This is a genomic window from Pseudomonas sp. R45(2017) (assembly GCF_002112305.1).
GTDB lineage: Bacteria > Pseudomonadota > Gammaproteobacteria > Pseudomonadales > Pseudomonadaceae > Aquipseudomonas > Aquipseudomonas paraglycinae.
The window spans coordinates 288,358-346,028 of the sequence record NZ_NEHH01000006.1 but is presented as its reverse complement, the minus strand read 5'-3'; the positions used below and the strand labels follow the sequence as shown (position 1 = coordinate 346,028).

The following is a 57,671-nucleotide window of genomic DNA, read 5'->3' as shown; positions in this document are numbered from 1 at the left end:
GATCCGCCCACCACCGGCAGCGAATACAGCCTCCTTGACCACCTCGACATGACTGTCGGGAACAAAAAACGCGAGCTTGTACACAGCGCTTAGTTCACCCACACACGCGCGTTACGGAACATACGCATCCAGGGTGCGTCTTCGTTCCAGTCTTCCGAACGCCACGAGTTCTGCACAGCACGGAACACCCGCTCCGGGTGCGGCATCATGATCGTCACGCGACCGTCGCGGCTGGTGAGGCCGGTGATCCCGCGCGGCGAGCCGTTCGGGTTGGCCGGGTAGGCTTCGGTGACCTTGCCGTGGTTGTCGACGAAACGCATCGCCACGCAACCCGACAGATCGGCTTCGAGCAGTGCCTCTTCGCTTTCGAATTCGGCATGGCCTTCACCGTGAGCGATGGCGATCGGCATGCGCGAACCGGCCATGCCCTGCAGGAAGATCGAGTTCGACTCCTGAACCTGAACCATCGCCACGCGCGCTTCGAACTGCTCGGAGCGGTTGCGCACGAAGTGCGGCCAGAACTCGCTGCCCGGGATCAGCTCGTGCAGGTTGGACATCATCTGGCAACCGTTGCACACGCCGAGGGTAAAGCTGTCGTTACGCTCGAAGAAGCCCTGGAACGCATCGCGGGCACGGCTGTTGAACAGTGCGGACTTGGCCCAGCCTTCACCGGCGCCGAGAACGTCGCCGTAGGAGAAACCACCGCAGGCCACCAGACCCTTGAACTCGTTCAGGTCGACGCGGCCGGCCAGAATGTCGCTCATGTGCACGTCGATCGCGTTGAAACCGGCGCGGTCGAACGCAGCCGCCATTTCCACCTGACCGTTGACGCCCTGCTCACGCAGTACCGCAACCTGTGGGCGGATGCCTTTCTTGATGTAAGGCGCGGCGATGTCCTGGTTGACGTCGTAGCTCAGCTTGACGCTCAGGCCCGGGTTATCTTCTTCCAGCAGCGCATCGAACTCTTGCTCGGCGCAGTCGGCGTTGTCACGCAGACGCTGGATCTGGTAGCTGGTCTCGGCCCACTGACGTTGCAGCAGACGACGCTGGCCTTCGAACACGGTGTCACCGTTGAAGGTGATGTTGATCTGGCCGTTATTGATCGGCTGACCGATCACCGAAACGCAGTCGCCCAGACCGGCCGCGCTGAATTGGGCGAGGATGTCCGGGGTGGCGTCCTGGCGAACCTGGATCACGGCACCCAGTTCTTCGTTGAACAGGATGGCGGCGATTTCAGCGGAGCTTTCGGCAACGCTGTCCAGGTTCAGGCTCAGACCGCAGTGGCCGGCGAAAGCCATTTCCACCACGGAGGTCAGCAGACCACCGTCGGAACGGTCGTGGTAAGCCAGCAGGTGACCGTCGGCGTTGAGGCCCTGGATCACGGCGAAGAAAGCTTTCAGGTCTTCGGCGTCGTCGACGTCCGGAGCCTGCTTGCCGAGCTTGCCGTGAACCTGCGCAAGGATCGAGGCACCCATACGGTTCTGGCCGCGACCGAGGTCGATCAGGATCAGGTCGGTGGTGCCCTTGTCCATGCGCAGTTCCGGGGTCAGGGTCTGACGGATGTCAGCCACTGGCGCGAAACCGGTCACGATCAGGGACATCGGCGAGGTGACGGTCTTGTCTTCGCCGTTGTCGTTCCAGCGGGTGGCCATGGACATCGAGTCCTTGCCGACCGGAATGGTGATGCCCAGCTCAGGGCACAGTTCCATGCCGACCGCTTTCACGGTGTCGTACAGACGCGCGTCTTCGCCCGGGTGACCGGCAGCGGACATCCAGTTCGCCGACAGTTTGATGTCGGAGAGCTTGTTGATGCGCGAGGCGGCAATGTTGGTGATGGTTTCGCCGATGGCCATGCGGCCCGACGCCGGAGCGTCCAGCAGCGCCAGCGGAGTGCGCTCGCCCATCGCCATCGCTTCACCGGTGTAGACGTCGAAACTGGTGGCGGTGACGGCTACGTCGGCCACCGGAACCTGCCAAGGGCCGACCATCTGGTCACGGGCCACGAGGCCGGTGATGGTGCGGTCGCCGATGGTGATCAGGAAGCTTTTGCTTGCCACGGCCGGGTGGTGCAGAACGCGCTCGATGCTTTCGCCGATGTCGAGGTTCGACGGATCGAAGTCATCGCCCAGCTCGGCTTCGCGAACCACCGAACGGTGCATGCGCGGCGCCTTGCCGAGCAACACTTCCAGTGGCATGTCCACCGGGTTGTTGCCGAAGTGGCTGTCGGTCACGGTCAGTTGCGGCTCGGCAGTGGCTTCGCCGACAACGGCAAACGGGCAACGCTCACGTTCGCAGATCGCCTTGAAGCGCTCGAAGTCGGCCGGACCGACCGCCAGAACGTAACGTTCCTGGGATTCGTTGGACCAGATTTCGTGCGGGGCCATGCCCGGCTCGTCGTTCGGAATGTTGCGCAGTTCGAAACGGCCACCGCGGTCGCCGTCGTTGACCAGTTCCGGGAAGGCGTTGGACAGACCGCCCGCACCCACGTCGTGGATGAAGCTGATCGGGTTCTTGTCGCCCAGCTGCCAGCAACGGTCGATGACTTCCTGGCAGCGACGTTCCATTTCAGGGTTTTCACGCTGAACCGAAGCGAAGTCCAGATCCGCCGAGCTGGTGCCGGTAGCCATGGAGGAAGCAGCGCCGCCGCCCAGACCGATCAGCATCGCCGGGCCGCCGAGGACGATCAGCTTCGAGCCGACCAGAATCTCGCCTTTCTTGACGTGCTCTTCACGGATGTTGCCCATGCCACCAGCCAGCATGATCGGCTTGTGGTAACCGCGAACTTCGTCACCGTGCGGAGTGGTGATCGACTGTTCGAAGGTACGGAAGTAACCGGTCAGGGCCGGACGGCCGAATTCGTTGTTGAACGCGGCGCCGCCCAGCGGGCCTTCGATCATGATGTCCAGCGCGTTGACGATGCGCTCAGGCTTGCCGTACGGCACTTCCCACGGCTGTTCGAAGCCAGGGATTTGCAGGTTCGACACGGTGAAACCGGTCAGGCCGGCTTTCGGCTTGGCGCCACGACCGGTTGCACCTTCGTCGCGGATCTCGCCACCGGAACCGGTGGACGCGCCCGGGAACGGAGCGATCGCGGTCGGATGGTTGTGGGTTTCAACCTTCATCAGGATGTGCACCGGCTCCTGCACCGCGCCGTACTGGCGGGTTTCCGGATCCGGGAAGAAGCGGCCGGCAACGTTGCCGACGATCACCGAAGCGTTGTCCTTGTAAGCGGACAGCACGCCTTCGCTGTGCATCTGATAGGTGTTCTTGATCATGCCGAACAGGCTTTTTTCCTGGCTCTCGCCGTCAATATCCCAACTGGCGTTGAAGATCTTGTGACGGCAGTGCTCGGAGTTGGCCTGGGCGAACATCATCAGTTCGATGTCGTGCGGGTTGCGCTTGAGGCCGTTGAAGGCGTTGACCAGGTAGTCGATCTCGTCTTCGGCCAGGGCCAGGCCCAGTTCGACGTTGGCTTTTTCCAGTGCGGCGCGACCGCCGCCGAGGATGTCGATGGCGGTCAGCGGCTTCGGTTCGGCGTGGCTGAACAGACCGGCAGCCTGCTCGAGGTTGGCCAGAACGATCTGCGTCATGCGGTCATGCAGTACGTCTGCAATCTGCTGCGCTTCGGTTTCGCTGAACTGACCGGCCACGTAGAACGCGATGCCGCGCTCCAGGCGCTGGATCTTGCTCAGGCCGCAGTTGCGGGCGATGTCGCTGGCCTTGCTCGACCATGGCGAGATGGTGCCGAAACGCGGCAACACCAGGAACAGACGACCGGTCGGCTCTTGAACCGGAACGCTTGGACCGTACTTCAGAAGGCGCGCAAGCACCTGCTGTTCGTCGCCGGTCAGGACGCCGGTGACTTCGGCGAAGTGAGCGAATTCAGCATACAAGCCACTGACAGCCGGAACCTTCTGGCTCAGTTGCTCAAGGAGTTTGCTGTGGCGAAAGGCAGAAAGGGCAGGAGCGCCGCGCAGGATCAACATCTTCGGGACAGCCTCGGGAAGGGGTGTGCTTTGAGGCCGTGCATTCTAGCCTAAACCGCCCTCAACATCACCCGAAACGCTACGCACGGTTGCACCCGGATGTCGAGTGGTGTTCCTGCCTTGAGGGTCAAATTTATGGGGTGTTGGAACGCGGGTTATTTTTTCTGTCACAAAATGCCTTTCGGGCCCATTCCTGCGGGGTTTCGAGCGGTTTTGTGATCCCTAGCAGACAACCCCGCAACTGTCGAGATATGGCGCCCGTTGTCCTTTGCGTATACTGCGCACATGTTTTCCCCAACGGCTTTGCGTCCGCGGTACGCCAAATGGCTGATCGCTACCGGACTCTTCCTGATGCTCAGTGGCTGTGTTGATAAACCCAACACACTCGAGCGCGTAAAGGAGGATGGCGTGCTGCGGGTGGTCACCCGAAACAGCCCCGCCACCTACTTTCAGGATCGCAGCGGTGAAACCGGCTTCGAATACGAGCTGGTGAAGCGCTTCGCCGACGATTTGGGGGTCGAGCTGAAGATTGAAACCGCCGACAACCTCGACGACCTGTTCAACCAGGTCGGCAAGCCGAACGGCCCGGTACTGGCCGCCGCCGGCCTGGTCAGCAGCGAACAGCGCAAGAAACAGGTGCGTTTCTCCCGCTCCTACCTCGAAGTCACCCCGCAGATCATCTATCGCAACGGCCAATCTCGTCCTACCGACGCCGGCGATCTGGTGGGCAAGAAGATCATGGTGCTCAAGGGCAGCACCCACGCCGAACAACTGGCGGAGCTGAAACAGAAATATCCTGGCATCCAGTACGAAGAATCCGACGCCGTTGAAGTGGTCGACCTGCTGCGCATGGTCGATGAAGGTCAGATCGACCTGACCCTGGTCGATTCCAACGAAGTGGCGATGAACCAGGTGTATTTCACCAACATCCGCGTGGCCTTCGACCTCGGCGACGCGCGCAGCCAGAGCTGGGCCGTGGCCGCCGGCGAAGACAACAGCCTGCTCAACGAGATCAACAGTTATCTGGACAAGGTGCAGAAGAACGGCACCCTGCAACGTCTGAAAGACCGCTATTACGGCCACGTCGACGTCCTCGGCTACATGGGTGCCACCACCTTCGCCCAGCATCTGCAGCAGCGGCTGCCCAAATACGAACAGCACTTCAAGGCCTACGCCAAGAAAGAGAAAGTCGACTGGCGCCTGCTGGCGGCGATCGGTTATCAGGAATCACTGTGGCAACCGGCGGTCACCTCGAAGACCGGCGTGCGCGGGCTGATGATGCTGACCCAGAACACCGCTCAGGCCATGGGCGTGTCCAACCGCCTCGATCCGAAGCAGAGCATCATGGGCGGCGCCAAGTACCTGGCCTACATGAAGGATCAGCTCGACGAGTCGATCCAGGAACCGGATCGCACCTGGTTTGCTCTGGCGGCCTACAACGTCGGCAGCGGTCATCTGGATGACGCGCGCAAACTGGCGGCCAAGGAAGGGTTGAACCCGGACAAGTGGCTGGATGTGAAAAAGATCCTGCCGCGCCTGTCGCAGAAGCAGTGGTACAGCAAGACCCGCTACGGCTACGCCCGGGGCGGCGAACCGGTGCATTTCGTGGCGAACATCCGTCGCTACTACGACATCCTGACGTGGGTGACCCAGCCGCAGCTTGAAGGCGATCAAGTGGCCGAGGGCAACCTGCATGTGCCGGGGATCGATAAATCGAAACCGGCTCAAGAGCCCGCCCCGCTTTAACCCATCCCCAATACAAATGTGGGAGCAAGTTTGCTCCCACAGGATGTTGAAACTTAGTGTTTGGCAGCCGCCAGAATCAACGCCTTCATCTCCGACACCGCCGACTTGAAGCCGACGAACAACGCGTGCGCCACCAGTGCGTGACCGATGTTCAGCTCGTTGATGCCCTTGATTGCGGCAACCGCCTCGACGTTGTGATAGTGCAGGCCATGGCCGGCATTGACGATCAGGCCCTGGGCCAGACCGAAGGCCACGCCGTCCGCCACACGCTTGAGCTCTTCAGCCACTTCGGTTGGTGTTTCGGCATCGGCGTAACGCCCGGTGTGCAGCTCGATAGCCGGGGCACCGACGCGCTTCGACGCAGCGATCTGCCGCTCGTCGGCGTCAATGAACAGCGATACCTCGCTGCCGATCTTCGACAGACGCTCGACCGCCGCTCTGATTCGCTCCTCCTGCCCCGCCACATCCAGACCGCCTTCAGTGGTCAATTCCTGACGGGTTTCCGGCACCAGACAGATGTGCGCCGGACGGATGCGCTCGGCGAACGCCATCATTTCTTCGGTAACGCCCATTTCGAAGTTCATGCGGGTTTGCAGCACGTCCTTGAGCAACAGCACGTCGCGCTCCTGAATGTGCCGGCGGTCTTCGCGCAGGTGCACGGTGATGCCGTCGGCACCCGCCTCTTCCGCGTCCAGCGCAGCCTTGACCGGATCCGGATAGCGCGTGCCACGGGCCTGACGCAGGGTGGCGACGTGGTCGATGTTCACGCCAAGAAGAATGCGATTGCTGGTGGTCACGGATGCGCTCCTGAATGGAAAGATTCGGCGCACAGCATACGGTGAGATCAGGGCTTGCGAAACAGCTCGCGACTGACCAAGGGACGACCGCCCAGATGCACGGCCAGCGCTTGTCGCATCAAGCGCTTGGCGGCGGACAACGCGCCTGGGGCCGACCAGTCGGCTTCGGCCATGGCCAGCAGTTCGGTGCCGTTGAACAGACCGGGTTGCAGCAGGTAGACCCGTTCGAGTCCGGCATCCACCTGCAAGCGATAGAGACCGTCCGCAGCGACAGGCTCGTCGTTGATGTCGGTATTCAGGGAAAAGCCATAACCAAGGTCGTCGAGCAGCCGCCATTCGAAAGAACGCAGCAACGGCTCCAGCGGCCGGCCTTCGGCCAATGCCAGCAAGGTCGCGGCGTAATGATCGAACACCGCCGGGTGCGGATCTTCGGCGGGCAGCAGGCGAATCAACAGTTCATTGAGATACAGGCCGCTGAACAGCGCCTCGCCGACCATCCACGTTGCGTTGCCGACACTCTCCATGCGCCCGACGTTCTTCAACTCACCCTTGCCGCGAAACTCCACTTCCAGCGGCACGAATGGCCGCGCCAATGTCCCGGCCTTGCCCCGCGCACTGCGCAACACCGCCCGCAGCCGACCTTGCGGCGTGAGGAAGTCCACCAATGCGCTGGTTTCGCGGTAGGCGCGCGAATGCAGGACGTAGGCGGGTTGGGCGGGAGGCGGGCTTTGCGACATTGAGTTCTCGATGACGAAACGCAGTTTTACACACACCCCAAAACTACTGTGGGAGCGGGCTTGCTCGCGAAAGCGGTGAATCAGTCAAAGTATATGTCGACTGATACGGCGCATTCGCGGGCAAGCCCGCTCCCACAGGGGGTTCTCTGGTGTAGCAGAAAACCGGTGTTACAGGTCGCCGTAACCCAGCGAACGCAGCGCACGCTCGTCGTCGGACCAGCCGCCCTTCACCTTGACCCACAGATTGAGCATGATCTTGGAGTCGAACAGCAGCTCCATGTCCTTGCGCGCCTCGGTGCCGATGCGCTTGATGCGCTCGCCCTTGTCGCCAATGATGATTTTCTTCTGGCCGTCACGCTCGACGAGGATCAGCGCATGGATGTGCAGCGTCGCACCCTGCTGCTTGAACTCTTCGATTTCCACAGTGATCTGGTACGGCAGCTCGGCGCCGAGCTGGCGCATGATCTTCTCGCGCACCAGTTCGGCGGCGAGGAAGCGGCTGCTGCGGTCAGTGATCTGGTCTTCCGGGAAGAAGTGATCGTTCTCCGGCAGATGATCGGCGATGACCTTTTCCAGCGCATCGAGGTTGTGCCCGTGTTGCGCCGAGATCGGAATGATCTGCGCGTTCGGCAGCTGTTCCTGCAACCACGACAGATGCGGCATCAGCTCGGCCTTGTCTTCGATGCGGTCGGTCTTGTTCAGCGCGACGATCAGCGGGCCGGTCACGTACTGCACGCGCTCCAGCACCATCTGGTCTTCTTCGGTCCACTTGGTGCGGTCGACCACGAAGATCACCACGTCGACGTCTTTCAACGCCGCCGAAGCGGTCTTGTTCATGTAACGGTTCAGGGCTTTTTCGCCACCCTTGTGCATGCCGGGGGTGTCGACGTAGATCGCCTGCACGTCGCCCTCGGTCTTGATCCCGAGCATGTTGTGGCGAGTGGTCTGCGGCTTGCGCGAGGTGATCGCGAGCTTCTGGCCGAGGATGTGGTTCAGCAGCGTGGACTTGCCCACGTTGGGACGGCCGACGATGGCAACATAGCCACAGCGCGTTGCGTTTGTATCAGTCATTGCCATTCTCCACACCCAGGGCAATCAGTGCTGCAGCGGCCGCTACCTGTTCGGCAATACGACGGCTCACACCCTGACCCCGGCTTTTTTCATTCAATAGGACAACTTCGCACTCGACGAAGAAGGTACGACAGTGCGGCTCGCCCTGGATATCCACCACTTCGTAGCGCGGCAGTTCGCAGCCACGCGATTGCAAAAATTCCTGCAGGCGGGTCTTCGGATCCTTGTTGGTATCGACCAGCGTCAGACCTTCGAACTCGCCGGCCAGCCAGGCCAGTACGCGCTCGCGGGCGACTTCCATGCCGGCGTCGAGGTAGATCGCACCGATCAAAGCTTCAAGGGCGTCGGCCAGAATCGACTCGCGACGGAAACCGCCGCTCTTCAACTCGCCGGAACCCAGACGCAGGTAATCGCCCAGATCGAAACCGCGGGCCAGCACCGCCAGCGTCTCACCTTTTACCAGCCGTGCGCGCAAACGCGACAACTGGCCTTCGCGAGCCAGCGGGAAACGGTCGAACAAGGCTTCGCCGGCAACAAAGTTGAGGATCGCATCGCCGAGGAATTCCAGACGCTCGTTGTTGCGTCCGGCAAAGCTGCGGTGCGTAAGGGCCAGGACCATCAGTTCCTGGTCCTTGAAAGTGTAACCGAGCTGACGCTCGAGGCGGCTTAGAGAAACGCTCACGGTTTACCCACGCTGAGTTCGTGGCTGGATTCCACTGCCATCGCCGGGATACGGCGCAGGCCTGGGACAATTAACGCTGTGTTCAAAAATGACGTCCTGAATATCGTGGCTTCATGCCCCGGAGCCGGTTGTGCCGACGCCAGAAATGCATTCGGCGCTGTGGTCAACAGCGCCGTGTTTGTTTACTTGATCAGGCCGACCCGCGAGAAGTTCGGCAGGTGGCTGAGTTTCGGTTCCGGCCAGCTCATCCAGACCGCGAAGGCCTTGCCGACGATGTTCTGGTCGGGAACCATGCCCAGCAGATCCTTGGGAATGTTCGGATCATCCCAGTAGCGACTGTCGTTCGAGTTGTCGCGGTTGTCGCCCATCATGAAGTAATGCCCGGCCGGCACGGTCCAGGTATGGTCCGGTGTGGCGCGGTAGCGGCTCATTTCCTTGCGGATCAGGTGCTCGGCGACGCCGAGTTTTTCCTTGTAGAGTTCCGCGCTGCCCAGCGTGCCCGGCTCGGAGCCGACCAGTTGTTCGGCAATCGACTCGCCGTTGACGAACAGGCGCTTGTCGGCGGTGTACCGCACGGTGTCGCCCGGCAGGCCGACCACACGCTTGATGTAGTTGACGTTCGGGTCGCTCGGGTAGCGGAACACCATCACATCGCCGCGCTGCGGGTCACCGACTTCGATGATCTTCTTGTCGATCACCGGCAAACGGATCCCGTAGGAAAACTTGTTCACCAGAATGAAGTCGCCAACGTCCAGGGTCGGTTTCATCGAGCCGGACGGAATCTGGAACGGTTCCACCAGGAACGAACGCAGCACCAGCACGATGAACAGCACCGGGAAGAACGACTTGCCGTACTCGACCAGCAGCGGTTCCTTGTTCAGCTTCTCGACCACCACCACATCAGGCTGGCTGACGCTGCCCTGATAGGAGGCGATGGCGGCACGCCGACGCGGTGCCAGGATCAACAGATCGAGCAACGCCAACAGACCGCAGACGAACACGGCAATGACCAGCAACAGCGGGAAATTTAGTGACATAGGACCTGACTATTCCAACCTGAGCACGGCGAGGAAGGCTTCTTGTGGAATTTCCACGTTGCCGACCTGTTTCATGCGTTTCTTACCGGCCTTCTGCTTCTCAAGCAGTTTTTTCTTGCGGCTGACGTCGCCGCCGTAGCACTTGGCCAATACGTTCTTTCTGAGTGCCTTGACGGTTGTCCGGGCGACGATCTGACCGCCAATGGCAGCCTGAATGGCCACGTCGAACATCTGACGAGGAATCAGTTCTTTCATCTTCTCGGTCAACTGGCGACCTTTGAAGTGCGAATTGTCACGGTGCACGATCAGCGCCAGAGCGTCGACCTTGTCGCCGTTGATCAGCACGTCCAGTTTCACCAGATTAGCCGATTGGTAACGATCGAAATGGTAGTCCAGCGAAGCATAGCCGCGGCTGGTGGATTTCAGACGATCGAAGAAGTCCAGCACCACTTCGTTCATCGGCAGGTCGTAGGTCACTTGCACCTGATTGCCGAGGAACAGCATGTCGACCTGCACACCGCGTTTCTCGATGCACAGGGTGATGACGTTGCCCAGATGCTCCTGCGGTACCAGGATGTTGGCGCGCACGATCGGCTCGCGCATGTCTTCGATCGACGAGACGTCCGGCAGCTTCGACGGGTTGTCGACGTAAATCGTTTCACCGGTTTTCAGCACCAGTTCGAAGATTACCGTCGGCGCCGTGGTGATCAGGTCCAGGTCGTATTCGCGCTCCAGGCGCTCCTGGATGATCTCCATGTGCAGCATGCCGAGGAAGCCGCAACGGAAGCCGAAGCCCAGTGCGTCGGAGCTTTCCGGGGTGTATTGCAGCGACGAGTCGTTCAGGGTCAGCTTCTGCAGCGCTTCGCGGAAGTCTTCGAAGTCGTCGGAGCTGACCGGGAACAGACCGGCGTAAACCTGCGGCTGGATGCGTTTGAAACCTGGCAGCACCGGAACGTCCGGGGTGGAGCTCAAGGTCAGGGTGTCACCGACCGGCGCACCGTGAATGTCCTTGATGCTGGCGATGATGAAGCCCACTTCGCCGGCCTTCAGGTCAGCGGTGGCGGTGTGTTTCGGGTTGAACACGCCGACGCTGTCGACCAGGTGCACCTTGCCGGTGGACTTGACTAGGATCTTGTCGCCCTTCTTCACACGGCCATGACGCACGCGCACCAGGGAAACAACGCCCAGGTAGTTGTCGAACCAGGAGTCGATGATCAACGCTTGCAGCGGATCTTCGATGTTGCCGGTCGGCGCAGGAATGGTCGCGACCAGACGCTCGAGCACTTCGTCGACACCCAGGCCGGTCTTGGCGCTGCAGGTGACGGCGTCGGTGGCGTCGATGCCGATGATCTTCTCGATCTCGTCCTTGACGCGATCAGGCTCGGCCTGTGGCAGGTCGATCTTGTTCAGGACCGGCATGACCTCGAGGCCCTGCTCGATAGCGGTGTAGCAGTTGGCCACGGACTGGGCTTCAACGCCCTGCCCCGCATCGACCACCAGCAGCGCACCTTCACACGCGGCCAGGGAACGGCTGACTTCGTAGGTGAAGTCGACGTGGCCCGGGGTGTCAATGAAGTTAAGCTGGTAGGTGACGCCATCTTTGGCCTTGTAATAGAGGGTAACGCTGTGGGCCTTGATGGTGATCCCGCGTTCGCGCTCCAGATCCATGGAATCCAGTACCTGGGCTTCCATTTCACGCTCGGCCAGGCCACCGCACATCTGGATGAAACGGTCAGCCAGCGTCGACTTGCCATGGTCAATGTGGGCGATGATGGAGAAATTGCGGATATGACTCAAATCACTCACGGATCAACACTCAAAAAGGCTGCAGGCTTGGCCCGCCGAAAAATAGCCGGGAATTGTACCTGATACACGGCGCAAGCGTCACGTTCGCCTGTCACCCTGATTGCATGCAAAAACGCCCCGATCTGATGACCGAGGCGTTTTCAAGGCTAAAGCGTGGGTGAAACCTTGTTCATCAACCGGCTCGACGCAACAGCCAGACACCCGCCAGCGCACACACGCCAGCCGGCACCAGCACCGCGAACAGCGGCGAGAAGCCGAAGACCAGACTGGATGGACCCAGCAGATCCTGAACGATGCGGAAGGTGAAGCCCACCAGCACACCGGTGAACACCCGCTGACCGAGGGTCACCGAACGCAACGGACCGAAGATGAAGGAAATCGCCATCAGCACCAGCGCGGCGGTCACCAGCGGCTGCAACACCTTGACCCAAAATGCCAGCCAGTAACGACCGTTGCTCAGACCCTGATCAGCCAGATAGTGGATGTAACCCCACAGACCGGTGATCGACAGCGATTCCGGCGCCATCACTACAGTGCTCAGCAATTGCGGGCTCAGCGAGACATCCCAGCGCTCGACCGGCGTGTTGACCACTTCAGTGCTGCGCTCGTGGAATTTGGTGGTGGTCACGTCGGTCAGCTGCCAGTGATCGGTGTCGAACTCGGCGCGTTTGGCGAAGCTCGAGCTCAGCAGGTGACGCTCTTTGTCGAAGTGATAACGGGTCACGCCGTACAGGCGACCGTTGGGCTGTACGGAGTTGATGTGAATGAACTCCTCGCCCTGACGGTGCCACATGCCGTGCTTGGCGCTTTGCGCGTCGCCGCTGCCTTGCGCCAGCGAACGGTTGGCCTGGGCCATGCTTTCGGTGGCCGGTGCCACGTACTCGCCGATCAGCACGCCGGCCAGCATCAGCACCAGCATCGGCTTCATCACCGCCCAGACGATGCGCCCGATGGAGACACCGGCGGCACGCATCACGGTCAGTTCACTGCTGCTCGCCAGACTGCCGAGACCGATCAGGCAGCCGATCAGCGCCGCCATCGGCAGCATGTCGTAGAGCCGACGCGGCGCGGTCAGGAGCACGAAGCTCAGAACGTCGACCAAGGTGTAGGTGTCACTGACGTCGCCCATCTCGTCGATGAACGCAAACAAGGTTGCCAGGCCGAGAATGATCGCCAGCACTGCGATGATCGCCATGAACACGCTGCTGCCGATGTAGCGGTCGAGTTTAACCACGGGCCACCTCCAGCGCTGCGCTGCGACGGCTCGCCAGTTTCAGGCGCAGAGGTTCCCAGTACAGCAGGCCGAGGCCGATGACCAGGAAGATCGCGTGGACCCACCACAAGCCGAGCGCCGGTGGAATCTTGCCTTTCTCGAGGGCGCCGCGGGCGGCAATCAGGATGGTCAGGTAAGCCATATAAAGAAGAATCGCCGGCAGCAGCTTGAGGAAACGCCCCTGACGCGGATTGACCCGCGACAGCGGCACCGCCATCAGGGTCACGATGAACACCAGCAACGGCAGCGACAGGCGCCATTGCAGTTCGGTTTTCGAGCGGATGTCATCGCTGCCCAGCAGAGACGAGGTCGGCATGGCGTCACGGTCGGTGACTTCCTCGCTGACATCCGGCTTGGGCAGCAGCACGCCGTAGGTTTCGTAGTGGATGGCGCGATAGTTGGCCTGACCCGGGCTGCCGTCGTAGCGGTAGCCGTTGTCGAGGATCAGGTAGCGGTTGCCGTCGGGACGCACTTCCTGACGCCCCTTTTCCGCCACCAGCACGGAAATCCCGCGATCTTTCTGGTTGGCGCCGAGGTTCTTCTGCGAGATGAACACGCTGCCAAGATTGACCCGATCATCGCTCAGGGTTTCGGTGTAGGTCACCCGCGTACCGTCGCGCAGGGCCTGGAAGCGGCCGGGCTCGAGGGTGTCGAACTCGGTCAGGGCGTCCTGCTTGTTCAGCAGCAGCTGGAACTGGTTGGCGCCTTGCGGGGCCAGGCTCAGGCTCAGCCATGCAACCACCAGCGCCACCAGGGTGGCCGGAAACAGAGTCATGCGAAACAGACGCTGCTGGCTCATGCCGGTGGCCGAGAGCACGGTCATCTCGCTTTCCAGGTACAACCGGCCGTACGCCAGCAGGATCCCGAGAAACAGGCCCAGCGGCAGGATCAGTTGCAGGAAGCCCGGCAGACGGAAGCCCATGATCAGGAACAGCGATCCCGGATCGAGCTGGCCTGCGGCGGCCTGGGCAAGGTATTTGATGAAGCGACCGCTCATGATGATGACCAGCAGCACGGCGCTTACCGCACTCAGGGTCAACAGGACTTCGCGGGACAGATAACGGAAGACGATCAAACCAGACACTCCAGGGTTGTCAGGCTAAGGCGGCCAAACAAGCAAACGTATCGACGGGCCCGCAAGGCAGAGCCGTCGAAAAAAGATGCGGCATTATCCTGTGATTGAGGGCGCCTGTCACTGCGCACACTCACGCAAGCGTGCAATCCGTTGAAGATCGTACAACCGAGGGTTGTCAGGCGCGGTGAGCGAGGTTCAAACTGCCGCCTCTGTCGCAGGCGCTGGCCTGCGCCTCTTCTCTCTATAAGCAGGCGACGGCGGGCACCGTCGAACGCCTGCGTGTTGACCATTCATTCAGGGATCCGGACATGGAACTGGTTGTAAAAAGCGTTAGCCCAGAAACGTTGAAAACCGCCACCCTGGTGGTTGCCGTCGGCGAAGGCCGCAAACTCGGTGTTGCCGCCAGGCAGGTCGACGAACTGAGCGGTGGCGCAATCAGCGCCGTGCTCAAGCGTGGCGATCTGGCCGGCAAGGTCGGCCAGAGCCTGTTGCTGCACAGCCTGCCGAACCTGAAAGCCGAACGCGTGCTGCTGGTCGGCGTGGGCAAGGATGAAGAACTGGGCGACCGTCCGTTCCGCAAGATCGTCGCCGGCATCCTCAACACCCTTAAAGGCCTGGCCGGCAGCGATGCCGTCCTGGCACTCGATGAAATCATCGTCAAGAACCGCGACAGCTACGGCAAGACCCGCCTGCTGGCCGAAACCCTGGTCGACGGCGAATACACCTTCGACCAGTTCAAGAGCCAGAAAGCCGAACCGCGCGCCCTGAAGAAGATCACCCTGCTGACCATCAAGGCCGCTCAGGCCGAAGTGCAGCGCGCCGTGAACCACGCCACCGCGATCGCCAACGGCATGGCGTTCACCCGTAACCTGGGCAACCTGCCGCCGAACATCTGCCACCCGACTTTCCTCGGCGAGCAAGCCAAGAACCTCGGCAAAGAGTTCAAGGATCTGAAAGTCGAAGTCCTCGACGAGAAGAAGATCAAGTCGCTGGGCATGGGTTCGTTCTACGCCGTCGGCCAGGGCAGCGCCCAGCCGCCGCGCCTGATCGTCATGCAATACAACGGCGGCAAGAAATCCGAGAAGCCGTACGCACTGGTTGGTAAAGGCATCACTTTCGACACCGGCGGCATCAGCCTGAAACCGGGCGCCGGCATGGACGAAATGAAGTACGACATGGGTGGCGCCGCCAGCGTGTTCGGTACTCTGCGCGCCGTGCTGGAACTGAAACTGCCGATCAACCTGGTGTGCATCCTGGCTTGCGCCGAGAACATGCCGAGCGGCAACGCTTCGCGTCCGGGCGACATCGTCACCACCATGAGCGGCCAGACCGTGGAAATCCTCAACACCGACGCCGAAGGCCGCCTGGTGCTGTGCGATGCCCTGACCTACTCCGAGCGCTTCAAGCCGCAAGCGGTAATCGACATCGCCACCCTGACCGGTGCCTGCGTCGTTGCGCTGGGCGCCCACACGTCGGGCCTGCTGGGCAACAACGACGAGCTGATCGAGCAACTGCTGAGCGCCGGCAAGGCTGCCGACGACCGCGCCTGGCAACTGCCGCTGTTCGATGAATACCAGGAGCAGCTGGACAGTCCGTTCGCCGACATCGCCAACATCGGCGGTCCTAAGGCCGGCACCATCACCGCTGCCTGCTTCCTGTCGCGCTTCACCAAAAACCTGAACTGGGCGCACCTGGACATCGCAGGCACCGCCTGGACTAGCGGCGGCAAGGACAAGGGCGCCACTGGCCGTCCGGTTCCGCTGCTGACCCAGTACCTGCTGGACCGCGCCAAAGCCTGAAACCGATGACTGCGAGCGGCGCCTCTCTTGAGGGGCGCTGCTTGCAGCTCAGGAACCGCAATGACCAAAGTCGACTTTTACATCCTGCCCAGCGCCGATCCTTCGGCTCGCCTGGACTTTGCCTGCAAGCTCACCGATAAAGCCTGGCGCATGGGCCATCGCATCTACCTGCATTGCAGCGATGCCGCCCAGCGTGATGATCTCGATGCGCGACTGTGGGCTTTCAAGGGCGAAACCTTCGTGCCTCACGGCCCGGCTGAAAGCGAACCGGAAGGACTGATCGTGTTGGGACTGGGCGAGGACTGTGGCCAGCACGCGGACTTGCTGGTCAACCTCGATCTGAAAGTCCCGGTTTTCGCCAACCAATTCGCCCGGGTGGCGGAGGTTGTGGTGGAAGATCCGGCGATTCGCACTGCGGCGCGGGAGAGTTTCCGTTTCTACCGCGAACAGGGCTATCCTCTGCAAGACCACCGTTTACAGCGACTCTGAGTACGCCGATGGACACTCCAAAACCGCTGCAAAAACCCGCGCACCTGCTGGATGACCTCGAGTCGATCCGCCAGCTGCTCGGCGATGACAACCTGCAACCGCCACTGCTGACCGACACGGTCGATGATGGCGAACAGGAACAGATTCCGATGTTGTTCGATTCGGTCGACAACGCACCGCAAGCCGTCGAAGCTGCACCCGCGCCGACGCCAGCCCCGCAGCCTGCCGCTGCGCCTGTGGATAAAGGCCCTGACGCCCTGCTGCACCTGGACAGCGAACTGCGCGCCGCGGCGCAACTGATCATGCAGGACGTGATCGACGACTTCGCTCCGCACATCGAAACCGAAATCAAGCGTCGCCTCGAGGCGCGGATGGAACGGCTTCTCGGCCAGTACGAATAATTCCCTGATCTCCTGTGGGAGCTGGCCTTCCAGCGAGCGCATCACCGCGTCTTTCCTGAAAAACCGCGGCGCCTGCATCGCTGGCAAGCCTGCTCCCACATTTAAGTCTCCACCCGGCCCGCCCCGCTCGCCCTGCGCCCCATGCCCCGCTATACTTCCCGGCTTTTCCTGAATAAATGCCAATAGGGTCCCGCCGCGCATGGATAAGACCTACCAGCCGCACGCCATTGAAACTTCCTGGTACAACACCTGGGAGTCCGAGAACTACTTCGCCCCGCAAGGCGCGGGCGACTCCTACACCATCATGATCCCGCCGCCGAACGTCACCGGCAGCCTGCACATGGGTCACGGTTTCAACAACGCGATCATGGACGCCCTGATCCGTTTCCGTCGCATGCAGGGTCGCAACACCCTGTGGCAGCCGGGCACCGACCACGCCGGTATCGCCACGCAGATGCTGGTGGAGCGTCAACTCGAAGCCCAGGGCCAGAACCGCCACGATCTGGGCCGGGAAAAATTCCTCGAGAAAGTCTGGGAGTGGAAGGATCAGTCCGGCGGCAACATCAGCCGTCAGATCCGCCGTCTCGGCTCGTCCGTGGACTGGAGCCGCGAGCGCTTCACCATGGACGACGGCCTCTCGGAAGCCGTTAAAGAAGCCTTCGTGCGCCTGCACGAAGACGGCCTGATCTATCGCGGCAAGCGCCTGGTCAACTGGGATACCAAACTGCACACGGCGATTTCCGACCTCGAAGTGGAAAACCACGACGAGAAAGGTTTCCTGTGGAACCTGAAATACCCGCTGGCCGACGGCGCGAAAACCGCTGAAGGCAACGATTTCCTGATCGTCGCGACCACCCGTCCGGAAACCATGCTCGGCGACTCCGCCGTCGCGGTAAATCCGAACGACGAGCGCTACAAAGCCCTGATCGGCAAATTTGTCGAGCTGCCGCTGGTCGGCCGCCGCATCCCGATCATCGCCGACGATTACTGCGATCCTGAATTCGGCACCGGCTGCGTGAAAATCACCCCGGCCCACGATTTCAACGACTACGAAGTCGGCAAGCGCCACAACCTGCCGCTGCTGAACATCTTCGACAAGAACGCCAACGTGCTGCCTGCGGCCCAGGTGTTCAACCTCGACGGCACGCTGAACGACAGCATCGACGGCAAGATTCCGGCCGAATACGCCGGTCTCGAGCGTTTCGAAGCGCGCAAGCAGATCGTTGCCGCATTCGACGCCGCCGGCCTGCTGGTGAGCGTCGACGACCACAACCTGAAAGTACCGAAAGGCGACCGCTCCGGCACCGTCATCGAGCCGTGGCTGACCGACCAGTGGTACGTTTCCACCAAGCCGCTGGCCGAGCCTGCGATTGCTGCCGTTGAAGACGGCCGTATCCAGTTCGTGCCGAAGCAGTACGAAAACATGTACTTCTCGTGGATGCGCGACATCCAGGACTGGTGCATCAGCCGTCAGCTGTGGTGGGGCCACCGGATTCCGGCCTGGTACGACGAGTCAGGGAAGGTCTACGTCGGTCGCGACGAAGCCGAAGTGCGCGCCAAGCACAACCTCGGTCCGGACGTTGCGCTGCAACAGGACAACGACGTTCTCGACACCTGGTTCAGTTCGGGCCTGTGGACCTTCTCCACCCTGGGCTGGCCGGAAAAGACCGAGTTCCTGAAGAAATTCCACTCCACCGACGTGCTGGTCACCGGCTTCGACATCATTTTCTTCTGGGTTGCCCGGATGATCATGCTGACGATGCACCTGATCAAGAACGAGGACGGCACGCCGCAGGTTCCGTTCAAGACTGTTTATGTGCACGGCTTGGTGCGTGATGGCCAGGGCCAGAAGATGTCCAAGTCCAAGGGCAACGTCCTGGACCCGCTGGACATCATCGACGGTATCGAGCTCGAAACCCTGGTGCAGAAACGCACTTCCGGTCTGATGCAGCCGAAACTGGCGAAGAAGATCGAGAAGCAGACCCGCGACGAGTTCGCCGACGGCATCGCCAGCTACGGCACCGACGCCCTGCGCTTCACCTTCTGCTCGCTGGCGTCCACCGGCCGCGACATCAAGTTCGACATGGGCCGCGTCGAAGGCTATCGCAACTTCTGCAACAAGATCTGGAACGCCGCGCGTTATGTTCTGGACAAGGGCGAAGACTGCGGCCAGAACGGCGAAGCCTACGAGCTGTCGCTGGCGGACCGCTGGATCATCTCGCAACTGCAACGCACCGAAGCCGAAGTGACCCGTCAACTGGATCAGTTCCGTTTCGACCTGGCTGCGCAAGCGCTGTACGAGTTCATCTGGAACCAGTACTGCGACTGGTACCTGGAACTGTCCAAGCCAGTGCTGTGGGACGAAAACGCGCCGGTCGAGCGTCAGCGCGGCACTCGCCGCACGCTGGTTCGCGTACTGGAAGTGGCGCTGCGTCTGGCGCATCCGTTCATGCCGTTCATCACTGAAGAAATCTGGCAGCGCATTGCGCCGCTGGCCGGCATTCAGGGCAAGACGATCATGCTGCAAGCGTGGCCGGTGGCCAACGAAGAGCGCATCGATCCGGCGGCCGAAGACGACATCGAATGGCTCAAGGGCCTGATGCTCGGCACGCGTAACATCCGTGGCGAAATGAACATCGGCCCGGGCAAACCGCTGCCGATCTACCTGAAAAACGTCACCGCTGAAGACCAGCGCCGCCTGACCGAGAACGAAGCGCTGCTGAAGAAGCTGGCGCGTCTGGAATCGATCACCGTACTGGCCGCCGGCGAAGAAGCGCCGCTGTCCGCCACCGCGCTGGTTGGCGAGATGGAAGTGCTGGTGCCGATGGCCGGTCTGATCGACAAGAACGCCGAGCTGGCGCGTCTGGACAAGGAAATTCTGCGTCTGCAGGGCGAAGTCCAGCGGGTTGGCGGCAAGCTGTCCAATGCCGGTTTCGTTGACAAGGCCCCGGCCGAAGTCATCGAGAAGGAACGCGCCAAACTGGCCGAAGCCGAACAGGCTTTGGCCAAGCTGGCCGAGCAGCACGCGCGGATTGCCAGCCTGTAACGGCAAATCGCACTGAAAAAGGGAGGCCCGCAACGGCCTCCCTTTTTTGTGCCCGGCACTTTTCCGGCCAACAACACGGCTCCCTGTGGGACAATGGCCGCCACTTTCAGCCCTACCCGAATCGACCACGCCCATGAACGCCCCACGCACACCGAAACCTGCGCGCAAGAAGCCTGACTCCGCCACCCCGGCCAAGCCCGTGGCGCCGCGTAAAGAGGCCAGCCTGCACCCGCGCAATCGCCATCAGGGTCGTTACGACTTCCCGGCGCTGATCAAGACCACGCCGGAACTGGCGAAGTTCGTGATCACCAACCCGTACGGCAAGGAAAGCATCGACTTCGCCAGTCCCGATGCAGTGCGTGTGTTCAACCGGGCGTTGCTCAAATCGTTCTACGGCATCCAGCATTGGGACATCCCGGCCGATTATCTGTGCCCGCCGGTGCCGGGCCGCGCCGACTACATCCACTTCCTGGCTGACCTGCTGGCCAGCAACAACGACGGCGTGGTTCCGCGCGGCGCCATCGTCAACGTGCTGGATATCGGCATGGGCGCCAACTGCGTGTACCCGCTGATCGGTAACAGCGAATATCGCTGGCACTTCCTGGGCTCGGAGATCGATCCGACCGCCGTGGCTGCTGCCAGGGCCATCGTCCAGTCCAACGACTTGAACAAGGTCATCCAGCTGCGCCAGCAGGAAAACCGCAAGCACATCCTGATCGGCCTGCTGGAGCCCGGCGAGCGCTTTGACCTGACCATGTGCAACCCGCCGTTCCACGCGTCGATGGAAGAAGCCACCAAGGGCAGCGAGCGTAAATGGCGAGCCCTGGGCAAGGCCGATCCGAAACGCAAACTGCCGGTGCTGAACTTCGGCGGTCAGTCGGCCGAGCTGTGGTGTGAGGGCGGCGAAGCGCGTTTCGTGACGCAACTGATCGCCGAAAGTGCGAATTTTGCGCACAAGGTGTTGTGGTTCAGCACCCTGGTCTCGAAAGCTTCGAACCTGCCTGCCATCGAAACCGCACTGAAAAAGGCCGGCGCGCTGGAAAGCCAGGTGGTGGAAATGTCCCAGGGGCAGAAACAGAGTCGCTTCGTCGCCTGGACCTTCCAGACCAAGTCCGAACAGCAGATCTGGCGGCGCGAACGCTGGGTTCGCAAGTAAGACGTTTCAACCGGGGCGGCGCTTGAGCGCAAAGCAGCCGCCGCCACTGCTGAAACACAATCGGCAGGCACAAAAAAACCGTGCCCGGATCGCTCCGGTGCACGGTTTTTTTATCGCTGCGTCTTACTTGTTCACAGCGTCGGTCAGGCCTTTGGCCACAACCAGCTTGATCACTTTCTTGGCAGGGATTTCGATGGCAGCGCCAGTCGATGGGTTACGGCCAGTGCGGGCAGGACGCTCGGTCACTTTCAGCTTGCCGATACCTGGCAAGGTGATTTCGCCGCCGTTTTCCAGCTGATCGGCAACGATTTGGCCCAGTTGGTCCAGAGCGTTACGCGCGGTGGTTTTCGGCGCGTCGATAGCTTCAGCGATGTCGGCGATCAGTTGGTCTTTAGTAAGAGCCATGTAGTGTTCCTTCCCTATCAAATTCATATGGATTGCAGAGTGCAGTGTCAGCCATCGAGCCCGATCTTCTGGATCTGGCACCCTCGGCGATAACCACGACGAGTCGGGGTTATAGATGCCGAAATCAAGGTTTGGTTCGACCTGACAAAAGCTGAATGCATGCTTGTCGCGGTGACTTCGCACAAGACCGGGCAAAACTAGCACAGAGACAAGGAAATATCCGCCTCCAGCTAGCCAAATGGTCAGGTTTATTGCGCTAAATCGGTAAATAAATGCATAAGGGCCGTCGGGTGACCCGGATTTGCCCTTCACCCCGCGCCAAATCCAGTGGTTGCGGTACACTGAGCGCTTTTTCGGGGGAGCCCGCCCTCCTCCCTTCCACCAGCCGAGAAGCCTATGCCGATCCGTCATTGCATCGTCCATTTGATCGACAAAAAACCCGACGGCACACCCGCAGTCCTGCACGCCCGTGACTCCGAACTGGCTGAGTCCGCAGCCATCGAGAACATGCTCGCCGATCTCAACGAGAGCTATAACGCCAAACAGGGCAAAGCCTGGGGCCTGTTCCATCCGGAGTCCGGTGCGTTCCCGTTCAGCGGCTGGCTGAAGGAGTACATGGAAGGCGGCAAGGACTTCACCGCGTTCAGCAAAGTCGCGGTCGAACACCTGCAAAAGCTGATGGAAGAGTCGAACCTGTCGGTCGGCGGCCATGTGTTGTTCGCCCACTATCAGCAAGGCATGACCGATTACCTGGCCATCGCCCTGCTGCACCACAGCGAAGGCGTGGCGGTGACCGATCAACTGGACGTGACCCCGTCGCGCCACCTCGACCTCGGTCAACTGCACCTGGCGGCGCGGATCAACGTTTCAGAGTGGCAGAACAACAAGCAGTCCAAGCAGTACATCTCGTTCATCAAGGGCAAGAACGGCAAGAAGGTTTCGGAGTACTTCCGCGACTTCATCGGCTGCCAGGAAGGCGTCGATGGCCCGGGCGAAACCCGCACCCTGCTCAAGGCCTTCAGCGACTTCGTCGAGAGCGAAGACCTGCCGGAAGATTCCGCCCGCGAGAAGACCAAGACCCTGGTCGACTACGCCAGCAGCCAGGCCAAGCTTGGCGAACCCATGGGCCTGGAAGAACTCTCGGAGCTGATCGACGAAGAGCGCCCGAAAGCCTTCTACGATCACATCCGCAACAAGGATTACGGCCTGTCGCCGGAGATTCCGGCGGATAAACGCACGCTCAACCAGTTCCGCCGCTTCACCGGTCGCGCCGAAGGCCTGTCGATCAGCTTCGAAGCCCACCTGCTGGGCTCGAAGATCGAATACGACGAAGAGGCCGGGACGCTGGTCATCAAAGGCCTGCCGACCTCGCTCACCGATCAGTTGAAGCGTCGCAACTGATGCTCGGCAATGTGCTGAAAAAGGTTCTGCTGGTTCTGCTGGTGGTCGTGGTCTATCAGAACTGGGGCAAGATCGAGCGGGTCTTCAACCCGTCGCAGATGGCGTCCGAGCAAGTCCGCGCCAACGCCCATGTCGTGCTGTACGCCACGGACTGGTGCGGCTACTGCAAGCAGACCAAGCGCTTTCTCGATCAGAAAGGCATTCCGTTCAAGGAATTCGATATCGAGAAGGATGCCGAGGCACGCAAGGTGTACGAAGCGCTGGGCGGGCGCGGGATCCCGCTGATCGACGTCAATGGCACGTTGATTCGCGGATTTGATCCGGACGAGATTCTCGCTGCACTGAAATGAACGAGGGAGCCAATCGGCTCCCTCAGTTGTTTCAGCGTTTCTCGATTCGGAAACCGAAACGCGGGAAGTGCACATGCACCAACCCGCCACGCTCGTCTTCACGGCGCAGGATCAACTCCTCGCGACCGGCAAACACCAGCTCACCGGCCACCGGATCTACACCGTAGTCTGTCGCGGCGATCAGCACCTGCTGACCTGCCACGAACCCGTTCGGATCAGTGAACTCTTCGTCCGGCAACGCCGCTGGCTTCGAACCGCGCGCGATCTCCAGTGCTTCCTCCGAGCTCATCTCGCTGGCCGCGCCATGGCCAAAACCGAGCACACGCCCCAGCCACGCCGACACTGCCGGATAAGCATCAACCAAGGGCGCCGTCACGTGCGTGGCCTTGAGAAACCACAGCGGATGGGCCATGGCGAAGTCGGCAATCGACGGCTCACCGAACAGGAAGTCACCGTCTTCACGCTGCAACTGCTGCTCCAGACGTGCCATGACAGTCGGCCAGTTGTGTTTGGCCTGCTCGGCCGACAGCCTGGTCGCGCTGCCACCACTGAACAGCCCGGCCCGATCGGCGAGGAACGCCTTGATCGCTTCCGGCGGTAACTTGCCGAAACGCACCGCCACCGATTCCGGCTGGAACACCAGGCTCACCGCATGCTGGAACACCACCGAATCGGCCCAGGCGGCAAAACTGGCGGCGATCATCTCCTGACCTTCCGGGAAGAACGAAGGCTGGGCCTTTTCCTGCTCGAGGCGGCGGGCGATCAACGCGGTGTCGCAATAGATGTCGGCGCCGATCTGCAGCACCGGAGTCTTGCGGTAGCCACCTGTCAGGGCGGTCAGGTCCGGTTTCGGCATCACCGGCGAGATGTGCACCGAGCGCCAGGACAGGCCCTTGAAACCCAACAGCAGCCGGGCCTTTTCGGCGAATGGAGAGGTCGGGTAATGATGCAGAATCAACTCGGACATGCTCGGCTCCGCCGCACAGAAAGTGAGCCAGCAGCTTAGCGCGCAATTCGTTCGCAGCCTACGGATCCGGCTGATGGGAACTGATCAGTCAGGTTGATAATGGGCGCAAAGGCGAATAGTCTTCAGCTGCGCCAGTGTATCCAGTGAGATGCAATAACCCCCGGCCGCAAACCGAGGTTTATAGAAAAAACCGCCTGCAAGGGCGGTTTTTTCTTGCCTGTCGTTTATGCAACGTGCCTCCTCCACGAGAGGGATATCTAAAAGTTCGAGGACTCATTCAGTCGTGCCGATAAGACGCCACCAGACACTCCTTCGCACTCTTCCTGAGCTTCTTGATCAATCGCTCCTGACGCAACGCATCACCCTTGTCGCGACAACGCTCGGTGTAGACCAGCGCCATCGCCGGGCTTGAGAGAAAGAATCGCGCCCCTTTGCCGCTCTGGTGCTTGGCGAAACGGCGCACGGGATCATCGCTGATCCCGCAGTACAGCGAACCGTTGGCGGCGCGTACGAGGTAGACGAACCAGGACTTGCTCACTGGAACGTCGGCATCGAGAGGATTTTCGCTAAGGCTGGTCACGGGACAATTCAGGCGTGAGGAAAACAGGCCGCGATCTTATCAGCGACTTGCTTGAAAAGCCTTCAGCCCTTTCAGCGCCTGGGCGCGGACGGCGTTGCGCACCAGCGGCGTCCAGCCAAGGAGCAGGCCCTTGAAGCCCAGCGCCTGGCGCGACCAGCGCCACAGGTCGAAGTAGTCGTGGTGTTCGCAGATCTTGCCGTCACGGAAGACGAAACGTGCCTGGATGTCGTTGATGACGATGTTGCCGGTCTGACTGAACAGGTACGTCGCTACCCAGTGGGCGCCGCCGCTGCGCTCGTCGGCGCGGACGTTGTCGAAGGTCAGGGAGAAGTCCTTGGCCCGGGTAGTGAGCATGCGCCACATGTCGCCGGCATCGCGGCCGCGCAACTCGCCGAAGGCCGGATCGCTGAACACAACGTCGTCGGTGTAGCAGGCGGCCATGGCCTCGGCGTCGAGGCGCTGGAAAGCCTGGTAGAAACGGGTGATCAGGGCGCTGTGGGCTTCTTCACTCATGGGCAATCTCCAGGAAAGGTACAGATTGCCAGCACGATAATCCGCAAACGCCCGAAACACTATCGGCATTCGCATTCCGAATACCGACAGTGTGTGCGTATCAGACCTTTTCGCTGACCACCTGCACGTACAACGCACGTCCGGCACCGAGGCCGGCGAGGATTGCCCCGGCACCGATAATGCCGAAGATCCAGCCCACGGCGTTCCAGCCTCCGGTCCAGTCATGCACCACGCCGACCGCGAACGGCCCCATGGATGCGAGGGTGTAGCCGAAGCCCTGGGACATGCTCGACAGGTTCGCCGCGACATGGGAATCCCGTGAGCGAAGCACGATCAAGGTCAGCGCCAGGCTGAACGTACCGCCCTGCCCCAGGCCCAGCAGGATCGCCCAGCCCCACAACCCTTCGATCGGCGCATAGAGGCAACCGAACAGACCGCCGAGGGTCAGCGCCATCACCACCACGATCGCCAGCCGCTGATCCTTGCCGCGCGTGGCCAGCCACGGTGCCGCCAGGGAGCTGGCGAGCTGGATGATCACCGAACCGGACAGCACCAGGCCGGCCTGGGTCGGCGTCAGCCCGCGACCGATAAGGATCGACGGCAACCAGCCGAACACGATGTAGGCCAGCGACGATTGCAGGCCCATGTACAAGGTCACCTGCCAGGCCAGCGGATCACGCAACAGACCACGCACTCGATACGCGACATTGTGCGCGCCGTGCTTCTGGCCGATTTGCGGCAGCCAGAACACTGCCGCCACCAGCGCCGGAATCACCCAGAAACCCAGGCCCATGGCCCAGCTGTGGTCGAAGTGCTCGCTCAGCGGCACGCTGGAGCCCGCCGCCATCGCCGCGCCCAGACACAGAGCCATGGTGTAGACACCGGTCATGGTGCCGGCATGCTGGGCGAAGTCACGCTTGACGATGCCCGGCAGCAACACGCCGATGATGCCGATGCTCGCGCCGCCCAGCACGCTGCCGGCGAACAGACCGATTTCACCGAAATTGCTGCGCAGGATGATGCCGCCGGCCAGTGTCAGAAGAATTCCCAAGACCACCCGCTCGGCACCGAAACGCCGCGCAAGTATCGGGGCCAGCGGAGCGAACAGACCGAGGCAAAGCACCGGCAACGTCGTCAATAAACCCGCTTGAGCGGCGGACAAACCGAGGCTTTTCGACACCTCACTGAGCAACGGCGCCATGCTCGACAGCGCCGGACGAAGGTTCAACGCCACCAGAATCAGCCCCAGCAGCAACAGCCACGGACGCCGTACCAGCGGATGGCTTTGCTGCACCTGCTCGTCATCGGCTTCGGCGTCGATCAACAACTCTTCGAGCTCGGCCTTGCGAACGGGTGCTGGGGAGGCTTCTGGGCGGGACATGGTTTTCTCGGTTTCAAGGTTCATTGATCAACTGCCTCGACAGGGCTTTGGCCCGCTCCGGATCGCGCTGCTCGACGGCCTCAAGCAAGGCGACGTGCAAATCGAAGACTTCCTGTCGACGGGGGACGATGTTCAGGGTCTGGCGCAATTGCGCGCCAACGATGCTGGAAAAATAGCGATACAGCTCGCTGAGGGTCGGGTTGTGCGCGGCATCCACCAGACGGCGGTGGAAGACCAGATCGCAGCGGATGTAACTGTCGAGGTCGCCGTGGTAGTGGCTGCCGGCGACACCCAGCGCCTCGCGCAACGCGACGAGGTCTTCATCGGTCCGGCGCAAGGCCGCCAGGCCGATGGCCTCGACTTCAAGGATGTGCCGGGTTTCCCGGGCCTGGTCCAGCGAGCATTTGGACAGCGCCTTGAGCGTGTCCATCGGATCGACCACCGCCCGCAGGTAACTGCCGTCGCCTTGACGGATTTCGATCAAACCGGAAAACGCCAACACCCGCATCGCCTCGCGCACGGTGTTGCGGCTGATGCCGAGTTCGGCGCACAGCTCGGGCTCGGTCGGCAAACGCTGACCGACCTGCCACGTGCCGTCGGTGATGCGCTGGCGCAATTGATCCAGGGCCTGATCGACCAGGGATCGTTTTATCAATAATGAGTTTTCTGACATGGAATTCGCCCTGTCATCCAATCATGGGATGAATTTTCTGACATGTTAGTCAGCTCCTTGTAGGACAGCAACCACCTAGGGTCAGAGAGGGGCAAATGGAGCGGGATTTTCGATTGGTCAAAATTACCCTTTAAGGGTAATTTCAGGGACAGGGTTTTGGTTTCTTATGGAAAAGTACACACCCCATTACGACTTGGTGGTGATCAAGGCTGAGGTCAGGCGACGGGGAAGACAGGCATTCACCAAGAGCGCAGAAAAAACCGGACTGGATCTCGGCTTCAGCATCATAGAGATGCAAGAAATCGTTTTCGAACTGCAGAACAGGATGTTGTACAAGTCGATGACCACCTATGACGATCATCGAGTCTGGCAAGACGTTTATCACACGCACTCACACGATCTGGAGATTTACATCAAGGTGACATACCGCCCCGAAGGTGGCCCACCGGTAATCTCCTTCAAGGAGAAAAACCAATGAAAACCCGGCAATGTTTCAGCTGCGGTGCACGTGAGGGAATGACACATTTCGAAGGCCGCGGCGAAACCATCAGTGTCAAAGGCATGGAACGTCGTATCGATGACCTTGCTGGCTGGGAATGTCGCAAATGCGGTGAGGTCGAGTGGGACGCCGATACCGATAGTGCAGAACGCTACACGCAAGCCGGTGATGATCTGGTGATTGCTGCCCGACAAATGATCGGTAACGAGATGAAGCGCATCCGGCGCAAATTGCACCTGACGCAAAAAGAAACGGTGCAACTGCTGTCTGGTGGCGGACACAACGCATTTTCCCGCTATGAGCGCGGCGAAGTGCTTCCGCCGAAGGCATTGGTGCTGCTGATGCGCCTGCTCGATCGCTATCCGCACTTGCTCGCCGATGCGAAAGCCCTGGGTGAAGGGGCGGATCTGAGGAACGCCTTCAAGTATACCGAGCACAAAGAACACGAAACCCTCACCGCCTCCTGACCCACAAAAAACAAACCCGGCACAAGGCCGGGTTTATTTTATTCATCAGATCTCAATGCAGAATCTGACTCAGGAACAGCTTCGTCCGATCATTCTGCGGATTGTCGAAGAAGTCGTTCGGCGCCGCCTGTTCAACGATTTCGCCCTTGTCCATGAAGATCACGCGGTTGGCCACGGTGCGAGCGAAGCCCATTTCGTGGGTTACGCAGAGCATGGTCATGCCGTCTTCGGCCAGGCCGATCATGGTGTCGAGCACCTCTTTCACCATCTCCGGATCGAGTGCCGAGGTCGGTTCGTCGAACAGCATGATTTTCGGTTTCATGCACAGCGCGCGGGCGATCGCCACACGCTGTTGCTGACCGCCGGACAGTTGCCCCGGGTACTTGTGCGCCTGTTCCGGAATGCGTACGCGTTCCAGGTAATGCATGGCGATTTCCTCGGCCTTGCGCTTGGGCATCTTGCGCACCCACATCGGCGCCAGGGTGCAGTTCTGCAGGATGGTCAGGTGCGGAAACAGGTTGAAGTGCTGAAATACCATGCCGACTTCACGGCGGATCGCTTCGATCTGCTTGAGGTCGTTGGTCAGCTCCACACCATCGACCACGATGCGGCCCTGCTGGTGCTCTTCTAGACGGTTGAGGCAGCGGATGGTGGTGGACTTGCCGGAACCCGACGGGCCGCACAGCACGATACGCTCGCCCTGACGCACGTTCAGGTTGATGTCTTTCAGCACGTGGAACTGGCCGTACCACTTGTTCACACCCTGCATCTGAATGATGCCTTCAGGGCCCACTGGCTTTTTGATTGCTTCGCTCATCGAAAAAACTCCTAACGCTTGTGGCCAGTGTCGAGCTTGCGTTCCAGGTGCATGGAATAGCGCGACATACCAAAACAGAAAATCCAGAACACCAGGGCGGCGAACACGTAGCCTTCGGTGGCCATGCCCAGCCATTTCGGATCGGCAGCGGCTTGCTTGACGCTGTTGAGCAGGTCAAAGAGGCCGATGATGATCACCAGGCTGGTGTCCTTGAACAGCGCGATGAAGGTGTTGACGATGCCGGGAATCACCAGCTTCAGGGCTTGCGGCAGAATCACCAGGCCCATGGCGCGCCAGTAACCGAGGCCCATCGCGGCCGCGGCTTCGTACTGACCTTTGGGGATTGCTTGCAGACCGCCGCGCACCACCTCGGCGACGTACGCCGACTGGAACAGGATCACGCCGATCAGCGCCCGCAGCAGCTTGTCGAAGTTCATGCCTTCGGGCAGGAACAGCGGCAGCATCACCGACGACATGAACAGCACCGTGATCAACGGCACGCCGCGCCAGAACTCGATGAAGGTCACGCAGACCACTCGGATCGCCGGCATGTTCGAGCGCCGGCCCAGCGCCAGGACAATCCCCAGCGGCAACGCACCGGCGATGCCGACAGTGGCGATCACCAGGGTCAGCATCAGACCGCCCCACTGGCTGGTCGCCACGGTGTCGAGGCCGAAGACGCCGCCATGCAGCAGGCACCAGGCAACGATCGGGTAGACCACCAGGAAGCTCAGGCCGTATACCGCCTTGTGCGCCACGCGCTTGATGAACAGTGGCGCCACGCCGATGACCGCCAGCCACACGGTCAGGTCCACGCGCCAGCGCAGTTCCGGCGGGTAGTAGCCGTACATGAACTGGCCGAAACGCTGCTGGATGAAGACCCAGCAGGCGCCGTCCTTGGTGCAGTCGGCGCGGGTGGTGCCGACCCAGTTGGCATCGATGATCGCCCAGCTGAGGATCGGCGGAATCACCAGGTAGATCAGGTAGAACGCGAACAGGGTCAGCAGGGTGTTGAGCCAGCTGGAGAACATGTTCGCGCGGATCCACGCCATCGGGCCGAAGACCTTGGCCGGCGGTGGCATGTCGGGTTTGAAAGTATGAGTACTCATGCGCTATTCCTTACCGCTCGATCAGCGCGATGCGCTTGTTGTACCAGTTCATCAGCAGGGAAATGCTGATACTGATCGCCAGGTACACGCTCATGGTGATGGCAATGACTTCGATCGCCTGACCGGTCTGGTTCAGCACGGTGCCGGCGAACAGCGAAACCATTTCCGGATAACCGATACCGGCCGCCAGCGAGGAGTTCTTCGCCAGGTTCAGGTATTGGCTGGTCAGCGGCGGGATGATGACCCGCAGCGCTTGCGGAATGATCACCTTGCGCAGGGTCGGGCCGTTGCGCAATCCGAGCGAATGCGCCGCCTCGGTCTGGCCGTGGCTGACCGACTTGATGCCCGAACGCACGATCTCGGCGATGAACGCCGCGGTGTACACCGTCAGCGCCAGGGTCAAGGCCAGCAATTCCGGAATCAGCACCCAGCCACCGACGAAGTTGAAGCCTTGCAGCTTCGGCATTTCCCAGTGCACGGGGGCACCGAAGATCAGCGCGCACACCGCCGGGATCACCAGGAACAGCGCCAGGCCGGCCCAGAACTTGTGGAATGGCTCGCCGGTTGCTTCAAAGCGCTTGTTGGCCCAGCGGCTCATCAGCACGATGGCGACGATGGCCACCACGATGCTGACCATGAACGCCCAGAAGCCGTCGGCCATTTGCGCGGCCGGCATGTTCAGGCCACGGCTGCTGACGAAGAAGGTATCGCCGAAGTTGTGGCTGTTGCGCGGCCCCGGCATGGTCAGGAACACCGCGAAGTACCAGAACAGGATCTGCAGCAGTGGCGGGATGTTACGGAAAACCTCCACGTACACCGTTGCCAGTTTGGAAATGATCCAGTTCTTCGACAGGCGCGCGACGCCGACGATGAAGCCGAGGATCGTGGCCAGGATCACACCGATGAAAGTCACCAGCAGCGTGTTGAGCAGGCCGATGACAAACACCCGGGCATAACTGTCCGCTTCGGTGTAGGAGATCAGGTGTTGAGCGATGCCGAACCCGGCACTGCGCTCGAGAAAGTCGAACCCCGAAGTGATACCCCGGTGTTGCAGGTTGGTCTGGGTGTTATCGAACAGATACCAGCCCAGGGAGACCACCGCCACGATGGTGATGATCTGAAATACCCACGCACGCACTCGTGGATCGCTGAGGCTGAGCCTCTGCTTTGGTGCGCCGATTGAATTTTGCATGAAGTGCCCCGGAAATAATGGAACAGAACGTCACCCGGCAGTTGGCCTGCCGGGTGACAGAACCATCAGCGCACTGGTGGTGCGTATTGAATGCCGCCGTTGTTCCACAGCGCGTTCAGGCCGCGGTCGATTTCCAGCGGAGTGCTCTTGCCGAGGTTTTTCTCGAAGATTTCGCCGTAGTTGCCGACTTGCTTGACGATCTGTACGACCCAGTCCTTCGGCAGTTTCAGGTCTTTGCCGTATTCGCCGTCTGCGCCGAGCATACGAGCGACATCCGGGTTCTTGGTCGCTTTGGCTTCCGCTTCGACGTTTTTCGAAGAGATGCCCGCTTCTTCGGTGTTCAGCAGCGCGTAGCCAACCCAACGCACGATGGCCAGCCACTCGTCGTCGCCGTTACGCACGACCGGGCCCAGTGGTTCCTTGGAAATGGTTTCCGGCAGAACCACGTAGTCCTTCGGCGAAGCCAGCTTGCTGCGCTGGGCGAACAGCTGGGACTTGTCGGAGGTCAGCACGTCGCAACGACCGGATTCCAGCGACTTGGCGCTTTCATCGGAGGTGTCGAAAGTGATCGGGGTGTATTTCAGACCGTTGCCGCGGAAGTAGTCGGAAACGTTCAGCTCGGTGGTGGTACCGGCCTGGATGCAGATGGTTGCACCGTCCAGCTCTTTGGCACTCTTCACGCCCAGCTTGTTGTTTACCAGGAAGCCGATACCGTCGTAGTAGGTAATGAAGCCCGGGAATTTCAGCCCCATGCCCGCGTCACGGGAGCTGGTCATGGTGGTGTTGCGCGACAGGATGTCGATCTCGCCCGACTGCAGCGCGGTGAAACGCTCCTTGGCGTTCAACTGACTGAACTTGACCTTGGTCGCGTCGCCGAACACGGCAGCCGCCACAGCGCGGCAGACGTCAGCATCGATACCCACGATCTTGCCGGTGGAATCCGGAACCGAGAAGCCTGGCAAGCCATCACTGACGCCGCACTGCACGAATCCTTTCTTCTTCACTGCATCCAGGGTTGCACCCGCCTGAGCGAACCCGCTGACACCCAGTACTGCAGCAGCAGTCACGATCGCCAGAGTGGATTTCAACATCTTCATTCAAACCTCCAGTTTTGCTCTTGTTGTGTCGGAGCTTGAGTCCAGTCGCACCCTTTTGAGGCGTTGTTGACCCGTGTTGGCTTTTTTTGGGGTCAACCGACGCAGGACCTTCGCTATGAGTCTAGTAGGAGAAAATCCACATCATGGACAACTCACTTCTCACCAGTCGGCCGAACGGGCGGTAGCCCTTTCACGTTCGCTAAGCCCGTTGCGGCCATTGGCGAACATCCATCACCGGATTCTTTGCTATCCCGTCGCCAGGCGTTCACTGATAGTGTTACCGCCAGGCGCGAGATCGATTGCACGACTACCTCATAGCAAAGCCCGTACCACACCGGCAGCTGAAGCGGTTGAGTGACAGGTCAATAGCAAAACTTGCAGCCTTGCGACATCTTCTTAACGGATCAACCGGGCGCGCACGCAAATCACGCACTCAATGAGAGCGCCCGCACACAATTGGAGCAGCCATGACCGAGCCCTTGATTCTTCAGCCTGTTAAGCCCGCAGACGCCTGCGTGATCTGGCTGCACGGCCTCGGCGCCGACCGCTACGACTTTCTGCCGGTGGCCGAAGCGCTTCAGGAAAGCCTGCTGAGCACGCGTTTCGTCCTGCCCCAGGCGCCGACCCGTCCGGTGACAATAAATGGCGGATATGCCATGCCAAGCTGGTACGACATCAAAGCCATGAGCCCGGCCCGGGCAATCGACCGCGATGAGCTGGAAGCATCTGCCGATCGCATCATCGAATTGATCGAAGAACAGCGAAGCAGCGGAATAGACGCTTCGCGGATTTTCCTCGCCGGGTTCTCCCAGGGTGGCGCCGTGGTCTATCACACCGCGTTTCTGAAATGGCAGGGGCCGTTGGGCGGGGTGCTGGCATTATCGACATACGCGCCGACGTTCAGCGATGAACTGGAGTTGTCCGCCAGCCAGCAGCGGATTCCGGTGCTGTCGCTGCACGGCCAGTTCGACAACGTGGTGCAGAACTCGATGGGACGCACGGCTTATGAGTATCTCAAGGCCCATGGTGTCACCGTGACATGGCAGGAATACCCAATGGAGCACGAAGTGTTACCCGAAGAAATTCGCGACATCGGCACATGGTTGAGCGAACGCCTGCGCTGACAATTGCGACAGGGGTCGCCCTTTGATCATCCCACTACGCCGCGCCCGTTTCTTGCATTACACTGGCCGGCGTACATTCCTTAACCAATTGATGAGATGACCGTGCTCAAAGCACTCAAGAAAATGTTCGGTAAAAGCGAGGCTGAGCAGCTCGCGCCAGTCCCCACTGCGCCGTCGCACGCCCCCGGTCATCGCAGCGATGCCAGCCAGGCCGACCGCCAGACGCCCGCCACGACGCCCAAACGCGAACCGAAACCCGCTCCAGCTGCCGTGCCCGCCACCGAGCCAGCCCGCAGCGAAGCACCAAAACCGGCCAGACCACGTCGCGAACCCAAGCCCAAGGCGCCGGTGATTCCCTGGAAACTCGAAGACTTCGTCGTCGAGCCCCAGGAAGGCAAGACCCGCTTCCACGATTTCAAGCTCGCCCCGGAACTGATGCACGCCATCCACGACCTGGGTTTCCCGTATTGCACGCCGATCCAGGCTCAGGTGCTGGGTTACACCCTCGCCGGCAAAGACGCCATCGGCCGCGCCCAGACCGGCACCGGCAAGACCGCCGCGTTCCTGATCTCGATCATCACCCAGCTGTTGCAGACCCCGCCGCCGAAAGAGCGCTACATGGGCGAGCCACGGGCGCTGATCATCGCGCCGACCCGCGAGCTGGTGGTGCAGATCGCCAAGGACGCCGCCGACCTGACCAAGTACACCGGCCTCAACGTCATGACGTTCGTCGGCGGCATGGATTTCGACAAGCAGCTCAAGCACCTCGAAGCGCGCCATTGCGACATCCTCGTCGCGACCCCGGGCCGCCTGCTCGACTTCAACCAGCGCGGTGACGTACATCTGGACATGGTCGAAGTGATGGTGCTCGACGAAGCCGACCGCATGCTCGACATGGGCTTCATCCCGCAGGTTCGTCAGATCATTCGCCAGACCCCGCCGAAAAGCGAACGTCAGACCCTGCTGTTCTCCGCGACCTTCACCGATGACGTGATGAACCTCGCCAAGCAGTGGACCACCGATCCTGCGATTGTCGAAATCGAGGTCACCAACGTGGCCAACGAAAACGTCGAACAGCACATCTACGCGGTGGCCGGTGCCGACAAATACAAACTGCTCTTCAACCTGGTCAACGACAACGGTTGGGAGCGGGTGATCGTGTTCGCCAACCGCAAGGACGAAGTGCGCCGTATCGAGGAACGCCTGGTGCGTGACGGCATCAACGCCGCGCAGCTGTCCGGCGACGTGCCGCAGCACAAGCGGATCAAGACGCTCGAAGGCTTCCGCGAAGGCAAGATCCGGGTACTGGTCGCCACCGACGTGGCCGGTCGCGGTATCCACATCGACGGCATCAGCCACGTGATCAACTTCACCCTGCCGGAAGTCCCGGACGACTACGTGCACCGCATCGGTCGTACCGGTCGTGCTGGCGCCGACGGTGTGTCGATCAGCTTTGCCGGTGAAGACGACTCCTATCAGTTGCCGTCCATCGAAGAAAAACTCGGTCGCAAGATCAGCTGTGAAACGCCGCCGACCCATCTGTTGCGGGCGGTTGAGCGCAAGCGTCCACAGTAAGCGACGCCATAAAGAGAAGCGCAGCCGGCAACGGACTGCGCTTTTTTTTCACCCGGATATTGTTCAACAAAACTAAAAGTCCATAATGGACAAATTAGTTTAGAAACAGTCTCCGGAGTCTGACATGTCCAGTACGCCTTACGTGATCGACCAAACCCAGGCCCGCGAGCTGTTGGCCCGGATCGATGTGCCGCAGATCCTGCGCAAGCTGTTCCGCGATCTGGCGGCCGGGCATGCGGTGCAACCGGCGCAGCAACTGGTGGAATTCCCTCAGGGTGCCGGGGACTTCATCAACTATCTGGGCGTGCTGGCGGAAGACGGCGTGTACGGGGTCAAGACTTCGCCTTACATCGTTCGCGAACAAGGCCCGCTGGTGACCGCGTGGACACTGCTAATGTCGATGCAGACCGGTCAACCGCTGCTGCTCTGCGATGCCGGCGAACTGACGACTGCCCGCACCGCTGCGACCACCGCCGTGGCGGTCGATGCCCTCGCCCCGTTAAAGGCCGCGCGCCTGGCAATCATTGGTAGTGGCAAGGTCGCCCAGGCGCACCTGCATTACGTCAAAGCGTTGCGCGACTGGCAGAGCATCAGTGTGTACTCGCCGACCTTGAGCGAAGACCCGGCCACCGCCCGCCAACTGCAAGCCCTCGATCCACGGGTGAACATCGCCGACAGCCGTGAAACCGCCATCGCCGAAGCCGACGTGATCATGCTCTGCACCTCGTCCGCAGGCCCCGTGATCGACCCGGCAACCTTGAGCAAACCGGCGCTGATCACCTCGATCAGCACCAACGCACCGCGCGCCCACGAAGTGCCGCCGCAAAGCCTCAACGACATGCAGGTGTTCTGCGACTATCGTCTGACCACCCCGGGCTCGGCCGGCGAGATGCTGATCGCCCGCGAACAACATGGCTGGGACAACAACGCGATCCTCGGTGACCTGGCGGATCTGCTCAGCGAAAAAGTGCAGCGTCCCGATTACAACCGTCACGTGTTTTTCCGCTCCATCGGTCTGGGCCTGGAAGACATCGCCCTGGCCAACGCCGTCTATCAATTGCAGCGCTGACACCGGAGATTTTCATGAGTCATGCAGATTTCATCATCATCGGCGGCGGGATTGCCGGCGCGTCCACCGGTTTCTGGCTGTCGCAGCACGGCAAGGTCGTGGTGCTGGAGCGCGAGTCGCACCCGGCCTATCACTCCACCGGGCGTTCGGCTGCGCTGTTCACCGCTGCTTACGGCACTGCGCAGGTCCGGGCGCTGACCCTGGCCAGCCGCGAATTCTTCGACCATCCGCCCAGCGGCTTCTGCGAGCACCCGCTGCTGACCCCGCGCGGGGAAATGACCGTGGACTTCACCGGCGACGTCGCCGAGCTGAACAATCAATACCTCAGCGCCAAAGCCACGGTGCCGGAGATGCAGTTGCTCAGCGCGGATGAAGCCTGCGCGCGGCTGCCGATCCTGCGCCGGGAAAAAGTCCATGGCGCGATCTACGACCCGACCGCCAGCGACATCGACACCGACGCCCTGCATCAGGGTTATCTGCGCGGCATCCGTCGCAACAACGGCCAGGTGCAGACCGATTGCGAAGTGCTCGGACTGAGCCGGGACGCCGACGGCATCTGGCACGTGCAGACCAACGGCCAGACCTTCAGCGCGCCCATCGTGATCAACGCAGCAGGCGCCTGGGCCGACAAGATCGGTGCCCTCGCCGGCGCCAAGCCGCTGGGCCTGCAACCGAAACGCCGCGCGGCGTTCATCTTCGCCGGCCCGGAAGGCGTGGACATTCATCACTGGCCGATGCTGGTCAGCCTCGACGAATCCTTCTACATGAAGCCCGACGCCGGGATGTTCCTCGGCTCACCGGCCAATGCCGACCCGGTCGAACCCCACGACGTGCAGCCGGAAGAACTGGACATCGCCATGGGCATTTACCAGATCGAGGAAGCGACGACCCTGACCATCCGCCGCCCGACCCGCACCTGGGCCGGCCTGCGCAGTTTCGTCACCGATGGCGATTTGCTGTCCGGCTTCGATCCTCAGGTGCCGGGGCTGTTCTGGGTCGCGGCCCAGGGTGGCTACGGCATCCAGACTTCGCCGGCGATGGGCATGGCCAGCGCGGCACTGGTACGTGGCGAATCGTTGCCCGACCATCTCAAGCAATTCGGCCTGACCGCCGCCATGCTCGCCCCTGCCCGCCTGGCCTGACCGTCCGCCCGGATGACGCGCCCGACGGATTGCGGCACACTCGCAACGCCCCCGGATCACGGGGGCGTTGACGTTGCCTGGAGCTCCACAGTTATGACCGCCCCCGAACACACGCCCGAGCTGCATGACGCCGCGCTGGACAACTACCACGCCATCGCCGACGCCATTGCCACGCTGTTCTTTCCCCACGCCGAAGTGGTGCTGCACGACCTGCGCACGCAGAAGGTCGACTACATCGCCAACAACCTGTCGAAACGGGTGATCGGCGATGAATCGTCGCTGGAAGACATGCTCAGCGACGACGTCAGCGAACGGAACATCGGTCCGTACGAAAAGCTCAACTGGGACGGCCAGAAGATTCGCAGCCTGAGCACCGTGCTGCGCGACAGCGAAGGTCATCCGCTGGCGGTGCTGTGCATCAATCTGAATATTTCGCTGTTCGAAAATGCCAAGGCTGCGCTGGACCTGTTCCTCTCGCCGAGCAAACTGATCCCGCAACCGGACTCGCTGTTTCGCGATGACTGGCAGGAGCGCATCAACACTTTCCTGCACGCCTGGCTACGCGAGCGGCAACTGAGCCTGAATTTGCTGACCCGCGATCACAAACGCGAACTGGTGCTGGCGCTGCACGCCGAGGGAGCGTTCAAGGGCAAGAGCGCCTCGAACTATGTAGCCAATGTACTGAACATGGGGCGGGCGACGGTGTACAAGCACTTGAAGGAATTGAAGGGCTGAAACCGTGCAGCCTGCGAAGGCTGCACGGTCTTCAGACTCAGTCGCCGTAGATGTCCGACTTGAAGTACTTCTCGGAAATTTTCTGATACTCGCCACTCGCGCGAATGCCGTCGATGGCAGTGTTCAACTGGCTGACCAGTTCGGTGTTGCCCTTGCGCACCGCAATCCCCGCGCCCTCGCCCACGTATTTCGGATCCTTCAGCTCAGGCCCGACGAAGGCGTAACCCTTGCCGCGCGGCATCGACAGGAAGTCGGTCAGCGGGATGGTGTCGGCGAAAATCGCATCGAGACGCCCGGCCGCCAGGTCCATGTAGATTTCTTCGTTGTTGCCGTAGCGCTTGACGTTGATGCCCTTGGGCTCGAACACCTCGGTGGCGTAACGGTCGGTGGTAGTCGCACGCTGCACGCCGACGGTCTTGCCCTTGAGGCTGGCGTACTGGTCATCGACGCTCGCGCCTTCCTTCATCACCAGCCGCGACGAGGTGAAATAGTACTTGTGGGTGAAGTCCACCGACTTCTTGCGGTCTTCATTGATGGTCATGGACGACAGCGCCATGTCGATTTTCTTCACTTTCAGGGAAGGAATGAGACCGTCGAACTCGCCCTCGACCCACACGCACTTGACCTGCATCTGCGCGCACAGGGCATTGCCGATGTCGTAGTCGAAACCGACGATTTCACCCTTGTCGGTCTTCGAGGCGAAGGGCGGATACGCCGCTTCGATACCGATGCGCAGGGTTTTCTCGGCGGCGAACGCGCTGCTGCACGCCAACAGGCTCAGCGCCAGACCGGTGATGAGGGGGAATTTCTTCATGTTCGTTCTCTCGCGGGTTGTTGTTGGTTTGGCAAGACAGAAGAAAAAGCTGGAAACGGGGAAAGACTTTTTTGTACTTGTAAATCCATACTGGACTTTTACGTACAAACCGTCAATTGGACAAACGCCATCGGCGTCAGCCGATGGTCGGGAGTCGAGGGGAGATTGATTGGGAAAGGAATTACTGCTTCCAGCGATCCGCCGCCGCATGATCGCTGTCGCGACCTTCGACCCAGCGCGGGCCGTCGCTGGTGTTTTCTTTCTTCCAGAACGGTGCGCGGGTTTTCAGGTAATCCATGACGAAGGCGCAGGCGTCGAACGCCGCCTGGCGATGGGCACTGGCGGCGGCGACGAACACGATCGGCTCGCCCGGTTCCAGCGCGCCGATGCGGTGCAGCACTTCCAGTTTCAACAGCGGCCAGCGCTCCTCGGCTTCAACGGCGATCTTGCCGAGGGCTTTTTCGGTCATTCCCGGATAGTGTTCGAGGAACATCCCGGCGACATCGAGGCCATCGTTGAAGTCGCGCACGTAACCGACAAAACTCACCACCGCGCCGACCCCGACATTGGCCGCGTGCATCGCGTTGACTTCAGCGCCGGGATCGAACGGCTCGGACTGCACCCGAATGCCCATGTCTCAGCCTCCGGTCACGGTAGGGAAAAACGCTACTTCGTCGCCATCGACCACCGGTTCGTCGAGCTGGCAGAGGTCTTCGTTGCGCGCGCACATCAGGTTCTGTTCGCTCAGCACCTCGGCGCCCTCACGCTGCGCCAGCAACGCACGAACGTCATCGACGGTGGCGAAATCACCTTCGACCTTCACCGAATCCACGCCCAGCGCCTCACGGTAACGGGCAAAAAACTTCACGGTCAGGTTCATGGCTGCTCCGCCTGGAAATGCCCGCTCTTGCCGCCAACCTTTTCCAGCAGACGTACGCTTTCGATGGTCATGCCACGGTCCACGGCCTTGCACATGTCGTAGATGGTCAGGGCGGCGACGCTGGCGGCGGTCAGTGCTTCCATCTCGACGCCGGTCTGCCCGGACAGTTTGCAACGGGCCACGATGCGTACCGTGTCATCGCCTTCGGCACTGAGTTCGACCTTGACGCCGGTCAGCATCAACGGATGGCACAGGGGAATCAGGTCACTGGTTTTCTTCGCCGCCTGAATGCCGGCAATGCGCGCCACGGCGAACACGTCGCCCTTGGGATGGCCACCGCTGACGATCATCTGCAGGGTGTCGGGCAGCATGCGCACCAGCGCTTGGGCCGTCGCTTCACGGAACGTCACGGCTTTTTCGGTGACGTCGACCATGTTGGCGCGACCTTGGGAATCGAGATGAGTCAGCACGGGATTACTCCTGATCAGGAGCACCGATTGTAAACCTGGGGGTCAGAATTGCGCACATAAAAAACCGGGCGACTTTGCAGTCGCCCGGTTCGGTTTGACGGTTACAGATGCGATTCGGCGTATTCGGCCAGGATCGAGCGAGGCACCCCTTGCAGGGTGATGTGCACACCGTTGGGGAAATCCTTGAAGCGTTCGGTCAGGTAGGTCAGCCCGGAGCTGGTCGCGGACAGGTAAGGGGTATCGATCTGTGCCAGGTTGCCCAGGCACACCACTTTGGAACCGGCGCCGGCCCGGGTGATGATGGTTTTCATCTGGTGCGGCGTGAGGTTCTGGCATTCGTCGATCAGGATCAGGCTCTGCTGGAAGCTGCGACCGCGAATGTAGTTGAGCGATTTGAACTGCAACGGCACTTTGCTGAGGATGTAGTCGACGCTGCCATGGGTGTTTTCGTCATCCATGTGCAAGGCTTCGAGGTTGTCGGTGATGGCGCCCAGCCACGGCTCCATTTTTTCCGCCTCGGTGCCGGGCAGGAAGCCGATTTCCTGGTCCAGGCCCTGCACGCTGCGGGTGGCGATGATGCGGCGATAGCGCTTGCTGACCATGGTCTGCTCGATCGCCGCGGCCAGCGCCAGAATGGTTTTACCCGAGCCGGCGGCGCCGGACAGGTTGACCAGGTGAATATCCGGATCCAGCAGCGCGTACAGCGCCAGGCTCTGGTAGATGTCCCGTGGCTTGAGGCCCCAGGCTTCCTGATGCAACAGCGGTTCCTGGTGCAGGTCGAGGATCAGCAGCTTGTCTTCTTCGATCTCCTTGATCCAGCCGACGAAGCCCTGCTCATCGATGATGAACTCGTTGATGTGCACGGCAGGCAGGTTGTCGATCAGCTGTACCTGATGCCAGGTGCGGCCGTGGTCCTGACGGGTTTCGACCTTGCTCACGCGGTCCCAGAAGGAGCCGGTCATGTTGTGATAGCCGTTGGGCAGCAGGGACACGTCGTCAACCAACTGGTCGGTGCTGTAGTCCTCGGCGTCGATCCCGCAGGCGCGCGCCTTGAGGCGCATGTTGATGTCTTTGGTAACGAGCACCACCGGTTTTTTCGGGTCGCGGGTATGCAGGTCGATCAGCTGGTTGATGATTTTGTTGTCGTTCAGATGCTCGGGCAGAATCAGGTTCGATTCGGCCTGCTTGCTCATCAGAATCGACAGCAAGCCCTTCGGGCCGCCCTTGCCGCGCTGGATCGGCACGCCCTGTTCGACATCATCGGGTGAAGCATCGCCCAGGGTCTTGTCGATCAGCCGGATAGCCTGACGGCATTCGGCGGCCACGCTGTGATGCCCGCTCTTGAGCTTGTCCAGCTCTTCAAGCACGGTCATCGGGATCGCGACGTGGTGTTCTTCGAAATTCAGCAGGGCGTTTGGATCGTGAATCAGTACGTTGGTATCGAGTACATAAAGGATTGGCTGGTTGGAGGAAGGGCTACGTCCGTGATCATCCATACTCGGTCACCTTTGTGGGAGCCATTCGACGCAATACCTCGGCGGTGCTGCGCCTCGAAGTGACTGCCGAATCCACCTGCACAGCTTTTGTCGGGATAGCAGGTGAACCGCACACAAAATGGGTCTTGGAAGACGCCACCTGTGTTGCAGGTTTCGGCGGTCTGACTTCGTAATACTCCAAAACCCGTGACAGAAAAAAGCACTTTGACGCTTTTTTGAAGTTTATTTTGCAAAGTGACGAAAAGCCCTTGGCGGACCGCCCTGCCCCCGTTAGAGTCGGAAGTCCGCCTGCATCGAATTCTGCAAAAAATTCACCCCAAGCCCAATGTTTCCGGGCTCTTGCCGTTTTTCAGCGAAACGCGTCCTGACAGTCTTCCCAGCCGATGCCGCTTTGCGCGGTTTGCGTGATCAGCCACGGCAACGCAGTCTTCACCGCATCCTGCTTCATGTTGAAATTGATCACCCCGTGCCGCCACAGCAGCATCAGGGTCAGCACCCGCTGCGCGCTCGGAGCGCCCTTGAGCTTGCCGGCGCCGTCCTGGGCATCGATGTCCCACAGCGCCACTTGCAGGCCCTGGCTGTTGAAAAAGCTCCGGGCATCGCTACGACGTTGCCCTTCCGGTGGACGGAACAGCGGCACGTAGTTCTCCGGCAACTTGTTCTTGACCAGATCGGCACTGCGCCGCACCGAATCCTGCCAGTCCTGCCAGTGGCTGTGGGAGCGGAACTCCCAGCCCTGCACGCCGACGCACTGCTGCGAAAACGCCGCTTGCAGGCTGCTGACGGAACGGTCGGCCAGCCGCGCCTGAACATCCTTGCCCAGCATGAAAAAGGTGCCGCTCAGGTTCGACTTGCGCAGGTACTCGGCGAGCCAGTCGGTGTTGTCCGGTTGCAGGTTGGCGGCGCTGTCGAAACTCAGCAGAAACAAGCGATCGTGCATGTCGTCGCCGTTGCGCTCGTAGTCTCCGAAATGATCGAGTTCGCTGCTGGTCTGCGGCGACAGCGCAGCCTTGCGCATCAGCTCATCGAGGTATTGCAGGTGGAAGATCCGGCTCGGCTCGGCCCACTTGGTGTAATAGCTTTCGTCGCTGACCACGAATTTGGCGGCCTGCTCGCGCAGGGTCGGCAGGTCTTCGACGAGGAAGCAGAACGAGGCGTCCTGATCGCAGCTTTGCTGGGCAAAGTTGTAGTTGGCCAGCAGCCGCTGCCACAGGCGCTCGCGCAGGCTGTTGATTGCATCCAGATTGACCGTGCGCAGCCCCAGACGCTGGGCGAGCGCCGCTTCGTCCAGCGCTTCGGTGCCGAGCAGGCCTCGGGCGAACATCAGGATTTCCGCCCGCGAGGCGACATCGAACAGGGTCGGATTGTCGAGTTTTTCCGGCCAGGTGCTGCGATCCAGCGTCGCGATATCGCCCGGCGCCGCAACGGCACCGACGCTCAACAGCCACGCGGTGAAAAAAAGAACAATGCGCAAAGGGTGTCTCCATAACAAAACCCGCGCCGCACTATAGCCGATCCGGCTCGTAAACCGCCGATCACCTATGGACGCGATAGCTGGAGTCATCCGCCCCAACCCCCTAGAATCGCCCCCACGATTAAAGGAGACGACTTCATGCTGATGGTGATTTCCCCCGCCAAGACCCTCGATTACGAAACACCGCCGGCGACCCAGCGCTTCACCCAGCCGAAATACCTCGACCATTCCCAGGAACTGATCCAGCAACTGCGCGAACTGAGCCCGGCGCAGATCAGCGAACTGATGCACGTGTCCGACAAGATCGGCGGCCTTAACGCCGCGCGTTTCGGCAGCTGGACACCGGCGTTCACCCCGGAAAACGCCAAACAGGCACTGCTGGCCTTCAAGGGCGACGTCTACACCGGGCTTGATGCCCAGTCGTTCAGCGAAGCCGACTTCGATTACGCGCAACAGCACCTGCGCATGCTCTCCGGCCTTTACGGCCTGCTGCGGCCGCTCGACCTGATGCAGCCGTATCGCCTGGAAATGGGCACCAAACTGGCCAACGCCCGTGGCAAGGACTTGTACGCCTTCTGGAGCACGCGCATCAGCGAATGGCTGAATGAAGCGCTGGCCGACCAGGGCGACGACGTGCTGCTGAACCTGGCGTCCAACGAATACTTCTCGGCGGTCAAACGCACAGCCTTGAATGCGCGAATCATCAACACCGAATTCAAGGACCTGAAAAACGGCCAGTACAAAATCATCAGCTTCTACGCCAAGAAAGCCCGGGGCCTGATGAGCCGCTTCGTGATCCAGGAAAAAATCAACGATCCGGCCCTGCTCAAGCAGTTCGATGTGCAGGGTTATCGCTACAGCGCCGAGCAATCGAAACCGGATAATCTGGTGTTTCTACGCGATCACGCCCCCGAATAAAGCATGCCTAATGCACGACTCTTTATATGAAGAGTCGTGCAGCTCGCACGATGTCAAAAAACCCCCGCCACATTTCGCCATTTTACTGGCGCCAGAAAAACATCCCTGTCTTTTCTAAGATTAGTTTCACTCGACACTGATCATTTTTTTCAGTAGTGGCACCTAAATTTTTTCACCGTAGTGGCACAAAACTATCTAACGTGATTTTTCGCCTGTTATTAAAGGTCGAAAACGAAACTGCTATCAAATTGATACTGGTGCCATCTCTGACAATATTTCAAGAAATTTCAGATTTCGCGATGAGCGGACAGGAACTTCGTCCGAATGCATAGCTCATACCACCGGTAACGATTCTCGCCGAGTTTGTACGAGATAACTTACGCGGAGCAGATAGCCATGTAACCAAGTTGTCACAGCAACTTGCCTAGATGACTAACTAGTCTCAAAGCAGACGATGGACAGGAGATACGCACCATTAATATCCCCTACAAAGGCCATGGCCGCGCCCTTATAAACGTGCTCACCTGAGCACCCAACCGCTTGATTTACGGGACTTTCATCCTGACATCGAGCGCGCAAGACGATTGCACAAGAGTCTTCTCCAAAGAAGATCGGCTGCATAACAGGGCACGTCATAACAACAAGGCCTGGTTGCGCACATCTTGAGTGCACTTATTTAGACACTCGGAACTTAAGTATGCCTGCACACGGCATTGTGGCGCCTGTATGCCGCACTTTCGAGTGCACTAATGAACGCTGAACACCATTAACTCCGGCCCTCTAAGGCCTGATATATACAGAGGTAATTGCGATGCGCATCAGCATATTTGGTTTGGGTTACGTTGGCGCAGTATGTGCCGGTTGCCTGTCTGCTCGGGGCCACGACGTAGTGGGCGTCGATGTTGCCAAAGACAAGATCGACATGATCAACGCTGGCAAATCTCCCATTGTCGAACCGGGCCTGGGCGAGTTGCTGGCACAAGGTATTCAGACCGGTCGTCTGCGCGGCACGACCAACTTCGCCGAAGCGATTCGCGACACCGACCTGTCGATGATCTGCGTCGGTACGCCGAGCAAAAAGAACGGCGACCTGGAACTGAACTACATCGAAGCGGTATGCCGCGAGATCGGTTTTGTCCTGCGTGAAAAGTCCACCCGCCACACCATCGTGGTGCGCAGCACCGTATTGCCGGGCACCGTGGCAAACGTTGTCATCCCGATCCTCGAAGACTGCTCCGGCAAGAAAGCCGGCGTTGATTTCGGTGTCGCCGTGAACCCTGAGTTCCTGCGTGAATCCACCGCGATCGCCGACTACGACCTGCCACCGATGACCGTCATCGGCGAGTTCGACAAGGCGTCGGGTGACGTTCTGCAATCGCTGTACGAAGAACTCGACGCACCGATCATCCGCAAGGACATCGCCGTTGCCGAGATGATCAAGTACACCTGCAACGTCTGGCACGCCACCAAAGTGACCTTCGCCAACGAGATCGGCAACATCGCCAAAGCCGTGGGCGTCGATGGCCGCGAAGTGATGGACGTGGTCTGCCAGGACAAGACCCTCAACCTGTCCCAGTACTACATGCGCCCGGGCTTCGCCTTCGGCGGTTCGTGCCTGCCGAAAGATGTGCGCGCCCTGACCTACCGCGCCGGTTCCCTGGACGTCGAAGCGCCGCTGCTCAACTCGCTGATGCGCAGCAACGAATCGCAAGTGCAGAACGCCTTCGACATCGTTGAAAGCCACGACAAACGCAAAGTCGCCCTGCTCGGCCTGAGCTTCAAGGCCGGCACCGACGACCTGCGCGAAAGTCCGCTGGTGGAACTGGCCGAGATGCTGATCGGCAAGGGCTACGACCTGAGCATCTACGACAGCAACGTCCAGTACGCCCGTGTCCACGGCGCAAACAAGGACTACATCGAGTCGAAGATCCCGCACGTATCGTCCCTGCTCAATTCGGACTTCGATTCGGTGATCGACAACTCCGACGTGATCATCCTCGGCAACCGCGACGAGAAGTTCCGCGCCCTCGCCGAAGAAGCGCCGCAGGGCAAGCAGGTGATCGACCTGGTGGGCTTCATGTCCAAGGCCACCAGCGCCGGTAGCCGTACCGAAGGGATCTGCTGGTAACGCAGCAGCAAGCCTCGAGCTTCAGGCCGCACGCCGTGAATCGGCGGGCGGCTTGAAGCCCCCATCACCTTCGGATGACGGTCATGTCCAAGCTCAAACATTTTTTTCTGCAATCCGCCGGCTGGCTTTTGTTTCTGAGCCTGCTGATGGGCCTGGCCCTGATGCTGCCCACGTCCACATTCGACTCCGAGTCGAAGGACTTCATTTTCCTGATTGGCGCCGTAGGTATCTGGCGCTACTCGATGGGTGCCACGCACTTTGTGCGCGGCATGATTTTTCTCTACATCGTCTACCCGCACCTGCGCCGCAAGGTTCGCAAGCTGGGTAAGGCGGCGGACCCGTCCCATGTGTTTCTGATGGTCACCAGTTTTCGCATCGACGCGTTGACCACCGCGCAGGTTTACAGCTCGGTGATCCGCGAAGCCATCGACTGCGAACTGCCAACCACCGTGGTCTGCTCCATCGTCGAAATGTCCGATGAGCTGCTGGTCAAGGCACTGTGGGCGCGGATGAATCCGCCAGACCGCGTGAAACTCGACTTCGTACGCATTCCCGGCACCGGCAAACGCGATGGCCTGGCCTATGGTTTCCGCGCGATCTCCCGTCACCTGCCGGACGACCGCGCCGTGGTGGCCGTGATCGATGGCGACACCGTGCTCGGCGAAGGCGTAGTGCGCAAAACCGTGCCGTGGTTCCAGATGTTCGGCAACGTCGGCGGCCTGACCACCAACGAGTTCTGCGAAGTGCGCGGCGGCTACATCATGAGCGAATGGCACAAGCTGCGTTTCGCCCAGCGCCACATCAACATGTGCTCGATGGCCCTGTCCAAGCGTGTGCTGACCATGACCGGCCGCATGTCGGTGTTCCGCGCCACCGTGGTCACCAATCCGGAATTCATCGCCGACGTCGAAAGCGACTCGCTGCAACACTGGCGCCTGGGCCGATTCAAGTTCTTGACCGGCGACGACAAGTCGAGCTGGTTCAGCCTGATGCGCCTGGGCTACGACACCTTCTACGTGCCGGATGCCGCGATCAATACCGTTGAACACCCGCCGGAAAAGAGCTTCATCAAGGCCAGCCGCAAACTGATGTTCCGCTGGTACGGCAACAACCTGCGGCAGAACTCCCGGGCGCTGGGCCTGGGTGTGAAACGCCTCGGCGCCTTCACCTCGGTGGTGCTGTTCGACCAGCGCGTATCGATGTGGACATCCTTGCTCGGCCTGACCGTGGCAATCATCGCCAGCTTCAAGTACGGCACCGCGTTCATCCTGGTTTACCTGCTGTGGATCGGCATCACCCGTCTGATTCTGACGCTGCTGCTGTCCTGCTCCGGCCACCGGATCGGCCCGGCTTACCCGGCAATTCTCTATTACAACCAGATCGTCGGTGCGCTGGTGAAGATCTACGTGTTCTTCCGCCTCGACCAACAATCCTGGACTCGCCAACCCACTTCCCTGACCCGTGATCTCGCCAGCTTTCAACGTTGGTTCAACACCTGGTCGTCTCGGACCATGACCTTCTCCGCCGGCAGCATTTTCGTCGCCGTGCTGCTGATGATGGTCTGACCTGCCCCTATTGAATTAACAAGGAAATCGCCCCCATGAATACCGCCGTCAACGCCAACGTAGTGCATGAATCCGAAGCCCAGCGTCAGCACGCCCGAGTCAAAATCCCGGCCAAGCTGCGTTTCTTCGGCCCCGACCGGACTCCGGTTGAAGCGCGGGTCCTCGACCTGTCCGCCGGTGGTCTGGCGTTCAACGCCGGACAACTGCCGCTGACCGTCGGCGAGGTGTACAAGGCGCGTTTGCAGTTCGTCATCGACAACCTCGGCCTGGCCATGGACGTTGAACTGCAAGTGCGCTCCTACGACCGCCAGACGGGTCGTGCTGGTTGCCAGTTCCAGAACCTTGAACCGCAGGACATTTCGACCCTGCGTCACCTGATCACTTCGCACCTGGCCGGCGACATCGTCAGCATCGGTGAAGTGCTGGCGACCCTGCAGCGCGACAACTTTACCAAGGCCCGCAAGGTCAAGGACGGCGACTCCGGCATGACCCCGTTCGGTCGTCTGAAAGCGGTGACGTTCAGCGCCGGTATCTTCGCGGTCGGGCTGGTGGCGGCGGGTTTCATTTTCAAATCGGTGTACAGCATGTACTTCGTCAGCCATGCGCAGGCCGGTCTGGTCAGCGTGCCGGGGATGAACATCACCATGCCGCGCGACGGCACCGTGCAAAGCCTGGTGAAGTCCGACGGCGTCGCCGCAAAAGGCGCACCGCTGGCGACGTTCAGCACCAGCATGCTCGACGTACTCAAGGGCCATCTGGAAGAAGATCAACTGTCGCCAGCCAAGGTTGAAGAACTGTTCGGCAAGCAGATGACCGGCACCCTGACCTCCCCTTGCGATTGCACCGTAGCCCAGCAACTGGTGGCCGACGGTCAGTACGCGAGCAAGGGCGACGTGATCTTCCAGCTGGTGCCGCGCAACACCCAGGCCACCGTCGATGCACGCTTCTCCTATCGCCAGTTCGGCGACGTGCGTCCGGGCACCCCGGTGAGCTTCCAGATCGCCGGCGAAGACAAGACCCGCACCGGCAAGATTGTCAGCAGCACCAGCCTGAAAAGCGCTGACCTGTCCTCCGACATCCGTGTGCAGATCCAGCCTGACGAGCCGCTGGACAGCCGCTTCGCCGGCCGCCCGGTGGAAGTCAACAGCGACCGTGGTCCGAACCTGAACTGGCTGATCGACAAAGCCATGGCTGCCGGTCTTTAAGTCGAGGACATGCCCGTGACGAGCCCTATCAGAATCCTGCCGGTCCCGCTGACCCTGGCCATGGCAATCGCCCTGGCCGGTTGCGCCGGCCTGCCCGACCAGCGTCTGGCCAACGAAGCGCTCAAGCGCGGTGACACCGCGACCGCCGCGCAGAACTACCGTGCGCTGGCCGACCTGGGTTACAGCGAAGCCCAGGTGGGCCTCGCCGATATTCAGGTCGACAGCCGCGACCCGGAACAGATGAAACAGGCCGAAGCCACCTACCGCGCCGCCGCCAGTGTTTCGCCGCGTGCCCAGGCCCGACTCGGCCGCTTGCTGGTGGCCAAGCCTGGCTCCACCGAAGCCGAACATCAGGAAGCCGAAAGCCTGCTGAAGAAAGCCGCCGCCAGTGGCGAAGGCAACACGCTGATCCCGCTCGCGATGCTGTACCTGCAATTCCCGCACAGCTTCCCGAACATCAACGCCCAGCAGAAGATCGATCAATGGCGCAAATCCGGTTACCCGGAAGCCGGTCTCGCCCAGGTGCTGCTGTATCGCACCCAGGGCACTTACGACCAGCATCTGGATGACGTGGAAAAAATCTGCAAGGCCGCGCTCAACACCACCGACATCTGCTACGTCGAGCTGGCCACGGTCTATCAGAAACGTGGCGCGCCGGAGCAACAGGCCGAACTGATCAAACAGCTGCAGGCCGGTTACAGCCGCGGCACCGTCAGTGCTCAGCGGGTGGATTCGGTGGCCCGTGTGCTGGCCGATTCGACCCTGGGCAAGACCGACGAAAAAACCGCGCAGTCGCTGCTCGAACCGATCGCTCCAGGCTACCCGGCGTCGTGGGTCACCCTCGCGCAACTGCTCTACGACTTCCCGGAACTGGGCGACGTCGACCAGATGATGAAGTACCTGGATAACGGCCGCGCCGCCGACCAGCCGCGCGCCGAGCTGTTGCTGGGCAAGCTCTACTACGAAGGCAAACTGGTCCCGGCCGACGCGAAAGTCGCCGAGGAACATTTCCAGAAAGCCGTCGGCCGCGAAGTCGCCGCCGACTACTACCTCGGCCAGATCTACCGCCGTGGCTACCTGGGCAAGGTCTATCCACAGAAGGCTCTCGACCATCTGCTGACCGCTGCGCGCAACGGCCAGAACAGCGCCGACTTCGCCATCGCCCAGCTGTTTTCCCAAGGCAAGGGCACCAAGCCCGACCCAGTCAACGCTTACGTGTTCAGCCAGTTGGCAAAAGCCCAAAACACTCCGCAAGCCGATGAGCTGGCGACCACCCTCGCCGCGCAACTGCCGCCCGAGCGTCTGGCCGAAGCCCAGCGCCTGCTGCAACAGGAACAGGCGACCCGTGGCGCCCTGAGCCAGAACACGCTGCAACTGCACGCCCTGCAAGAAGAAGACGGCGAGGAAAAATTATGAAATTGAATCCCTTTGTGAAGGCCGGCATTGGCCTCACGTTCGCGCTGATCTGGTCTTGCCCGACCCTGGCCGCGATGACTGAATCGAAGAACTTCGGCCTCGAAGTGAAAATCACCGGCCAGTCCGAAGACGACCGCGACCTCGGCACCGCCAGCGGCGGCGACGTCAACGGTGTCGGCCTCGACCTGCGTCCGTGGGTCTACGGCGAAAGCGGCGCGTGGAGCGCCTACGCCATGGGCCAGGCCGTGACCTCGACCGACATCATCGAGACCGACACCCTGCAGCAGTCCGACAGCGAAGGCACCCAGACCACCGACAACGGCGACCGCAAGACCAAGAAAAACTACCTGGCGATGCGCGAGTTCTGGGTCGGCTACAGCGGCCTAACACCCTACCCCGGCGAGATCCTCAAGTTCGGTCGTCAGCGTCTGCGCAACGACGACGGCCAGTGGCGCGACACCAACATCGAAGCGCTGAACTGGACCTTCGACACTACTCTGCTGCGCGCCAACGCCGGTGTCGCCGAACGCTTCAGCGAATACCGCACCGACCTCAAGGAGCTGGCGCCGAAAGACAAGGATCGCCTGCACGCCTACGCCGATGCCGCTTACCAGTGGACACCGGGCAACTGGGTCGGCATTCGCGGCCACCACACCCATGACGACGGCAAGCTCGACTATCCGGAGCCAGGCGTGGCCGGCGATTCGCTGGACAAGAAAGAAAACGGCGACATCAGCTGGCTCGGCCTGACCGCCGACAGCGACGCCTACAACTGGCGCAACACCAACACCGTCAACTACTGGGGCAGCATCACCGGCATGAGCGGCGACCGCGACACGGTCAACGCCCTCAACGCCGATGGCACGCGCCCGGCGCAAGCCAAGCGCAGCGACAACGTCGACGGCTGGGCCACCGACATCGGTGTGCGTCTGCGCCTCGATCCGCAATGGCAGGTCGGTGCAGCGTATGCCCGTGCCAGCGCCGATTACGAACAGAATGGCCTGGAAAGCAACCGCTCGAACTACACCGGTACTCGCTCCCGGGTTCACCGTTTCGGCGAAGCCTTCCGTGGCGAAATGAACAACATGCAGACCGCCACCCTGTTCGGTTCGTGGATGCTCAACGACCAGTACGACGCCAGCCTGATCTACCACAAGTTCTGGCGTGTGGACGGCAACAAGCCGGTGGGCAGCAACGGCATCAACGCCGTGGAAAACAACACCGACGACGTCACCGGCGCAATCCTCTCCAGCACCTCGCTGCCACTGCAGGACGGCAACAAGGATCTGGGCCAGGAAATGGATCTGGTGGTCACCAAGTACTTCAAGCAAGGCTTGCTGCCGGCAGCGCTGAGCCAGTCGATCGACGAGCCGTCGGCGCTGGTACGTTTCCGTGGCGGTGTGTTCAAGCCGGGTGATGCCTATGGCAGCCAGGTTGATTCGTACATGCACCGCGCGTTCATCGACGTGATCTGGCGCTTCTGATGCTGACCGCCAAGGGAGTGCCCGACATGAACAGTGCCCGCAAAGGCTCACTCAGCCTGCTGGCCGGCGCGATGCTGCTGGCCTCGGCCGGCGCCTTCGCCAGTGTGGAACCGGCCAAACCCGCGACCACCGCCAAGGAGCTGCAACAGGCCAAGACCTACACCGTCAGCAGCGCGCCGACCGAAGCGCTGGAACTGGCCAAGCCGAAATTGCCCGACCTCTCCGGCTACACCGCCGAAGCCGCCGCCGCGAAAATCGTGCGCAGCAAACCGGGCAAGATCAGCGTGCGCCGGATGATGCAGGAAGACGCCCTGAAGGACTTCATCGGCGGCGACAACAAGATGGCCGAATGGGTGGTGCGTCAGCACGGCATCCCGCAGGCGATCTTCGTCGACGACGGCTACATGAACCTGAAAGAGCTGGCGCAGAAGCTGCCGAAGCAGTACTTCAGCGAAACCTCGCCGGGCGTGTATCTGGCGAAGTTGCCGATCGTGGTCGGCCGCAAAGGCATCCTCGAAATCGACGGTCAGACCCAGGAATTGCGCCTGTCCCAGGAGGCCGGTTCGTTCCTGGTCAACGACGGCCAGCTGTTCGTGCGTGACACCAAGGTCACCGGCTGGCGCGAGAAGGAAAACGGCCCGGCGACCTTCCGTTCGCCGAAGGAATTCCGCCCGTTCCTGCTGGCCTGGGGCGGCACCGAGACCTACATCGTCAACAGCAAGATGGCCAGCTTCGGCTACGCCAACAGTAAGTCCTACGGCGTGAGTATTTCCCAGTACACGCCGAACATGGCCAAGGTACTCAAGCGTCCCGAGCCGACCGGCTGGATCGTCGGCTCCGAGTTCTCGGACATGTGGTACGGCTTCTACTGCTACGAGACCCGCGACTTCGTGGTCAAGGGCAACACCTACAAGGACAACATCGTCTACGGCATCGACCCGCACGACCGTTCCCACGGTCTGATCATTGCCGAGAACACGGTGTACGGCACGAAGAAGAAGCACGGGATCATCATTTCCCGTGAGGTCAACGACAGCTTCATCTTCAACAACAAAAGCTACGACAACCACCTCTCGGGCCTGGTGATCGACCGAAACAGCGTCAACAACATCATTGCCTACAACGAGATCTACAAGAACCACACTGACGGCATCACCCTCTACGAGTCCGCCGACAACCTGCTGTGGGGCAACAAGGTCATCAGCAACAAGCGCCACGGCATCCGCATTCGTAACAGCGTGAACATCCGCCTCTACGAAAACGTCGCCATGGCCAACGGCCTGACCGGCGTCTACGGGCACATCAAGGACCTGACCGACACCGACCGTGACATCAAGCTCGACCCGTTCGACGCCCAAGTCTCGCTGATCGTGGTCGGCGGTGAACTGGCGGCCAATGGCAGCGGCCCGCTGTCGATCGATTCGCCGTTGAGTGTCGAGCTGTATCGCGTGTCGATGCTGGCGCCGACCAAATCCAGCGGCATCAGCTTCAACGGCATCCTCGGCGAGCGCCAGGATGAAATTCTCGACCTGCTGGTGCGCCAGCAGAAAGCCGTGCTGATCGACCCTGTCGAACGCCAGACCGAATTGCAGGACTGAGGATAATTTTATGCACCCACACCTGATCAAATTACTCAGCCTGTCGGCCCTGACCGTGGGCATTCTGGCGGCCAGCAACGGCGCCCGCGCGGACGAAGTGAAAGCGCCGACGTTCACCGCCGAGCCGTGCTGCAGCCTGTGCCCGGCCGCCCACGACGCGAAGAACTACACCACGCGCTACCAGCAGAACTTCACCACTCTGGTGCAGGCGCAGGGCGACTGGTTGTTCCGGACCCAGGAAGACCTGCGCACCGAGTTCAACACCACCCCGGCCGGCTACAAACGCCTGCAACAGCTGCACGACGCGTTCAAGGCCAAAGGCGTCGAACTGGTGATCGTCTACCAGCCAACCCGTGGTCTGGTGAACCGCAACAAGCTCAACCCGGCGGAAAAAGCCGCGTTCGATTACGAGAAAGCACTGGGTAATTACAAGACCATGCTCGGCCGTTTCGCCAAGATGGGTTACGTGGTGCCAGACCTGTCGCCGCTGACCAACGAGTCGCTGCCGGACACCCTGCCCGCCCACGATTTCTACTTCCGCGGTGACCAGCACTGGACGCCATACGGTGCCCAGCGCACGGCGAAAATCGTCGCCGAAAAGGTCAAGCAGATTCCGGCATTCGCCGACATTCCCAAGCGTGAGTTCGAAACCAAACGCTCCGGGCGCATGGGCAAGACCGGCACCCTGCACAACATGGCCGGGCAACTGTGCGGCACCAGTTACGCGATCCAGTACATGGACCAGTTCACCACCGAGCCGAAAGGCGAGGCCGGTGACGGCGAACTGTTCGGTGATTCCGGCAATCCGCAGATCACCCTCGTGGGTACTTCGCACAGCGGCAAGAACTACAACTTCGCCGGTTTCCTTGAAGAAGCCATCGGCGCCGACATCCTCAACGTCGCCTTCCCCGGCGGCGGTCTGGAAGGTTCGATGTTGCAGTACCTGGGCAGCGACGAATTCCAGAAGACGCCACCGAAAATCCTTATCTGGGAATTCTCGCCGCTGTACCGCCTCGACCAGGAAACCATCTATCGCCAGATGATGTCCCTGCTCGACAACGGCTGCGAAGGCAAAGAGGCGCAAATGTCCGCCAGCACCACGCTCAAGCCGGGCGGCAAACAAGAACTGCTGGTCAACAGCAAGAACCTGAACCTGCAGAACAGCAGCCATCAGGTCGACATCCGCTTCGCCGACACCTCGGTGAAAACCCTGCAAGCCACCCTCTGGTACATGAACGGTCGCCACGAGGACATCAAGATCGAGAAACCGGAAACCTCCGACACCGACGGTCGTTTCGCCTTTGAGTTGCGCACGGACGAAGACTGGGCCTCGCAAAACCTGCTGGCGGTCGAAGTCCAGGGCCCGGAAGCGGGCACCGCGCCACAGAAAGTCGAAGCGAAAATCTGCAAACGCAACGTATTCCCGGGCGCTGGGCCACAAACCGCTCAGGTCGGGCAATGAGGTCTGCTATGCGAAATCCGAAACTGAAAACTCTTCTGGCGCCGACGCTGCTCGGGCTGGCGATCTTCGCCGGCACTGCGCAGGCCGCCGCACCACTGCGTCCGCCACAGGGCTATTTTGCGCCTGTGGATAAATTCAAGACCGGCGACAAGAGCGAAGGCTGCGATGCAATGCCGGCGCCCTACACCGGGCCACTGCAATTTCGCAGCAAATACGAAGGCTCGGACAAGGCTCGCGCGACGCTGAACGTGCAGTCTGAAAAAGCCTTTCGCGACACCACCAAAGACATCACCACACTTGAGCGCGGCACTGCCAAACGGGTGATGCAGTTCATGCGCGACGGTCGCCCGGAGCAGCTCGATTGCACGCTCAACTGGCTCACCGCCTGGGCCAAGGCCGATGCGTTGATGTCGAAGGATTTCAACCACACCGGCAAGTCGATGCGCAAATGGGCGCTGGGCAGCATGGCCTCTTCGTACATTCGCCTGAAGTTCTCCGACTCCCATCCGCTGGCCCAGCACCAGCAGGAAGCCCAGGTGATCGAAGCCTGGTTCAGCAAAATGGCCGATCAGGTGGTCAGCGACTGGGACAACCTGCCGCTGGAAAAAACCAACAACCACTCGTACTGGGCAGCCTGGTCGGTGATGGCGACGTCGGTCGCGACCAACCGCCGCGACCTGTTCGATTGGGCAGTCAAGGAATACAAGGTCGGCGTCAATCAAGTCGATGCCGACGGTTTCCTGCCGAACGAACTCAAGCGCCAGCAACGCGCCCTCGCCTATCACAACTACGCCCTGCCGCCGCTGGCGATGATCGCCAGTTTCGCCCAGGTCAACGGTGTGGATCTGCGTCAGGAAAACAACGGCGCGCTGAAACGCTTGGGTGACCGGGTGTTGGCCGGGGTGAAAGACCCGGATCAGTTCGAGAAGAAGAACGGCAAAGAGCAGGACATGACCGACCTGAAACAGGACATGAAATTCGCCTGGCTTGAGCCGTTCTGCACCCTCTACACCTGTTCGCCGGATGTGCTCGAGAAGAAGCACGGGATGCAGCCGTTCAAGACCTTCCGACTGGGTGGCGACCTGACCAAGGTCTACGACCCTTCGCACGAGAAAGGTAACAAGGGCAGTTAGTCGCTGATCGGCTGATCGTTCCCACGCAGAGCGTGGGAACGATCGCAGGACTGTTTCACCCCTCCAACACCACGGGGGGTTTGGGGGGGCTTTGGCCCTTGACTGTTGGTTCAAACATGGAGAGATCGGGATGGTATTTTCATCCAACGTGTTCCTGTTTCTGTTCTTGCCGATCTTTCTCGGCTTGTACTACCTGAGCGGGCAACGCTATCGCAACCTGCTGCTGCTGATCGCCAGCTACGTGTTCTACGCGTGGTGGCGGGTGGACTTCCTGGCGCTGTTCGCCGGCGTCACCCTGTGGAACTACTGGATCGGCCTGAAAGTCGGCGCCGCCGGCGTGCGCAGCAAACCGGCCCAGCGCTGGCTGTTGCTCGGTGTGGCGGTGGACCTGTGCATCCTCGGCTACTTCAAGTACGCCAACTTCGGCGTCGACAGCATCAACGCGATCATGACCTCGATGGGACTTGAGCCGTTCATCCTGACCCACGTACTGTTGCCGATCGGTATCTCGTTCTACATCTTCGAGTCGATCAGCTACATCATCGACGTCTACCGCGGCGACACTCCGGCCACCCGCAACCTGATCGACTTTGCAGCGTTCGTGGCGATCTTCCCGCACCTGATCGCCGGCCCCGTGCTGCGTTTCCGTGACCTGGCCGATCAGTTCAACAACCGCACCCACACCCTCGACAAGTTCTCCGAGGGCTGCACGCGGTTCATGCAGGGTTTCATCAAGAAGGTGTTCATCGCCGACACCCTCGCCGTGGTGGCCGACCATTGCTTCGCCCTGCAAAACCCGACCACGGGCGATGCCTGGCTCGGCGCGCTGGCCTACACCGCACAGCTGTATTTCGACTTCTCCGGTTACAGCGACATGGCCATCGGCCTGGGCCTGATGATGGGGTTCCGCTTCATGGAAAACTTCAAGCAGCCGTACATCAGCCAGTCGATCACCGAGTTCTGGCGCCGCTGGCACATCAGCCTGTCGACCTGGCTGCGCGACTACCTCTACATCACCCTCGGCGGCAACCGTAAAGGCACGCTGATGACCTATCGCAACCTGTTCCTGACCATGCTGCTCGGTGGTCTGTGGCACGGCGCGAACATCACCTACATCGTCTGGGGTGCGTGGCACGGCATGTGGCTGGCGATCGAAAAAATGCTCGGCCTCAACACCGCGCCGCGCAGCCTCAATCCGATCCGCTGGGCGCTGACCTTCCTGCTGGTGGTCATGGGCTGGGTGATCTTCCGTGCCGAAAACCTGCACGTTGCCGGCCGCATGTACGGCGCGATGTTCAGCTTCGGCGACTGGTCGCTGTCGGAACTCAATCAGGCCAGCCTCACCGGTCTGCAAGTCGCGACCCTGGTTGTGGCTTACGTGACTCTGGCGTTTTTCGGCCTGCGCGATCTGTACACCAATCAGCCGCCTGC

General features: G+C 60.8%; 51 protein-coding genes (2 of these 51 only partly in view). 25 read left to right on the top strand and 26 right to left on the bottom strand.

Annotation, left to right across the window (positions count from 1 at the left end; genetic code table 11):
* Together CAF74_RS16475 and purL are read right to left on the bottom strand one after the other, a co-directional pair.
* A protein-coding gene (locus tag CAF74_RS16475; RefSeq protein ID WP_085747012.1) for a YqfO family protein crosses the window boundary here: on the bottom strand, positions 1-84 show its 5' portion. It extends 228 nt beyond the left edge of the window; only the first 84 of its 312 coding nucleotides appear in the window; it begins with the start codon at positions 82-84; its stop codon lies beyond the left edge, outside the window.
* 5 nt (positions 85-89) lie between these two features.
* The gene (purL, locus tag CAF74_RS16470) at positions 90-3,986 is read right to left on the bottom strand and encodes a phosphoribosylformylglycinamidine synthase (protein ID WP_085747011.1); all 3,897 of its coding nucleotides are present in this window, start codon (positions 3,984-3,986) and stop codon (positions 90-92) included.
* Positions 3,987-4,271: 285 nt separating this feature from the next.
* Here purL and mltF point away from each other — a divergent pair, with 285 nt between their 5' ends.
* Positions 4,272-5,732: a membrane-bound lytic murein transglycosylase MltF gene (mltF, locus tag CAF74_RS16465; protein ID WP_011332593.1), complete on the top strand. Its 1,461-nt coding sequence runs from the start codon at positions 4,272-4,274 to the stop codon at positions 5,730-5,732.
* 53 nt (positions 5,733-5,785) lie between these two features.
* Here mltF and pdxJ read toward each other — a convergent pair whose 3' ends face one another.
* From pdxJ to lptF, 8 genes are all read right to left on the bottom strand, one after another.
* Positions 5,786-6,529 carry a pyridoxine 5'-phosphate synthase gene (pdxJ, locus tag CAF74_RS16460; RefSeq protein ID WP_064382428.1) on the bottom strand — a complete coding sequence of 248 codons (744 nt, stop codon included), beginning with the start codon at positions 6,527-6,529 and terminating at the stop codon, positions 5,786-5,788.
* A 47-nt stretch (positions 6,530-6,576) separates the two neighbouring features.
* The gene (gene recO / locus CAF74_RS16455; RefSeq protein ID WP_085747010.1) at positions 6,577-7,266 is read right to left on the bottom strand and encodes a DNA repair protein RecO; all 690 of its coding nucleotides are present in this window, start codon (positions 7,264-7,266) and stop codon (positions 6,577-6,579) included.
* A gap of 168 nt (positions 7,267-7,434) precedes the next feature.
* Positions 7,435-8,337: a GTPase Era gene (era, locus tag CAF74_RS16450; RefSeq protein ID WP_039769512.1), complete on the bottom strand. Its 903-nt coding sequence runs from the start codon at positions 8,335-8,337 to the stop codon at positions 7,435-7,437.
* Positions 8,330-9,019 carry a ribonuclease III gene (gene rnc, locus CAF74_RS16445; protein WP_011332589.1) on the bottom strand — a complete coding sequence of 230 codons (690 nt, stop codon included), beginning with the start codon at positions 9,017-9,019 and terminating at the stop codon, positions 8,330-8,332. Before rnc ends, era begins: the two co-directional genes overlap by 8 nt.
* Before the next feature lie 182 nt (positions 9,020-9,201).
* Complete coding sequence (gene lepB / locus CAF74_RS16440) at positions 9,202-10,056, bottom strand: signal peptidase I (RefSeq protein WP_011332588.1); 855 nt, start codon at positions 10,054-10,056, stop codon at positions 9,202-9,204.
* A 9-nt stretch (positions 10,057-10,065) separates the two neighbouring features.
* The gene (gene lepA, locus CAF74_RS16435; RefSeq protein ID WP_039769508.1) at positions 10,066-11,862 is read right to left on the bottom strand and encodes a translation elongation factor 4; all 1,797 of its coding nucleotides are present in this window, start codon (positions 11,860-11,862) and stop codon (positions 10,066-10,068) included.
* 172 nt (positions 11,863-12,034) lie between these two features.
* On the bottom strand, positions 12,035-13,096 hold the full coding sequence (lptG, locus tag CAF74_RS16430; RefSeq protein ID WP_039769506.1) for an LPS export ABC transporter permease LptG: 1,062 nt from the start codon (positions 13,094-13,096) through the stop codon (positions 12,035-12,037).
* On the bottom strand, positions 13,089-14,210 hold the full coding sequence (lptF, locus tag CAF74_RS16425) for an LPS export ABC transporter permease LptF (protein WP_064593584.1): 1,122 nt from the start codon (positions 14,208-14,210) through the stop codon (positions 13,089-13,091). The genes lptG and lptF overlap by 8 nt, the downstream gene beginning before the upstream one ends.
* A gap of 308 nt (positions 14,211-14,518) precedes the next feature.
* On the opposite strand from lptF, the gene CAF74_RS16420 reads away from it, so the two are divergent.
* The 5 genes from CAF74_RS16420 to rlmF all read left to right on the top strand — a co-directional run bounded on the left by CAF74_RS16420 (position 14,519) and on the right by rlmF (position 21,101).
* Positions 14,519-16,009: a leucyl aminopeptidase gene (locus CAF74_RS16420; protein WP_085747009.1), complete on the top strand. Its 1,491-nt coding sequence runs from the start codon at positions 14,519-14,521 to the stop codon at positions 16,007-16,009.
* 60 nt (positions 16,010-16,069) lie between these two features.
* Positions 16,070-16,498 carry a DNA polymerase III subunit chi gene (locus CAF74_RS16415; RefSeq protein WP_085747008.1) on the top strand — a complete coding sequence of 143 codons (429 nt, stop codon included), beginning with the start codon at positions 16,070-16,072 and terminating at the stop codon, positions 16,496-16,498.
* Positions 16,499-16,506: 8 nt separating this feature from the next.
* The gene (locus CAF74_RS16410; protein WP_085747007.1) at positions 16,507-16,899 is read left to right on the top strand and encodes a DNA polymerase III subunit chi; all 393 of its coding nucleotides are present in this window, start codon (positions 16,507-16,509) and stop codon (positions 16,897-16,899) included.
* Between the two features lie 199 nt (positions 16,900-17,098).
* Positions 17,099-19,945, top strand: coding sequence for a valine--tRNA ligase (locus tag CAF74_RS16405; protein ID WP_085688963.1), 2,847 nt, complete (start codon positions 17,099-17,101; stop codon positions 19,943-19,945).
* Positions 19,946-20,078: 133 nt separating this feature from the next.
* Entirely contained in the window at positions 20,079-21,101 is a 1,023-nt protein-coding gene (rlmF, locus tag CAF74_RS16400; protein ID WP_085747006.1) for a 23S rRNA (adenine(1618)-N(6))-methyltransferase RlmF, read from the top strand.
* Positions 21,102-21,224: 123 nt separating this feature from the next.
* Here the strand turns inward: rlmF and CAF74_RS16395 are convergent, their stop codons facing one another.
* Entirely contained in the window at positions 21,225-21,506 is a 282-nt protein-coding gene (locus CAF74_RS16395; RefSeq protein ID WP_003221909.1) for an HU family DNA-binding protein, read from the bottom strand.
* A 396-nt stretch (positions 21,507-21,902) separates the two neighbouring features.
* Between CAF74_RS16395 and yejK the strand changes: the two genes are divergently transcribed.
* The gene (yejK, locus tag CAF74_RS16390; protein WP_007957356.1) at positions 21,903-22,907 is read left to right on the top strand and encodes a nucleoid-associated protein YejK; all 1,005 of its coding nucleotides are present in this window, start codon (positions 21,903-21,905) and stop codon (positions 22,905-22,907) included.
* Positions 22,907-23,257 carry a glutaredoxin family protein gene (locus tag CAF74_RS16385; protein WP_085747005.1) on the top strand — a complete coding sequence of 117 codons (351 nt, stop codon included), beginning with the start codon at positions 22,907-22,909 and terminating at the stop codon, positions 23,255-23,257. The genes yejK and CAF74_RS16385 overlap by 1 nt, the downstream gene beginning before the upstream one ends.
* A gap of 31 nt (positions 23,258-23,288) precedes the next feature.
* Here the strand turns inward: CAF74_RS16385 and CAF74_RS16380 are convergent, their stop codons facing one another.
* From CAF74_RS16380 to CAF74_RS16360, 5 genes are all read right to left on the bottom strand, one after another.
* A complete protein-coding gene (locus tag CAF74_RS16380; RefSeq protein WP_085747004.1) occupies positions 23,289-24,224 on the bottom strand; it encodes a glutathione S-transferase family protein in 936 nt (311 codons plus the stop codon).
* 277 nt (positions 24,225-24,501) lie between these two features.
* Positions 24,502-24,804 (bottom strand): GIY-YIG nuclease family protein, encoded by a 303-nt coding sequence (locus CAF74_RS16375; RefSeq protein ID WP_085747003.1) that lies wholly within the window; start codon positions 24,802-24,804, stop codon positions 24,502-24,504.
* Positions 24,805-24,843: 39 nt separating this feature from the next.
* A complete protein-coding gene (locus CAF74_RS16370; RefSeq protein ID WP_085747002.1) occupies positions 24,844-25,317 on the bottom strand; it encodes a nuclear transport factor 2 family protein in 474 nt (157 codons plus the stop codon).
* Positions 25,318-25,417: 100 nt separating this feature from the next.
* A complete protein-coding gene (locus CAF74_RS16365) occupies positions 25,418-26,722 on the bottom strand; it encodes a CynX/NimT family MFS transporter (protein WP_085747001.1) in 1,305 nt (434 codons plus the stop codon).
* Positions 26,712-27,371, bottom strand: coding sequence for a FadR/GntR family transcriptional regulator (locus CAF74_RS16360; protein ID WP_085747000.1), 660 nt, complete (start codon positions 27,369-27,371; stop codon positions 26,712-26,714). Before CAF74_RS16360 ends, CAF74_RS16365 begins: the two co-directional genes overlap by 11 nt.
* A gap of 166 nt (positions 27,372-27,537) precedes the next feature.
* On the opposite strand from CAF74_RS16360, the gene CAF74_RS16355 reads away from it, so the two are divergent.
* A complete protein-coding gene (locus CAF74_RS16355; protein WP_085746999.1) occupies positions 27,538-27,849 on the top strand; it encodes a type II toxin-antitoxin system MqsR family toxin in 312 nt (103 codons plus the stop codon).
* Positions 27,846-28,337 carry a type II toxin-antitoxin system MqsA family antitoxin gene (locus CAF74_RS16350; protein WP_085746998.1) on the top strand — a complete coding sequence of 164 codons (492 nt, stop codon included), beginning with the start codon at positions 27,846-27,848 and terminating at the stop codon, positions 28,335-28,337. Before CAF74_RS16355 ends, CAF74_RS16350 begins: the two co-directional genes overlap by 4 nt.
* Before the next feature lie 52 nt (positions 28,338-28,389).
* Here CAF74_RS16350 and CAF74_RS16345 read toward each other — a convergent pair whose 3' ends face one another.
* The 4 genes from CAF74_RS16345 to CAF74_RS16330 all read right to left on the bottom strand — a co-directional run bounded on the left by CAF74_RS16345 (position 28,390) and on the right by CAF74_RS16330 (position 32,552).
* Positions 28,390-29,154 carry an amino acid ABC transporter ATP-binding protein gene (locus CAF74_RS16345; RefSeq protein WP_007957337.1) on the bottom strand — a complete coding sequence of 255 codons (765 nt, stop codon included), beginning with the start codon at positions 29,152-29,154 and terminating at the stop codon, positions 28,390-28,392.
* 11 nt (positions 29,155-29,165) lie between these two features.
* Positions 29,166-30,263: an amino acid ABC transporter permease gene (locus CAF74_RS16340; RefSeq protein WP_007957335.1), complete on the bottom strand. Its 1,098-nt coding sequence runs from the start codon at positions 30,261-30,263 to the stop codon at positions 29,166-29,168.
* Positions 30,264-30,273: 10 nt separating this feature from the next.
* A complete protein-coding gene (locus tag CAF74_RS16335; RefSeq protein WP_085746997.1) occupies positions 30,274-31,455 on the bottom strand; it encodes an amino acid ABC transporter permease in 1,182 nt (393 codons plus the stop codon).
* Between the two features lie 65 nt (positions 31,456-31,520).
* Positions 31,521-32,552, bottom strand: coding sequence for an amino acid ABC transporter substrate-binding protein (locus CAF74_RS16330; RefSeq protein ID WP_007957332.1), 1,032 nt, complete (start codon positions 32,550-32,552; stop codon positions 31,521-31,523).
* 467 nt (positions 32,553-33,019) lie between these two features.
* Between CAF74_RS16330 and CAF74_RS16325 the strand changes: the two genes are divergently transcribed.
* The 5 genes from CAF74_RS16325 to CAF74_RS16305 all read left to right on the top strand — a co-directional run bounded on the left by CAF74_RS16325 (position 33,020) and on the right by CAF74_RS16305 (position 38,197).
* Positions 33,020-33,676: an alpha/beta hydrolase gene (locus CAF74_RS16325; protein WP_085690612.1), complete on the top strand. Its 657-nt coding sequence runs from the start codon at positions 33,020-33,022 to the stop codon at positions 33,674-33,676.
* A 96-nt stretch (positions 33,677-33,772) separates the two neighbouring features.
* A complete protein-coding gene (gene rhlB, locus CAF74_RS16320) occupies positions 33,773-35,251 on the top strand; it encodes an ATP-dependent RNA helicase RhlB (protein WP_085746996.1) in 1,479 nt (492 codons plus the stop codon).
* A 124-nt stretch (positions 35,252-35,375) separates the two neighbouring features.
* Positions 35,376-36,320 (top strand): ornithine cyclodeaminase family protein, encoded by a 945-nt coding sequence (locus CAF74_RS16315; protein ID WP_085746995.1) that lies wholly within the window; start codon positions 35,376-35,378, stop codon positions 36,318-36,320.
* 14 nt (positions 36,321-36,334) lie between these two features.
* Positions 36,335-37,462, top strand: a complete 1,128-nt coding sequence (locus tag CAF74_RS16310) for an FAD-binding oxidoreductase (protein ID WP_085746994.1) — start codon at positions 36,335-36,337, stop codon at positions 37,460-37,462.
* 93 nt (positions 37,463-37,555) lie between these two features.
* A complete protein-coding gene (locus CAF74_RS16305) occupies positions 37,556-38,197 on the top strand; it encodes a transcriptional regulator (protein ID WP_007957327.1) in 642 nt (213 codons plus the stop codon).
* 37 nt (positions 38,198-38,234) lie between these two features.
* Here the strand turns inward: CAF74_RS16305 and CAF74_RS16300 are convergent, their stop codons facing one another.
* The 6 genes from CAF74_RS16300 to CAF74_RS16275 all read right to left on the bottom strand — a co-directional run bounded on the left by CAF74_RS16300 (position 38,235) and on the right by CAF74_RS16275 (position 43,331).
* A complete protein-coding gene (locus CAF74_RS16300; RefSeq protein WP_011332566.1) occupies positions 38,235-39,011 on the bottom strand; it encodes an ABC transporter substrate-binding protein in 777 nt (258 codons plus the stop codon).
* A gap of 181 nt (positions 39,012-39,192) precedes the next feature.
* On the bottom strand, positions 39,193-39,645 hold the full coding sequence (moaE, locus tag CAF74_RS16295) for a molybdopterin synthase catalytic subunit MoaE (RefSeq protein WP_085746993.1): 453 nt from the start codon (positions 39,643-39,645) through the stop codon (positions 39,193-39,195).
* A 3-nt stretch (positions 39,646-39,648) separates the two neighbouring features.
* Positions 39,649-39,891, bottom strand: coding sequence for a MoaD/ThiS family protein (locus tag CAF74_RS16290; RefSeq protein ID WP_085608143.1), 243 nt, complete (start codon positions 39,889-39,891; stop codon positions 39,649-39,651).
* On the bottom strand, positions 39,888-40,361 hold the full coding sequence (gene moaC / locus CAF74_RS16285; RefSeq protein WP_064382454.1) for a cyclic pyranopterin monophosphate synthase MoaC: 474 nt from the start codon (positions 40,359-40,361) through the stop codon (positions 39,888-39,890). Before moaC ends, CAF74_RS16290 begins: the two co-directional genes overlap by 4 nt.
* A gap of 101 nt (positions 40,362-40,462) precedes the next feature.
* Entirely contained in the window at positions 40,463-41,857 is a 1,395-nt protein-coding gene (locus CAF74_RS16280; RefSeq protein WP_007957320.1) for a PhoH family protein, read from the bottom strand.
* Positions 41,858-42,206: 349 nt separating this feature from the next.
* Positions 42,207-43,331 (bottom strand): polysaccharide deacetylase family protein, encoded by a 1,125-nt coding sequence (locus CAF74_RS16275; protein WP_085746992.1) that lies wholly within the window; start codon positions 43,329-43,331, stop codon positions 42,207-42,209.
* Positions 43,332-43,469: 138 nt separating this feature from the next.
* On the opposite strand from CAF74_RS16275, the gene yaaA reads away from it, so the two are divergent.
* From yaaA to CAF74_RS16225, 10 genes are all read left to right on the top strand, one after another.
* Positions 43,470-44,249 carry a peroxide stress protein YaaA gene (yaaA, locus tag CAF74_RS16270; RefSeq protein ID WP_085746991.1) on the top strand — a complete coding sequence of 260 codons (780 nt, stop codon included), beginning with the start codon at positions 43,470-43,472 and terminating at the stop codon, positions 44,247-44,249.
* Positions 44,250-45,060: 811 nt separating this feature from the next.
* Positions 45,061-46,377: a nucleotide sugar dehydrogenase gene (locus CAF74_RS16265; RefSeq protein ID WP_011332560.1), complete on the top strand. Its 1,317-nt coding sequence runs from the start codon at positions 45,061-45,063 to the stop codon at positions 46,375-46,377.
* Positions 46,378-46,460: 83 nt separating this feature from the next.
* Positions 46,461-47,942, top strand: coding sequence for a mannuronan synthase (gene alg8 / locus CAF74_RS16260; protein ID WP_163974069.1), 1,482 nt, complete (start codon positions 46,461-46,463; stop codon positions 47,940-47,942).
* Positions 47,943-47,977: 35 nt separating this feature from the next.
* Positions 47,978-49,147: an alginate biosynthesis protein Alg44 gene (locus CAF74_RS16255; protein ID WP_039769455.1), complete on the top strand. Its 1,170-nt coding sequence runs from the start codon at positions 47,978-47,980 to the stop codon at positions 49,145-49,147.
* 9 nt (positions 49,148-49,156) lie between these two features.
* Positions 49,157-50,563: an alginate biosynthesis TPR repeat lipoprotein AlgK gene (gene algK / locus CAF74_RS16250; RefSeq protein WP_085746990.1), complete on the top strand. Its 1,407-nt coding sequence runs from the start codon at positions 49,157-49,159 to the stop codon at positions 50,561-50,563.
* Positions 50,560-52,047, top strand: coding sequence for an alginate export family protein (locus tag CAF74_RS16245; RefSeq protein WP_085608137.1), 1,488 nt, complete (start codon positions 50,560-50,562; stop codon positions 52,045-52,047). Before algK ends, CAF74_RS16245 begins: the two co-directional genes overlap by 4 nt.
* Before the next feature lie 26 nt (positions 52,048-52,073).
* Positions 52,074-53,645, top strand: a complete 1,572-nt coding sequence (gene algG / locus CAF74_RS16240; protein ID WP_011332555.1) for a mannuronan 5-epimerase AlgG — start codon at positions 52,074-52,076, stop codon at positions 53,643-53,645.
* Between the two features lie 10 nt (positions 53,646-53,655).
* Positions 53,656-55,107: an alginate O-acetyltransferase gene (locus CAF74_RS16235; RefSeq protein ID WP_085746989.1), complete on the top strand. Its 1,452-nt coding sequence runs from the start codon at positions 53,656-53,658 to the stop codon at positions 55,105-55,107.
* Between the two features lie 8 nt (positions 55,108-55,115).
* Positions 55,116-56,240 carry a mannuronate-specific alginate lyase gene (locus tag CAF74_RS16230; RefSeq protein WP_085746988.1) on the top strand — a complete coding sequence of 375 codons (1,125 nt, stop codon included), beginning with the start codon at positions 55,116-55,118 and terminating at the stop codon, positions 56,238-56,240.
* 130 nt (positions 56,241-56,370) lie between these two features.
* Positions 56,371-57,671, top strand: partial view of an MBOAT family protein gene (locus tag CAF74_RS16225; RefSeq protein WP_011332552.1) — the 5' portion only. The gene runs 265 nt beyond the window's last position; the window shows 1,301 of its 1,566 coding nt (coding positions 1-1,301); it begins with the start codon at positions 56,371-56,373; its stop codon lies off the right edge, out of view.

Coding starts and splice junctions, on each gene's coding strand:
- CAF74_RS16365 (WP_085747001.1), bottom strand. CDS start 26,722: ATGAACCTTGAAACCGAGAAAACCATGTCCCGCCCAGAAGCCTCCCCA.
- yejK (WP_007957356.1), top strand. CDS start 21,903: ATGCCGATCCGTCATTGCATCGTCCATTTGATCGACAAAAAACCCGAC.
- CAF74_RS16335 (WP_085746997.1), bottom strand. CDS start 31,455: ATGCAAAATTCAATCGGCGCACCAAAGCAGAGGCTCAGCCTCAGCGAT.
- CAF74_RS16420 (WP_085747009.1), top strand. CDS start 14,519: ATGGAACTGGTTGTAAAAAGCGTTAGCCCAGAAACGTTGAAAACCGCC.
- CAF74_RS16290 (WP_085608143.1), bottom strand. CDS start 39,891: ATGAACCTGACCGTGAAGTTTTTTGCCCGTTACCGTGAGGCGCTGGGC.
- CAF74_RS16370 (WP_085747002.1), bottom strand. CDS start 25,317: ATGAGTGAAGAAGCCCACAGCGCCCTGATCACCCGTTTCTACCAGGCT.
- CAF74_RS16265 (WP_011332560.1), top strand. CDS start 45,061: ATGCGCATCAGCATATTTGGTTTGGGTTACGTTGGCGCAGTATGTGCC.
- CAF74_RS16330 (WP_007957332.1), bottom strand. CDS start 32,552: ATGAAGATGTTGAAATCCACTCTGGCGATCGTGACTGCTGCTGCAGTA.
- rhlB (WP_085746996.1), top strand. CDS start 33,773: ATGACCGTGCTCAAAGCACTCAAGAAAATGTTCGGTAAAAGCGAGGCT.
- CAF74_RS16255 (WP_039769455.1), top strand. CDS start 47,978: ATGAATACCGCCGTCAACGCCAACGTAGTGCATGAATCCGAAGCCCAG.
- CAF74_RS16385 (WP_085747005.1), top strand. CDS start 22,907: ATGCTCGGCAATGTGCTGAAAAAGGTTCTGCTGGTTCTGCTGGTGGTC.
- CAF74_RS16345 (WP_007957337.1), bottom strand. CDS start 29,154: ATGAGCGAAGCAATCAAAAAGCCAGTGGGCCCTGAAGGCATCATTCAG.
- CAF74_RS16280 (WP_007957320.1), bottom strand. CDS start 41,857: ATGGATGATCACGGACGTAGCCCTTCCTCCAACCAGCCAATCCTTTAT.
- CAF74_RS16305 (WP_007957327.1), top strand. CDS start 37,556: ATGACCGCCCCCGAACACACGCCCGAGCTGCATGACGCCGCGCTGGAC.
- CAF74_RS16325 (WP_085690612.1), top strand. CDS start 33,020: ATGACCGAGCCCTTGATTCTTCAGCCTGTTAAGCCCGCAGACGCCTGC.
- CAF74_RS16380 (WP_085747004.1), bottom strand. CDS start 24,224: ATGTCCGAGTTGATTCTGCATCATTACCCGACCTCTCCATTCGCCGAA.
- yaaA (WP_085746991.1), top strand. CDS start 43,470: ATGCTGATGGTGATTTCCCCCGCCAAGACCCTCGATTACGAAACACCG.
- mltF (WP_011332593.1), top strand. CDS start 4,272: ATGTTTTCCCCAACGGCTTTGCGTCCGCGGTACGCCAAATGGCTGATC.
- rlmF (WP_085747006.1), top strand. CDS start 20,079: ATGAACGCCCCACGCACACCGAAACCTGCGCGCAAGAAGCCTGACTCC.
- algG (WP_011332555.1), top strand. CDS start 52,074: ATGAACAGTGCCCGCAAAGGCTCACTCAGCCTGCTGGCCGGCGCGATG.
- algK (WP_085746990.1), top strand. CDS start 49,157: ATGCCCGTGACGAGCCCTATCAGAATCCTGCCGGTCCCGCTGACCCTG.
- lepB (WP_011332588.1), bottom strand. CDS start 10,056: ATGTCACTAAATTTCCCGCTGTTGCTGGTCATTGCCGTGTTCGTCTGC.
- CAF74_RS16350 (WP_085746998.1), top strand. CDS start 27,846: ATGAAAACCCGGCAATGTTTCAGCTGCGGTGCACGTGAGGGAATGACA.
- CAF74_RS16395 (WP_003221909.1), bottom strand. CDS start 21,506: ATGGCTCTTACTAAAGACCAACTGATCGCCGACATCGCTGAAGCTATC.
- recO (WP_085747010.1), bottom strand. CDS start 7,266: ATGTCGCAAAGCCCGCCTCCCGCCCAACCCGCCTACGTCCTGCATTCG.
- CAF74_RS16310 (WP_085746994.1), top strand. CDS start 36,335: ATGAGTCATGCAGATTTCATCATCATCGGCGGCGGGATTGCCGGCGCG.
- CAF74_RS16235 (WP_085746989.1), top strand. CDS start 53,656: ATGCACCCACACCTGATCAAATTACTCAGCCTGTCGGCCCTGACCGTG.
- CAF74_RS16360 (WP_085747000.1), bottom strand. CDS start 27,371: ATGTCAGAAAACTCATTATTGATAAAACGATCCCTGGTCGATCAGGCC.
- era (WP_039769512.1), bottom strand. CDS start 8,337: ATGACTGATACAAACGCAACGCGCTGTGGCTATGTTGCCATCGTCGGC.
- CAF74_RS16230 (WP_085746988.1), top strand. CDS start 55,116: ATGCGAAATCCGAAACTGAAAACTCTTCTGGCGCCGACGCTGCTCGGG.
- CAF74_RS16405 (WP_085688963.1), top strand. CDS start 17,099: ATGGATAAGACCTACCAGCCGCACGCCATTGAAACTTCCTGGTACAAC.
- alg8 (WP_163974069.1), top strand. CDS start 46,461: ATGTCCAAGCTCAAACATTTTTTTCTGCAATCCGCCGGCTGGCTTTTG.
- moaE (WP_085746993.1), bottom strand. CDS start 39,645: ATGGGCATTCGGGTGCAGTCCGAGCCGTTCGATCCCGGCGCTGAAGTC.
- CAF74_RS16300 (WP_011332566.1), bottom strand. CDS start 39,011: ATGAAGAAATTCCCCCTCATCACCGGTCTGGCGCTGAGCCTGTTGGCG.
- CAF74_RS16245 (WP_085608137.1), top strand. CDS start 50,560: ATGAAATTGAATCCCTTTGTGAAGGCCGGCATTGGCCTCACGTTCGCG.
- CAF74_RS16415 (WP_085747008.1), top strand. CDS start 16,070: ATGACCAAAGTCGACTTTTACATCCTGCCCAGCGCCGATCCTTCGGCT.
- CAF74_RS16315 (WP_085746995.1), top strand. CDS start 35,376: ATGTCCAGTACGCCTTACGTGATCGACCAAACCCAGGCCCGCGAGCTG.
- purL (WP_085747011.1), bottom strand. CDS start 3,986: ATGTTGATCCTGCGCGGCGCTCCTGCCCTTTCTGCCTTTCGCCACAGC.
- CAF74_RS16355 (WP_085746999.1), top strand. CDS start 27,538: ATGGAAAAGTACACACCCCATTACGACTTGGTGGTGATCAAGGCTGAG.
- CAF74_RS16410 (WP_085747007.1), top strand. CDS start 16,507: ATGGACACTCCAAAACCGCTGCAAAAACCCGCGCACCTGCTGGATGAC.
- CAF74_RS16340 (WP_007957335.1), bottom strand. CDS start 30,263: ATGAGTACTCATACTTTCAAACCCGACATGCCACCGCCGGCCAAGGTC.